38 protein-coding genes and 2 pseudogenes (1 of these 40 cut by a window edge) are annotated in these 41879 nt (G+C 45.4%); 18 read left to right on the top strand and 22 right to left on the bottom strand.

Annotation, left to right across the window (positions count from 1 at the left end):
* The 4 genes from A4R26_RS12255 to A4R26_RS12240 all read left to right on the top strand — a co-directional run.
* Positions 1-381: LytR/AlgR family response regulator transcription factor (locus A4R26_RS12255; protein WP_133054648.1), on the top strand; the 381-nt coding region annotated here is incomplete at its 5' end.
* The gene (locus tag A4R26_RS12250; protein WP_081164062.1) at positions 360-2222 is read left to right on the top strand and encodes a histidine kinase; all 1863 of its coding nucleotides are present in this window, start codon (positions 360-362) and stop codon (positions 2220-2222) included. The genes A4R26_RS12255 and A4R26_RS12250, both read left to right, overlap by 22 nt.
* Before the next feature lie 364 nt (positions 2223-2586).
* Positions 2587-3351: a hydrolase gene (locus tag A4R26_RS12245; RefSeq protein ID WP_207625733.1), complete on the top strand. Its 765-nt coding sequence runs from the start codon at positions 2587-2589 to the stop codon at positions 3349-3351.
* A 143-nt stretch (positions 3352-3494) separates the two neighbouring features.
* Complete coding sequence (locus A4R26_RS12240) at positions 3495-4865, top strand: alginate export family protein (protein WP_081164060.1); 1371 nt, start codon at positions 3495-3497, stop codon at positions 4863-4865.
* A 2-nt stretch (positions 4866-4867) separates the two neighbouring features.
* On the opposite strand, the gene A4R26_RS12235 is transcribed toward A4R26_RS12240, so the two are convergent.
* The 5 genes from A4R26_RS12235 to A4R26_RS12215 form a co-directional block, all read right to left on the bottom strand.
* On the bottom strand, positions 4868-5773 hold the full coding sequence (locus A4R26_RS12235; protein WP_081164059.1) for an alpha/beta fold hydrolase: 906 nt from the start codon (positions 5771-5773) through the stop codon (positions 4868-4870).
* A gap of 38 nt (positions 5774-5811) precedes the next feature.
* Positions 5812-6681 carry a pirin family protein gene (locus tag A4R26_RS12230; protein WP_081164058.1) on the bottom strand — a complete coding sequence of 290 codons (870 nt, stop codon included), beginning with the start codon at positions 6679-6681 and terminating at the stop codon, positions 5812-5814.
* A gap of 40 nt (positions 6682-6721) precedes the next feature.
* The gene (locus A4R26_RS12225; protein WP_081164057.1) at positions 6722-7123 is read right to left on the bottom strand and encodes an ester cyclase; all 402 of its coding nucleotides are present in this window, start codon (positions 7121-7123) and stop codon (positions 6722-6724) included.
* Positions 7124-7252: 129 nt separating this feature from the next.
* Positions 7253-7840: a Crp/Fnr family transcriptional regulator gene (locus A4R26_RS12220; protein ID WP_081164056.1), complete on the bottom strand. Its 588-nt coding sequence runs from the start codon at positions 7838-7840 to the stop codon at positions 7253-7255.
* 137 nt (positions 7841-7977) lie between these two features.
* A complete protein-coding gene (locus tag A4R26_RS12215; protein WP_081164055.1) occupies positions 7978-11982 on the bottom strand; it encodes a hybrid sensor histidine kinase/response regulator transcription factor in 4005 nt (1334 codons plus the stop codon).
* A 224-nt stretch (positions 11983-12206) separates the two neighbouring features.
* Between A4R26_RS12215 and A4R26_RS12210 the strand changes: the two genes are divergently transcribed.
* The 4 genes from A4R26_RS12210 to A4R26_RS12195 are packed head-to-tail and all read left to right on the top strand — an operon-like array spanning position 12207 to position 21840.
* The gene (locus tag A4R26_RS12210) at positions 12207-15215 is read left to right on the top strand and encodes a SusC/RagA family TonB-linked outer membrane protein (RefSeq protein WP_081164054.1); all 3009 of its coding nucleotides are present in this window, start codon (positions 12207-12209) and stop codon (positions 15213-15215) included.
* Positions 15216-15232: 17 nt separating this feature from the next.
* Positions 15233-17029 carry a RagB/SusD family nutrient uptake outer membrane protein gene (locus A4R26_RS12205; protein ID WP_081164053.1) on the top strand — a complete coding sequence of 599 codons (1797 nt, stop codon included), beginning with the start codon at positions 15233-15235 and terminating at the stop codon, positions 17027-17029.
* A 36-nt stretch (positions 17030-17065) separates the two neighbouring features.
* On the top strand, positions 17066-19726 hold the full coding sequence (locus A4R26_RS12200; RefSeq protein WP_165760244.1) for a glycoside hydrolase family 2 protein: 2661 nt from the start codon (positions 17066-17068) through the stop codon (positions 19724-19726).
* Positions 19727-19728: 2 nt separating this feature from the next.
* Positions 19729-21840 (top strand): CBM96 family carbohydrate-binding protein, encoded by a 2112-nt coding sequence (locus tag A4R26_RS12195; RefSeq protein WP_081164051.1) that lies wholly within the window; start codon positions 19729-19731, stop codon positions 21838-21840.
* 91 nt (positions 21841-21931) lie between these two features.
* Here A4R26_RS12195 and A4R26_RS12190 read toward each other — a convergent pair whose 3' ends face one another.
* The 3 genes and pseudogenes from A4R26_RS12190 to A4R26_RS36060 all read right to left on the bottom strand — a co-directional run.
* Complete coding sequence (locus A4R26_RS12190; RefSeq protein ID WP_081164050.1) at positions 21932-22267, bottom strand: hypothetical protein; 336 nt, start codon at positions 22265-22267, stop codon at positions 21932-21934.
* Positions 22264-22434: pseudogene (locus A4R26_RS36065) on the bottom strand (carboxypeptidase-like regulatory domain-containing protein); the annotation flags it as partial. The pseudogene A4R26_RS36065 and the gene A4R26_RS12190, both read right to left, overlap by 4 nt.
* Before the next feature lie 28 nt (positions 22435-22462).
* Positions 22463-22618 (bottom strand): annotated as a pseudogene (locus tag A4R26_RS36060) (DUF4974 domain-containing protein); the annotation flags it as partial.
* Positions 22619-22778: 160 nt separating this feature from the next.
* Here A4R26_RS36060 and A4R26_RS12175 point away from each other — a divergent pair.
* A complete protein-coding gene (locus A4R26_RS12175) occupies positions 22779-23753 on the top strand; it encodes a DUF1259 domain-containing protein (RefSeq protein ID WP_081164048.1) in 975 nt (324 codons plus the stop codon).
* Positions 23754-23993: 240 nt separating this feature from the next.
* Here A4R26_RS12175 and A4R26_RS12170 read toward each other — a convergent pair whose 3' ends face one another.
* The 3 genes from A4R26_RS12170 to A4R26_RS12160 all read right to left on the bottom strand — a co-directional run bounded on the left by A4R26_RS12170 (position 23994) and on the right by A4R26_RS12160 (position 25416).
* Positions 23994-24443: a carboxymuconolactone decarboxylase family protein gene (locus tag A4R26_RS12170; RefSeq protein WP_081164047.1), complete on the bottom strand. Its 450-nt coding sequence runs from the start codon at positions 24441-24443 to the stop codon at positions 23994-23996.
* Positions 24444-24507: 64 nt separating this feature from the next.
* A complete protein-coding gene (locus A4R26_RS12165) occupies positions 24508-25083 on the bottom strand; it encodes a Crp/Fnr family transcriptional regulator (RefSeq protein WP_107685832.1) in 576 nt (191 codons plus the stop codon).
* A 45-nt stretch (positions 25084-25128) separates the two neighbouring features.
* Positions 25129-25416, bottom strand: coding sequence for a hypothetical protein (locus A4R26_RS12160; protein WP_081164046.1), 288 nt, complete (start codon positions 25414-25416; stop codon positions 25129-25131).
* Between the two features lie 280 nt (positions 25417-25696).
* Here A4R26_RS12160 and A4R26_RS12155 point away from each other — a divergent pair, with 280 nt between their 5' ends.
* Together A4R26_RS12155 and groL are read left to right on the top strand one after the other, a co-directional pair.
* Positions 25697-25978 (top strand): co-chaperone GroES, encoded by a 282-nt coding sequence (locus tag A4R26_RS12155; RefSeq protein ID WP_081164045.1) that lies wholly within the window; start codon positions 25697-25699, stop codon positions 25976-25978.
* A 62-nt stretch (positions 25979-26040) separates the two neighbouring features.
* Positions 26041-27669 (top strand): chaperonin GroEL, encoded by a 1629-nt coding sequence (gene groL / locus A4R26_RS12150; protein WP_081164044.1) that lies wholly within the window; start codon positions 26041-26043, stop codon positions 27667-27669.
* A gap of 254 nt (positions 27670-27923) precedes the next feature.
* On the opposite strand, the gene glgX is transcribed toward groL, so the two are convergent.
* The 4 genes from glgX to A4R26_RS12130 are packed head-to-tail and all read right to left on the bottom strand — an operon-like array spanning position 27924 to position 32110.
* Positions 27924-30110 (bottom strand): glycogen debranching protein GlgX, encoded by a 2187-nt coding sequence (gene glgX, locus A4R26_RS12145; protein WP_081164043.1) that lies wholly within the window; start codon positions 30108-30110, stop codon positions 27924-27926.
* Positions 30111-30148: 38 nt separating this feature from the next.
* Positions 30149-30427, bottom strand: coding sequence for a hypothetical protein (locus A4R26_RS12140; protein WP_081164042.1), 279 nt, complete (start codon positions 30425-30427; stop codon positions 30149-30151).
* 13 nt (positions 30428-30440) lie between these two features.
* Positions 30441-31130, bottom strand: coding sequence for a DsbA family oxidoreductase (locus A4R26_RS12135; protein ID WP_242674889.1), 690 nt, complete (start codon positions 31128-31130; stop codon positions 30441-30443).
* On the bottom strand, positions 31127-32110 hold the full coding sequence (locus tag A4R26_RS12130; RefSeq protein WP_081164041.1) for a manganese catalase family protein: 984 nt from the start codon (positions 32108-32110) through the stop codon (positions 31127-31129). Before A4R26_RS12130 ends, A4R26_RS12135 begins: the two co-directional genes overlap by 4 nt.
* Before the next feature lie 336 nt (positions 32111-32446).
* On the opposite strand from A4R26_RS12130, the gene A4R26_RS12125 reads away from it, so the two are divergent.
* From A4R26_RS12125 to A4R26_RS12110, 4 genes are all read left to right on the top strand, one after another.
* Positions 32447-32947 (top strand): hypothetical protein, encoded by a 501-nt coding sequence (locus A4R26_RS12125; RefSeq protein ID WP_081164040.1) that lies wholly within the window; start codon positions 32447-32449, stop codon positions 32945-32947.
* A complete protein-coding gene (locus A4R26_RS12120) occupies positions 32947-33399 on the top strand; it encodes a DUF421 domain-containing protein (RefSeq protein ID WP_081164039.1) in 453 nt (150 codons plus the stop codon). The genes A4R26_RS12125 and A4R26_RS12120 overlap by 1 nt, the downstream gene beginning before the upstream one ends.
* 104 nt (positions 33400-33503) lie before the next feature.
* Positions 33504-34097 (top strand): YciE/YciF ferroxidase family protein, encoded by a 594-nt coding sequence (locus A4R26_RS12115; protein ID WP_081164038.1) that lies wholly within the window; start codon positions 33504-33506, stop codon positions 34095-34097.
* A 138-nt stretch (positions 34098-34235) separates the two neighbouring features.
* Positions 34236-34496, top strand: a complete 261-nt coding sequence (locus A4R26_RS12110; RefSeq protein ID WP_081164037.1) for a hypothetical protein — start codon at positions 34236-34238, stop codon at positions 34494-34496.
* A gap of 88 nt (positions 34497-34584) precedes the next feature.
* Here A4R26_RS12110 and A4R26_RS12105 read toward each other — a convergent pair whose 3' ends face one another.
* On the bottom strand, positions 34585-34785 hold the full coding sequence (locus A4R26_RS12105; protein ID WP_081164036.1) for a hypothetical protein: 201 nt from the start codon (positions 34783-34785) through the stop codon (positions 34585-34587).
* Positions 34786-34843: 58 nt separating this feature from the next.
* Positions 34844-35110 carry a SemiSWEET transporter gene (locus tag A4R26_RS12100; RefSeq protein WP_081164035.1) on the bottom strand — a complete coding sequence of 89 codons (267 nt, stop codon included), beginning with the start codon at positions 35108-35110 and terminating at the stop codon, positions 34844-34846.
* A gap of 292 nt (positions 35111-35402) precedes the next feature.
* On the opposite strand from A4R26_RS12100, the gene A4R26_RS12095 reads away from it, so the two are divergent.
* Positions 35403-35789: a response regulator gene (locus tag A4R26_RS12095; RefSeq protein WP_165760243.1), complete on the top strand. Its 387-nt coding sequence runs from the start codon at positions 35403-35405 to the stop codon at positions 35787-35789.
* Positions 35790-36038: 249 nt separating this feature from the next.
* Here the strand turns inward: A4R26_RS12095 and A4R26_RS12090 are convergent, their stop codons facing one another.
* From A4R26_RS12090 to A4R26_RS12080, 3 genes are all read right to left on the bottom strand, one after another.
* Positions 36039-36773 (bottom strand): YqjF family protein, encoded by a 735-nt coding sequence (locus tag A4R26_RS12090; protein WP_081164033.1) that lies wholly within the window; start codon positions 36771-36773, stop codon positions 36039-36041.
* A 67-nt stretch (positions 36774-36840) separates the two neighbouring features.
* Positions 36841-37371, bottom strand: a complete 531-nt coding sequence (locus tag A4R26_RS12085) for a YciE/YciF ferroxidase family protein (RefSeq protein WP_081164032.1) — start codon at positions 37369-37371, stop codon at positions 36841-36843.
* A gap of 434 nt (positions 37372-37805) precedes the next feature.
* The gene (locus tag A4R26_RS12080; RefSeq protein WP_081164031.1) at positions 37806-38747 is read right to left on the bottom strand and encodes a sigma factor-like helix-turn-helix DNA-binding protein; all 942 of its coding nucleotides are present in this window, start codon (positions 38745-38747) and stop codon (positions 37806-37808) included.
* A gap of 267 nt (positions 38748-39014) precedes the next feature.
* On the opposite strand from A4R26_RS12080, the gene A4R26_RS12075 reads away from it, so the two are divergent.
* Both A4R26_RS12075 and A4R26_RS12070 read left to right on the top strand, forming a co-directional pair.
* The gene (locus tag A4R26_RS12075) at positions 39015-39707 is read left to right on the top strand and encodes a response regulator transcription factor (protein WP_081164030.1); all 693 of its coding nucleotides are present in this window, start codon (positions 39015-39017) and stop codon (positions 39705-39707) included.
* 31 nt (positions 39708-39738) lie between these two features.
* Positions 39739-41094, top strand: a complete 1356-nt coding sequence (locus A4R26_RS12070) for a HAMP domain-containing sensor histidine kinase (RefSeq protein WP_081164029.1) — start codon at positions 39739-39741, stop codon at positions 41092-41094.
* A 206-nt stretch (positions 41095-41300) separates the two neighbouring features.
* Here the strand turns inward: A4R26_RS12070 and A4R26_RS34900 are convergent, their stop codons facing one another.
* Together A4R26_RS34900 and A4R26_RS12065 are read right to left on the bottom strand one after the other, a co-directional pair.
* Positions 41301-41477 carry a hypothetical protein gene (locus A4R26_RS34900; RefSeq protein ID WP_165760242.1) on the bottom strand — a complete coding sequence of 59 codons (177 nt, stop codon included), beginning with the start codon at positions 41475-41477 and terminating at the stop codon, positions 41301-41303.
* A 45-nt stretch (positions 41478-41522) separates the two neighbouring features.
* Positions 41523-41879, bottom strand: partial view of an Lrp/AsnC family transcriptional regulator gene (locus A4R26_RS12065; RefSeq protein ID WP_081164068.1) — the 3' portion only. Its footprint extends 111 nt past the window's final position; 357 of the gene's 468 nt are visible here — the last part of the coding sequence; the start codon falls outside the window, past its right edge — the gene reads right to left on this strand; the stop codon is at positions 41523-41525.

Raw genomic sequence — 41879 nt, 5'->3', positions numbered from 1 at the left:
GCCATCACCCTGCACAGTTTCAGGAAAAACAAGCCGCAGGGTCATATCGCATTGCAGTCACAGCAGTTTGTACAGATCGTAGAACTGAAGGATATCAATTACTTCAAGGCTGTTAACGTGTATACTACTGTTTTCTTAAATGGCGGAATGAAGGTGGTCACCAGCAAGCCCCTTAAGTATTATGAGGAACTATTATCCGGAAAAACTTTTCTGCGCATTCACCAGTCGTACATGGTGAATGAATTGTACATCCATCGTTACCATATGAAGGAGGGTATACTTTATTTAAAGGATGGAACATCGCTCCCTGTGTCGCTCCGGAAAAAGAAATGGTTGCTAAGTATCCTAAAACGAGTGCTATGTATAGGATCTTCGTCCTAGCCATCATGTGTATGGCCTGTAATTTCAGTGGCAAAAAGGAGCAGCAGCCTGCCCCCGGTTCCCTTGTGTCCTTTTTTAAAGATCAGGTAAATCCGTTATTACACAACCTCGAGACCACAGCCGCCAAAAGAAGATTAGACAGCATTCTGCCCGTTATTACAAAAAGGGACAACTACGTTGAAATGTGTTCCTGGCTTCGCTGCATGGCCGTAGCCTTCCAGCTTGAAAACAAACTTGATACCGCCCGGTTGTATGTGAACCGGGCCTTACAACTTGCGATCGAAAAAGATACAACCGGAAGGCAAATACTGGCGGGTAAAATTCAAACGGCTGCTATACTCGGTGATTGCAAATCGCTCGACAGCGCCCTGCGTTATGCCCGGGAAGCTTATTCTTTAGCTAAGAAGATCGATACGCCCGGCCTCCCGTTCATTTGCATGAAACTATATGACATTTATGAAAAGATCGGAGATCTGCCGATGCAAAAAAAGTATTTGTTCGAAGGGTTCAGCCGAAGTACCAGTCCCAAACATAAAACGGTTTTTGCCACCAATATTTCTTCCTGGTATGACCGGATGAACCAGGTAGATTCTGCACTTATTTTTTTTCAGGCGCTGATGCGGGACAGTAGTTTCAGTAATCCTTATTATGACGCGGTGCGGTATGAAAACCTGGGCGCGCTGCTTTCGAAAAAAGGTGCTTTAAAAGAGGGGCTTCAGTACCAGTTGAAGGGCATGCACATCAGCCGTGAGTTGAATGAACTGAACGCCCAATCTTATTATAATATAGCTGCCACCTATCGGAAACTGGGTGAATACAAAAAGGATGAATATATGCTCGATACGGCGCTGCTTTTTGTTTTACAGGAAAAAAACCACGCGCTGCAAAAGCGGATCTGGAAGGCTAAAGCGGAGAATCTAACGCTTCAGAAACTGCCCTGGCAGGCCAATGCGGCCATGGATTCCGCTTTTGCGTATTATCAAAAGGAAGTCGACTACTCCATCGTCGCGCAGGCCAGAGAACTGGAAGCAAAATACAACCTGCTCGAAAAAGACAACCAGATCAAGTCGCTGGCATTAAGCCACCAGGCGAGTGAACAGAAAAGGGAACGGCAAAGGAATACTATCGTTCGTATTATTTCCGGCGTCGCCATCCTGGGCACGTTTTTCGTATGGAGGTGGCGGCGAAAGCAATTTAAAAGAGATATAAGGGAAGAAAGCCTGCGGCAGCAATTACTCAGAGGGCAGATAGAGTCTCATTTTTTATACAGTTCCGTGAACGGTATACAGCGGTTTATTAGAAAGGGAGATACCGAAGGCGCTGCTGAATTTGTTCGGCGATTAACCCGGCTCTTCAGGCTGAGCCTTGAAAATGCGCGGCAACCTTTTGTGTCACTGAAAAATGAACTCGATGCGCTGGCCAATTATTTAATGCTACAGCAATCTTTATTCGACGATCAATTTGATTACCATATTGAAGTGGAAGGTATCGCCGACCAGGAACGCATCCTGATACCACCAATGTTATTGCAGCCTTTTACCGAAAACGCCATTTTGCACGGCTTTAACGGCCAAAAAGAAAAAGGGCAGATCAACATCAGCATCAAAAAGGATCATAAGGCGCTGCATTGTGTTATAGAAGACAATGGCCGGGGTTTCCAGGGCGAAGAAGGTCATGAGCAGAAGCGGCCTCTGTCTGCCATCATTAACCGGGAGCGGCTGGAAATATTAAGCCGGCAAACCAAAACGCCTGCGCAATTAACCATCATCGATAAAAAAGCAACAACCGGTGAAGCCGGGGTACGGGTGGAATTAGTTTTTCCTTATCAAACGGCGCATTGATGGTAAGAGCTGCATCAATGATCAAATTGAAGCATGGTTCAATACAATTGATGCGATCATTTATATACCTCATTCAAACACTTATTCATATGAAGACATTAATTATGATCTGCGCTTTGGCTGCATCATTTATGCCGGGCAAAAAAATGAAGGTTATAAAATTGACCCGCCGGTAAGTTATCACTGGTTTGATACAACAGGAACCTGTCTGAGGTCGTAATTTTTCTTTTCGTTCAGCCAGTGTAACGCTTACAAATTCCGGTTACTTATTTTTCAACCGTTGATTTTTGTCAACAATTTTTTTTGACTTTTCATATCGTTCCTCCGTTCAGCCCGATGATAGCTTTGTTTGAAAATAATTACAATGACAACTACAGCCAGACTAATCACTCCGCAACTCGTCAAAGTGAACGCTTTAAAGATCATTATGGCATTTTCTATTCTCATTATTGCCAACGGATTTGCAAATGCACAGGGCGCCAGTAATAAAACAGGGTTAAATGCATTGATCACACCTGAAAACAGCGTGTTGTTGCTGATCGATCATCAGCCATTTCAATTTGCAGGGTTAGGAAGTCACGATCCGCAAACTATTTTAAATAATACAATAATTATTGCTAAAACTGCCAAACTCTTTAAAGTACCCACCCTTTTGACCACAGTTTTAGAAGAGAGAGGAGGATACCTGGTAAAAGGTGTACAGGATGTTTTTCCCGATCAAAAACCTTTGGATCGTACATGGATCAATGCATGGCAGGATAAAAAAGTGGTAGACTGGGTAAAGAAACAGGGAAGAAAGAAAGTAATTATCGCCGGGTTATGGACTGAGATCTGTGTGGCCATGCCGGCCATTCAGGCATTGAGTGAGGGCTATGAAGTATTTGTTATAGCCGATGCCTGTGGCGGTAATACCAAAGAATCACACGATCGTGCAATGGACCGCATGGTGCAGGCAGGTGTTATACCCATAACAGCAGGCGTTTTAACAGGCGAATTGCAGCGCGACTGGGCAAGAACCGAAACCGTGCCCGGCCTGGCAGCTATACTCGCCGAACATGGAGGGAACGTAGGTATTGCCTATGCGTGGGAAGTGCAACTGCTCAATTCATCTCAACAGAACAAAAAATAGTGCTATAAAGAAGTTCTCTTTCATCAAAACGGGCACACTGGCACATCAGAGAAGCGATTAATCCTGGCGCATGTCAGGATTGATTGTTTTGTACCTGCCGGGTAATATCTGGCAACCAACGTTACCATTCAAAAAATTAAGGTATGAAATGGCGGTTGATGTTACTTCTCCTGAGTATTGGTGCAGGCGGAAATTGTCAACAGTTACCAGAATTTAAGCCTTTACGATACGATGAGAATTATTCCATTTTAAAGAATGACTCGGTAAGTACGTTTTTAAGAAAGCTAAAGTATACTGCCTTATCTGCTAACCGCAACAACTATATCAGCTTTGGCGGCGAGGCCAGGTTACAATATCTCCACTATAAAAACGATCTGTGGAGCGATGCGCCCGAAGCAACGCATGGCGAGGTGCTGAACAGATATTTACTTCATGCAGATGTACATGTTGGCAAACACTTCAGAACATTTGCACAATTGCAAAGTAGCCTTGCCTTCAGCATGGAGGAATCAGGTCCTTTGGATGACAATTCCCTGGAACTGCATCAGGGATTTATTGAAGTAAAAAGTTTTTTAAATGGGAATGGCGAACTGGCTGCAAGGATCGGGCGGCAGGAATTTCAGTATGGATCGCAGCGCCTGGTATCTGCGCGGGAGGGCCCTAATAACCGCCAGTCGTTTGACGGGCTGAAGCTCATTTATAAAAAACATGACCTGCAGGCAAACCTATTTTATAGCCATTATGTAGGCACCCGGAAGGGTTTCTTTAACGACAGGCCATCGGGCAACACGCGCTTTTGGGGTGCTTATATTGTTAAGAACGGTATTCCCGTAATTGGCAACATCGACCTGTACTGCCTCGGTTTGTTAAAACGCAAAACCGCATTCGATGAGGGCGTTGGCCGCGAACTGCGCCATACCGCCGGAACCAGAATATGGACTACTTCAAACGATTGGAAATATGATTTTGAAGCAGCTTACCAGTTCGGAAAGTTTGGTAAATACAAGATTAATGCCTATACAGCTTCCATAAACACTTCTTATACGTTCAGAAAAATTAAATGGCTTCCTGAAATAAGATTTAAAACGGAAGTAATTAGCGGGAATAAAAAGTATGATGATAATTATCTGCAAACATTTAATCCATTATTTCCCCGGGGCGGATATTTTGGGCTGGCCGCGTTAATTGGCCCTGCGAATCTGATAGGTATACACCCGTCGGTTTTATTTACTCCGCTTGCTGGAATACATGTTTCTTTAGACTATGACAAAATGTGGCGATATAGTATCGATGATGGTATCTATGCCCCCGGCAACCTGTTAACTTATACGGGAAGAAATACTGCTGATAAGCATATAGGTGATCAGTATACGATCACCTTTGAATATGCTTTAAACCGTTATTTTGTATTCAGTACGGTTTTTTTATGGTTCCATGCCGGAAACTATATTAAAGAAGTTGCTCCAGGGAAGAATGTATTTTTTATCGGAATTACTTCCGGTGTAAGGTTTTGAGCTTACTTTCTGGCAAACTGCTCCAGTTCTGTGTTGAACTTTTCCATTTCTTCTACAAACAATGCATGACCGCTGTTCTCGAATTTTACAAGGTATGAATTCGGGATGCCTTTGTTAAGTTGTTCGGCAAATACAAAAGGGCATAACTTATCCTGCGTTCCCTGGAATATAGCTACGGGAATATTGATCTTTGAAAGAACCGGACGCAGGTCGAGGTCACGCAATGCTGTTATTGATTTAGTGATGGCGAAAGGTGACGCTTCGAGGTTGATATGCTCAAGCCATTTCTCAACGTTTTTTGAAATTTTGCCTTCTTTGGCCGGGAACGCAGCGCCAAAACCGGCGATCAGATCCTGTCTGCTGGTTTGTGTACTTTTTATAAGTCCGGCAGCATCCGCGTCAGACACGCCATAAGGAAAACCATCGCGTTGTTTCCAGGAGGGCGCCGCAGCAGCAAATAAGGCCAATTTTCTTACATGGGCCGAGTTATACTTTGTTACATAATGTATAACAACAGCGCCGCCCATGGAGAAGCCCCCAAGTACCGCATTTTGTATCTTGAGTGTTTCCAGCACAACTTTAATGTCATCGGAGAACACGTCGAAGTCGTACCGGCCATAGGGTTTATCACTCCTGCCAAATCCCCTGAGCGTAATACCGATAACCCTGAATCCTTTTTCTTCGAGGTATTGGTATTGATACTCATACATAGCATCACTGAGCGGCCAGCCGTGTATGAGTACAATGGGCTGGCCTTCGCCAAGATCGGTAACATGCAGTTTTACATTTTTTTCAACCTGTATAAATTCACTTCTTCCCGCCGAAGCAGGTTCCCGTTTGCTTTGGGCAAACAGCGCCTGATTGAATACAGGGGCGAATAAGATGACCGATAAAATTGTTTTTTTCATTGTTATTATGCTTTATAAGGTTTGTAATTTAAACTTGCTTATTGGTTATAATTGATCTGCCCGTATTTGCCTGAATGAAAATCATGGTAAGCTTCTGCGATCTGTTCGTGTGTGTTCATTACAAAGGGCCCTTCTGCAATGATGGGTTCGGTATACGGGGCGCCGCCAAACACCAGCATATCGGCCGCAGCTTCATTAACATTATAGATCTCGATTGTGCCATTGTCGCGGCCGAAATAAACAGATTCTACCTCACCGGTATACATTTCATTGATCAGCACTTCCGTTTCGGGAACAAATATTCCATACTCATGTTCCTCGTTCGTATTCATGGTAAACTGGCTGCCAGGCTTCAAATGAATATGGTACAGGAACTGTTCTGTATAGGCGGGAATTTTTGAATGCAGTTCTTCGTAGCTGCCGGCTATCACTTTTATATAGCCGGCTTCCTGCGCCAGGGGTTTTTGCGGAACATCCGCTGCCTGTATGGCCATGTAACCGGGTGTTTCGGTTTTGTTCTTACCGGGCAGGTTGATCCAGAACTGAAAGCCCTGGGTGAGATCGATACCGTTGTTGGGGTCGGGCACCAGCGTTTCATCGTGGATGATGCCATTTCCTGCCTTCATCCATTGTATACCGCCTGAGTTAACCTTTGCTACATTGCCTGCACTATCGAAGTGGTGATCTTCTCCATGCAGTATATAGCTTAAGGTGGCGATACCTCTGTGGGGATGGGCGCCTGTACCGGTTTCTTTACCCGTTTGATTACCGCTTTGTGGAGCCAGGTAATCGAGGAAAACAAACGGCCCTACAGCCCCTGCATACCGGTTTGGCAGTATGCGGTACACGATCATATCCCCAATGTCGGCCCTGCGGCCTTTGCTTGAAAAAACAATCTGTTTCTTCACGATATTAGTATTGTGATAAGGAAATGAATGGCGTTTGTTGTTATGCCTGTATCTGGTGTACCAGCGTCATGAAATCGGCCACTTCCCAGTGTTCTGCCAACTGGCCATTCTCTATGCGGTAAAGCTGGAATGCCTTTGCATCGACAGGGTTGCCTTTTGCTTTGAAAGCCCCATAATCGCCCTGATGTATTCCCTGAACACTGTTATAAACGGCTACTTTATCGCCCTCGCCAATGAGGGCCAGAATAGGTAGTTTGAGGTTACCGAAAGCCGCATGCAGTCCGGCAAAATATTTTTTCAGCACCTCGCGGCCGGGGCTTTGTCCGGGCAGGTGGTCGTCGTAGTCGGCCGCTATGATGGTGTCGAATTCATCGAGTTGATTGTTTTCTATTGCGGCAAAGAAGCGCCGCACAAGCGCTTTATTTTCTTCAGTTGTTGTCATCGGAATTTCGTTTAAATGGTTTAATACATCAAAGCTACAATCGGTGCCAGGGGCGGCACGAAGGCAAATGATAAATTTATCCGTTGATAAATATCAACGAAACAGGTACTTGTAATATATTAAATGACTTTAGCTTTGTTTGAGGGATTGCTTGCGAACCCGGCTCAGGGTTTCTTTGGTAATGCCGAGGTAAGAAGCAATGATGTGTTGAGGGAAACGCTGTAAAAAATCAGGGTGGTTGCAGGCGAAGTCAGCATAACGCCTGTCAGCCGGCATACTGATGGCTGCATTTACCCTTTTTTGTATGGCAATAGTATAGTTTTCCACTATAGCCCTTACCATTTCATCAAACGCAGGTATGGCACGCGAAAGCAGTACAAGGTCTGCTTTCGTAATAAGCAGCACCTCTGTGTTTTCCCAGGCATCAATATTATAGATGGAGGGAGTGAGCATGGTCCAGCTTTCCCGGTCACCTACCCACCAGTCTTCCAGCGCCAGCCTGATAATATGTTCGGCGCCTTTGTCATCGACACTGTATTGGCGCATGGCGCCGTTGACGATAAATCCAAAATACTTGCAGATATCACCTTCCTGAAGAAAGTATTGTTTCTTTCTGAACAATTTGAGCCGCATGGTGGCGGTTATCTGTTTCCATTGTTCTTCCGATAAAGGTGTCGTGGATAATCTGGTGATGTAATTGCGAAAGCGTTCACACATAAGCAGAAAGTTTAGTTGGGTGAACAATTTGATATCATTCACTTTGGTTGATAAAAAGTTACAAATAATATTGCAAAATGACTGCAGTAAATTCCATGCGATTTTAATTAATTCATTTGCAATTATTTAATTTTTGTCTATAGTTTCCCATTCATCCGGTATTGTTTGGGGGTACAACCAAAATGCTGCTTGAACATTCTGATAAAATAAGAAGTATCGTTAAACCCAACCATAGCTGCTACCTCACCAATGGATAATGCCGGATTTTCTTTTAGTATAACCAGGCTTTTCTTCATTCTTATGGTAGTAATGAAATCCTTTGGCGTTTGCCCGGTAATGCCTTTTATTTTGGCGAACAGCGAACTTCTGCCGAGGAACATATTATTGGCGAACAGGGAGATGTTAAGATCGGGGTTGCTGATGTTCTCTTCAATAAATGCAATGGCCTTGTTCAGCAATTCCTGGTCCTGCTCACTGTTGGCCAGTTGCGATACGTCGAGGTCGGAAGTTGTCTGGAACCGCCTTTGCAGAATGAGCCTGTTGGTAATAAGATTATTACACCTTGTAATTAAAATCCTGGTATCAAAAGGTTTGGTTATATAATCATCTGCTCCTATCATCAATCCTTCGAGATTGCTTTCTGCCGTTGTACGTGCAGTTAGCAGCACAACCGGTATATGGCAGGTTTCGAGGTTGGTCTTTACCCTTTTGCATAATTCAATACCCGTTATGCCCGGTAACATAATGTCAGAAAGAATGATGTCGGGCTTAACCTCGATGGCCAGCTTAAGGCCTTCTTCGCCATTATCAGTTTTAACTACCTTATAGATCAAAGAAAAAATAGATCCCAGCAGTTCCAACAGCTCTTTATTGTCTTCGATAATTAATATGGTTACTGAACTGGTGGAAAATCCAATGGGTTGTTTTTCCTGCAACTCCTCCAGGAATGCTTCATCGGGCAGGGCAAGCGCCTGTTGATAGTCTGTCGCTTCCGGCTTGTCCTCTATTTTCATGGCTGCAAAACGTGCATCATCGAGCGGTAATGAAACGGAAAATACACTGCCGTTATGCTCGTTGCTTTGTACAGAAATGGTTCCGCCATGGGCATCTACAATACTTTTAACCAGCGCCAGCCCGATGCCGGTTCCCGGATCGATATTCGCATTCAGTGAATTTTCACCCTGGTAAAAACTATTGAACAATTTATCGATCTCCTCTTTTTTAATACCGATGCCGGTATCTGAAACCGAGACCGTAACCCAATCCTCTTTTCTTTCAACCTGTAGCGAAACCGATCCGTTAGGGGGTGTAAATTTCAGGGCGTTCGATAGCAAATTAAAGAATACCTTATATAACTGGCTGGCATCGAACCACATTTTAAGCACCTCGTCACTATGAATAAATGAAACATGTATGTGTTTGTAATTTGCCTGGTCCTTGAAAGAATAAAAGATCTCCTCTATGTATTTTATCAGGTCATTTTCCGACACCTTCAATTGCAGGTAGCCCTGTTCCTGTTTACGAAAATCGAGTAACTCATTGATCAGGATCTTGAGGTTATTGGTATTGCGCACAATATTCGTGAGCCTGTTTCTGATCGATTGTGAAAGATCGGTGCGTTGCAACAGCATATCGAGTTGGGTAACGATGAGGGTTACAGGCGTACGTATTTCATGCGATACATTGGTAAAGAACCGGAGTTTATACTGGTTCATGTCCTCTATGTGTTTCTTCTCTATATGCGCATATTTTAAAGAAGTTCGCAGTTTAACCTGGTAAAAGATCAGCAGTAACAATGCGCCCGCCAGTAAAAAATAGAACAGGTAAGCATACCACATTTTATAAAATGGCGGGTGCACAACGATCTGTATTTCCTTTTCAGGAATGTTTTGCTGTGTTAATTTACTAACACCCTTTATCTTCAATACATAACTGCCGGGGTTCAGGTTGGTATAAGTGATGAGGTTATTGTTGCTGTGCATATTGATCCACTCTTTATCAAAACCTTCCAGTTTGTATTGGATCTCGGGTTCCAGGGCTTTTATAAAGTTGGAAGTGGAGAATTCTACGGTGAGCACAGAATGGTTATTGTCCAGTTCAATTTTATCTGAATACAAAATTGACTGTTTGATAATGCCCGGATCTTCTTCGGGTTTTATCAGTCTGTTATTAACATACAGGGCCGTAAGGGTGATGACATAATCCTTTGGTTTCAACATAAGGTCACGTTCGGTAAGGATCAGCAACCCGTTCATGCTGCAAAGTATTATTTCACCCGCCCTTGATTTATAGATGCTTCGTTCGTTCAGTGATTCGAACGGGAAAAAATTATTGTAATAATTATAAAATGTATTCTTGTCTATGTCGAAAAGAGATAAACCTTTGTTGGTGGCTACCAACAGATAACCCATGGGCGATTCGTTAATGCCAAGCACATAATTATCGATAATATTGGTGTTGGCGGTATTCAGGAATTTTATGGTGTCGTGCCGGGCATCGTACAGGCCAATGCCTTTATTGGCCGATCCGATCCAGAGCCGCTTCTTTTTATCCTCATAAAAAGTGGCAAGTGTAATATTTTCGTTGAAGTTGGCTTTGCTATTGTGATAGTTGAATTTTTTCAGCGACTTATTGCTGAGGTTATACCTGAACACATCCGACGCAGTGGCGAACCACAGGCAACTGTCGGTGCTCAGCATCATATCCCAGATCTGCTTGTCAGTATCTGTGTAACTGGTATTCAGTAAGCGGGTGGCAGCACCGGTCTTTATATTGTATACATATATAGAGTTATGTGTGCCCAGCAGCAGGTTATCGCCCAGCTTCAGGATGCTACGCACATAATTATCTACCATTGCTTTACCGGTGTTCAGGTTTATGCGGGTCACCTTTTTTGTAGTAAAATCGAGCCGGTTCAACCCACCGAGGTGCATCCCTATCCAAAGGCAATTATTGTCTTTGTCAATAAGGGTGGTTTTTATGGTGTTTGATGACAGGGTATTGGGGTTGGCCGCATCATGGGTATAATGGGCGAAGCTGCCATTCTTGCGGTCAAAATAATTAATGCCACCATCATCGGTTCCAACCCAAAGATTGCCCTTTTCATCTTCGGCCACCGTGCTGATAATAGAGCTGTTCAGCCCTTTATTGTCTATCGACGGGCGGTAATAGGAGTTGAAAGAAAATTCAGGATTGATGAGATCAACCCCGCCGAAAAAAGTACCGATCCAGAGCAGCCCGTGCGTATCTTTTATAATACTCCAGATCGAAGAACTTCCGATGCTATACGAATCGAAGCTGGCGTAATTGAAGTTTTTGAATTTCCTGGTTTCGGGGTCAAATCTGGCCAGTCCGCCGTAGGTGCCTATCCAGAAATAACCCATATCATCCTGGCAAATGGTTCTTACATAGTTATTGGGAATTGACTCCTTGTCGTATAAATTATGGGTGTAATTGACCACTGCGCCCCTGGGGTCAATACAGAATAACCCGTTGCTGAGGGTGCCCACCCAAATGCGTTGTTGTTTGTCGACTATGGTAGTTATTACGCTGATATCCTTTATAAGCACTTTGCTTCTGCCATTGCCATCGATCATTAACAGGCCATGCGACAGCGTGCCCACATATAAATTCGAAAAAGGATCTTCCATAATGCTGGTAACGGTGACATCGGGATCGAGTTTGCAGTAATTCCTGATGGTATCCTCGCCGGGGGTAAGATAGTTTACTTCATTTAAGCGCGCCACCCATAACCTTTTCTGGCCGTACCCAATGAACCGCACGCTGTCGCGCAGGATGACCCTGAATTTTTGTTTTTTCAGATCGTAGGATACCAGTCCCGCCATACATTGTATATACAGCTTGCCTTTTTTATCGCCGGTCACCCGCGGAATATTGTTGCCAAAGATGCCGTTCACGTCATCTATTGGGGGGCGAAAAATTTCTATCCGGTAGCCATCGTACCGGTTCAGGCCATCGCGAGTGGCAATCCACATCTGGTTGAACTCATCCTGATAAATTGAATTTACAGTGGAGTGGGAGAGCCCCTGGGCCACTTTCAGGTGGTTAAAAAGCAGGCTTTGAGCGTAAATGGTCAACGGGGAAAAGCAGCCAATATATACAAGCAGTATTTTCAACTTCATGAGCAGGGCAATATATCGTTAATCCTGAACAAAATTCGAGGTTAATTATGGATCGGAATAGGAGAAAAATCCAATAAAATAGGAAAAACGTATACTCAGTCGCCTGTTTATCCGCCTTTTGTGAATTGCACTTTCCAATCCCTTTTCCGTATTCCCGTGATATCCTTAGTAAAATAAAAGTGCTTTTTTACAACACTTTTATTATCAAAACTAACAATTCGCATATGAAAAAAGGCTCATTAAAAGGGCGCTCCGGCCCGTTTGTATTCGTATTCCTGATGTTTCTTTTTTCGGGCCTGATGACCCAGGCCCAGCATACCATCTCGGGTATAGTTCAAAACAGTGCTCAAAAACCTTTAGCCGGGGTATCTATTATAATTGACGGCAAAGGCGGAGCTGTTACGAATGAAGCGGGCAGGTTCGAAATAAAGGCCGGGCCGCAGTCCACACTGCTGTTCTCCTATACCGGCTTCAAATCAAAAGAGTTAAAACTGAAAGGGGAAACCGGGTTGACCATCACCCTCGAAGATGGAACGGAGACCCTCGATAACGTAGTGGTAATTGGTTATGGCACCAGCAAGAAAAAAGATCTTACGGGTTCCATTGCTTCCGTTAAACCCGAAAGCCTGCAAAAATTTCCTACTGCCAATGTTACCGATATGTTACGGGGCCAGGCGCCGGGCGTGCTGGTAACCTCCAATACCACTTCACCCGGCGGGGGCGCCACCATCCGCATCAGGGGCAACCGCTCATTAAGCAGCAACCAGGCGCCGCTTTTCATTGTAGATGGAATGATAGTTCCCCATATCGATGATCTTAGTCCCAGCGACATCGAGTCAATCGACATCCTGAAAGATGCTTCCTCCCAGGCAATTTACGGTTCACGCGCCGCCAATGGCGTAATACTGGTAACCACCAAACGGGGCAAGGCAGGAAAAATGAGTGTGGATGTTAATTCATATGTAACCGTTCAACGCGCTCACCGGAATTTTGATGTGTATTCTCCCGACGAATTTGTTGAATTGAGATACTGGGCCAAGCTGAACGATGGTGTTGGCAACCTCGGTACCAAAGACAATATGAACTATAACGTGGTGATCGATGACCAGATCATGTATGATTCCTATATCAACCGGGATTTTGTTGACTGGGAAGACCTGATGACGAAAAATGCCCTGCAGAACGGCAATGACATCAGCATCAGGGGCGGTACCGATAAAATGAAGTATTCGGTTGGCCTGGCTTATTTTAAACAGAATGGCGTGGTAGATAAATCGGGTTATACGCGACCCAGTGTAAGAATAAACCTCGATTACACGGTTGCCAAATGGCTGAATATGGGAACAAACGTTTCCTACTCGCGGCCCAAAACAGAATTTAACGATGGCGGCAGGTTCAGTACCATCCTCACCGTTCCTTCACTTGCCAAAGCATATGATGATAACGGCAATCTTTTGCGCGAAATAAGTACTTCGGGAACCGTTAACCCGCTTTGGTACAACCGGGAATATAATAACAAACAAACCGACGAGTACCTGGTGCTTTCGGCTTTTGCCAACTTTAAACCATTTACCGGGTTTTCTTATAAGCTTACCGGTAATGTACGCACCAACAACCGCGAGAACGGTTTGTACAGAACCAAAAAATACCCGGGATCAACGGGTGAAGGCTCCCTCAGCAATTTTAAAAGATCAAGCTACCTCATAGAGAACCTGATCACTTATGCTGTTCCTATTCCCGATAAACAGCATAACCTCAGCGTCATGTTGCTGCAAACTTTTGATGAGGACCTGCAGAAAACAACCGGGTTCAGTTTTATCAATTCCCCCTCCGATGCATTTGAATGGAATATGGCGGGCGACGCCACGGTAAACGGGGTAACCCGCAGCATTCAGCGCACCCATGCCGTTTCATTTGCCGGCCGCGTACAGTACAGCCTCATGGATAAATATCTTTTAACGGCTTCGATAAGAAAGGACGGTGCATCAGTTTTCGGCGCCAACAACAAATGGGCAACCATGCCTTCCGTTGCGCTGGCCTGGAAAATAAATAATGAAGCGTTTCTCAAAAGCGCCGACTGGATCAATTTGCTGAAACTGCGCCTGAGTTATGGCAGGGTGGGCAACTGGGCTATTCCCAGTTACCGCACGCTGGGCCTTTCAACAAGTTATGAATACATTTTAGGCGATCCTGCTGCACTGAGTTTGGGCTACCTTCCTTCAAGCCAACTGTTGAACCGGAACCTGAAATGGGAAACTACCGGTTCAGCCAATGCCGGCATTGACCTGGTGGCATTCCATAACAGATTAACTACCTCGCTGGAATATTATAGCACCAATACCGATAACCTGCTGGTACAACGTACCGTACCTTCTATTACCGGTTATACAAGCATGTGGGATAACCTCGGAAAAACAAAAAGCACGGGTTGGGAATTTTCAGTAAGCGGTATTGTAATTGACAAAAACGAGCTGCAGGTAACATTGGGCGGATCTTTCTCAAAACAGAAAAATAAGATCGTTGAGATCGATGGCCGTGCTGATGACAAAGGCAACCCGGTGAACGACCTCAATAATAACTGGTTTATCGGCAAATCGACCAATGTGGCTTTCAACTATGTTTTTGGCGGCATTTGGCAGGAAGGCGAAACGCCTACCCCCGACCAGTACCTGCCCGGCGATGCTATGCCTACACCGGGTAACATCAGGCTGCAGGACTATAACGGGGACGGTAAAATAACAACCGACGACCGCAAAGTATATAACCTCGATCCCAGTTGGTATGCTACCATCAATGCATCACTCATTTATAAAGGCTTTGATCTGAACCTCGAGTTCTACACGGTGCAGGGTGTTACCAAGAATAACCCTTACTATTATGATTTTAATTATGGCGGAAGTTTGAACGGGAAGCTGAATGGAATAAAAGTGAATTACTGGACACCCGATAATAGATCGAACGAAGCGCCAAAACCGCAATACACGGCCTCAACACCTTATTTTGCCTTACTTGGTTTACAGGATGCTTCTTATTTCAGGTTCCGTTCAGCCACGCTGGGTTATACATTGAGTAAAAGCCTCACCAGTAAATGGCATATTGAAAGATTGCGGATATACGCCAACGCCACAAATATTTTCACCAATACCAACTACAAATCATACAGCCCCGAAAAAGAACCATCTTCTTATCCCGAAACACAGGGCGCTACGCTTGGTATCAATATCAGTTTTTAACTGCTTAAAGAATTGTTATGAAAAATATTGCCATATACTTTTTATTGACCGCATTATTGCTGGGTAGTTGTAAAAAATATCTTACAGAAGAAGCGGAAGATCAGTTTACCGCCAGCACACTGTTCGAAACCCCGGAAGGGCTTGAGAAAATGGTGATCGCATTGTATCCCTATGAAAGATCGCTGGTGTCGAAAGGTACAGCTAACGGTATTCTGTCGGCGTTCATCTGGAATGAACGCACTACAGACCTTTGTGTGTTTACCACGGGTGATGATGCTAACCTGTCGAGGTTTACATCGCCCGGCCCCAGCTCCAGCATCAGGGGACTTGTTTACAGTCCTTACTGGACGCATCGTTATTATATTATCGGCCGCGCCAATGAGATCATACATTACGGCGCGCAGTTTGGCAACGCGGCAAAGGAAACAGTAGCAGAAGCTTCATTCTGGCGGGCATATAGTTATTATGGCCTTTGGTCGAGGTTCTCGCGGCTTTTTCTGTCAACCGAACCGGTTACAAGGGAGAACATGAATGACCTGGCCTATACACCTGCCGATAGTGCATCAGTATTCAAACAGATGTATGCCGATGCCGAACGGGCCATCGAAGGCCTTCCGCTTACAAGAAGCGCAAATGAAGAAGGCCGTGTTACCAAAGCAGCCGCCCGTCACCAACTGGCGCTTATAGCAGCCTGGGCAAAAGACTGGGCCACCGTAGCAGCGCAGGTAGAACTGATAGACGCAGAAAAAACAGTGCGGCTTGAAGCAACGCCCGAAGCAGTGTTTAACCGAAGTGATCTGTTTAACACCAGCGAAACACTTTTTGCGCTGCGCTTCTCAAAAGAAAGAGGCGGCGGTAGTGGCCATCGCATAGGCGCCCAGTTTATCAATATCATTTCAGAATTGGATTATACCTCAAAACTGGTAAACGGCGTACTGGTAAAATACAATCCCGAAAACCTGGGCCGTCAGTGGGGGCTGGTATATCCCAACAGCTACCTGATGTCGCGGTACAAAACCGGCGATAAACGTATAACAGCCTATTACAAACGCGATTATACTTATCAGAACCCAAACAGGCTGATCACTGTTCCTGTGGCTCAACAGAGAACAGATGCCGCTACGGGCAAACAGTATTATAGTACTACCAATCATACCGGCGCACCGGTAACAGTGAAGATTGGCGATGTGCTCTATGGAAGAGATGTTGCCGCTGCAACCGGCACTAAAATAGACAGACGCAACCTGCTGCCCAGCAGTATTAAAATGTATGATGCCTGGAGCAAACCGCTGGATGCCGATGGCGCCAACAGCAGTTTTAAAGATATATTGATCTACCGGCTGGCAGAATCGTACCTGCTGGCTGCGGAAGCCTGTTTTAATTTAGGGCAACCCGATAAAGCACTTGCCTTTTATAATAAAACTTATGCAAGAGCAGGCAATGCACCGGAAACAAACCTGATTACTTTCGATATGATCATGGATGAGCAGGCACGCGAACTGGCCTTTGAAGGCAGAAGATGGGATTTTTTGAAACGGAATGGTATCTGGTACACCCAGGTGAGAAAATATTCCGGCGACTTCACCAAATTCCCCGCCGCCGCAGTTGGTTACAATGCAACTACCTATGGTGTTACCGATGGCCGCGATGCAGCCTTTGGCCCCAACCCCGATTACTATGCAGATTTTAACGGCTCAGATAATGATATACTGGTACGGTATAACGTAAAACCATTTCATGTAAACTGGCCCATACCGCAGGACCAGATAGATGCAATGGGCGCGCAGAATTTTCCACAAACACAGGGATATTGATCTAAGTGATAAAGGGACTGTATACTTATGAATCAGATGACACGATTAAGAAAGGTTTTGTTTTTTGTTTGTTGCTTTTTCCCGTTTATTACCCTGCAGGCCACTGTAAAGTATACCATCAATGAAGAATGGAAGTTTTACCCCGGCGATAAGGCTGGTAACCATTTACGGAACTGTGACGATAGTAAGTGGGAATTGTTGAACATCCCGCATACCTGGAATAACAAAGATGCAACCGATGATGCGCCCGGTTATTACCGCGGCATTGGCTGGTACCGGAAATTGTTATACATCGACAGCATGGCAACCGGTAAGGTTACCAGCCTTTATTTCGACGGAGCTAACCAGGTAACGGAACTGTATGTAAATGAAAAACTGGTTGGCTCCCACAAAGGTGGTTATACTCGTTTTTGCTTTGATATAAGCGATTACATAAAACAGGGATCGAACAACCTGATAGCGGTAAAAGTAGATAACAGCCACAATGGAGCCATAGCACCGTTAAGCGGTGATTTTACCTTCTTTGGCGGTATTTACCGTAACGTTTATTTGCAGGTAAAAGAAAGAACCGGTTTATCAACCGGTGATTTCGCCTCCGACGGCGTATATATCAGAACAAAGTCGGTAAATGAGAAAAAGGCAAGCATTGAAATTCAAACGCTTTTAGATAATGGGGAGCATACGAAAAGAAAAGTGCTCATCATTCAAAGCATTATAGCGCCCGATGGTAAGGAAACCAGCATAGGGCAACAGCAATATGTTCTGGCGCCGAACAGTTTCAGGACCAGCTTTACGCGGCAGCTTACTATTGAAAACCCTTTGTTATGGTCGCCGGAAACCCCTGATCTCTACATGCTTAAAACGACTGTGGTAGATACGCATACACGAACAGAACTGACCAGCCAGCTAAATACGTTTGGCCTGCGCTGGTTCAGTTTTGATGCTGAAAAGGGTTTTAGTCTCAATGGCCGGCATATAAAACTGATAGGAACCAACCGGCACCAGTGTTACCTCGATAAAGGCAATGCACTGCCCGATGAATTGCATATAGAAGATATTTGTTTGTTAAAGGAAATGGGTGGCAACATGCTTCGCATTTCGCATTACCCGCAGGACCCGCTTATTCTTGAGATGTGCGATAAGCTGGGCATCATTACTTCGGTTGAAGTGCCCATAGTGAATGAGGTCACCGAAACAGAGGAGTTTTTGCAAAACTGTTTACAGATGACAGCCGAGATGGTAAAACAGAATTTCAACCATCCGTCGGTAGTGATCTGGGCCTATATGAATGAAGTGATGCTGCGCCCGCCATTTGCAGATGACAGCATGCGGCATGCACAGTATTGCCGCGAAGTGAACCGGCAGGCTGCTGCCATAGAGACCGCCTTACGCACACTGGACCCTGAAAGGTATACGATGATTCCCTTTCACGGATCATTGAAACGTTATGAAGAAACCGGGCTGGTAACAGTTCCTATGATCGTTGGCTGGAACCTTTACCAGGGCTGGTATGGTGGCAGATTTGCCGATTTTGATACTTTCCTGGCAGATTACCATGCAAAGTATCCGGCAACCCCTATATTGATCACTGAGTATGGCGCCGATGTGGATGACAGGCTGCATAGCTTTAAACCCGAAAGATTTGATTTTACCGTTGAGTACGGCGATTTGTATCATGAGCATTACCTGCAAACGATAATGAAGAACGATTATATTGCGGGCGCCACTATCTGGAACCTCAATAATTTTTATTCTGAAGCAAGGGGCGATGCCGTTCCGCATGTGAATACCAAGGGCATCACCACCATGGACAGGCAACTGAAAAATACGTACCTGCTTTACAAGGTAGCCCTGTCAAAAGAGCCCATGGCGTTTATAGGCAGCAGATCGTGGAAATACCGGTCCGGCACCGATATGGGAAATGGTACCTGTCTGCAACCCGTAAAGATCTATAGCAACCAGCCAAAAGTAGATGTATATCATAATGGTGCATTCTTTAAACAGGTTGATATCCCCCATCATTGTATTACACTGGACTTCCCTTTTACAAACGGTAATAATAGCATTGAACTGCGGATCGGTAATAAAACCTGTGACTGGTCGCAGCTCAGTTTTTGCCTGCTCCCTGCCAATACCCAACAACAGGAACTGAACGAATTAAATGTGCTGCTGGGTTCAAACAGGTATTTTGAAGACCGGGAAGCCCGGTTGGTCTGGATCCCTGAACAACCGTATACCGCGGGAAGCTGGGGATATATAGGCGGCCAGCCGGTAAGGCCAAAAACGAGATCGGGTTCCTTGCCTGCCAGTGCGGTAAATGTTTTGAATACGAACAACGATCCTGTTTTTCAAACCCAGCGCGAAGGGCTGCAGGCATTCAGGGCCGATGTACGGGAAGGACAGTACGCCGTTTATTTGTACTGGGCCAACCTCGCCGCCAATGCCCCTGACAAACTGATCTATAACTTAGGCAGCAATGCCGTCAGTAACAACAACAGACAGTGCATCATGAACGTCAGCATCAATGCACAGCCGGTTTTGTCGAGGTTCGACATGAACGTACAGCCCAACATGACAACCGCCATTGTGAAAAAGGTGCTGGTAAACGTAATGGATAAAAAAGGTATTACCATTAACCTGGAAGCATTAGAAGGCAAAACCGCCTTAAATGCGATCAGGATCATAAAATTGAATTAGCCATGCAACGATCACTTGCTGTAATAATATTGCTTGCCGGCTTATGTAGTAACGCAATAGCGCAAGCTAAACTGAAGCCGCAGGCCGACGGGTATATTTTTCTGTCGGGCGCAAAAATGAACACCAACTTTGGTACGGGCGATACATTGATAACCCGGTACACAAGAAGAGGGGAGACCACCGCTCAAACCTATATAAGCTTCGATTTGTCAGGTCAGTCCCGCCATTTCAAAACAGCTACGTTCAATATTTACGGGAGCACAGTTTGTACTAAGCACGTAGATGTGTATGCTGCATTTGGTAATTGGAGCGACGCCTCTTTAAAAGGCAGCGAGGGGGGCAAACCATCGCGGGCAAATTTTATAGGCACGTTTACATTAACCGCCACGGATAAATATTATGAAGTGAACATAACGCCCTATATCAATTATGTGCGTTCCATTGGAAAAGAAGACATCACCATTGTGCTGGTAGAGCGGGAACAACAAAAGGATGCCGGTATTTCGCATTTTCATGCAAAGGAGCACCCTTCGGGAAAAACACCGTTCCTGTACCTCGAAGGCGATAACAAAGTTTTTAAACCCGTTAATACCACGTATTACCTCGATGCGGTACATGGCAACGATAAGGCTAACGGAACTACTGCGGCCACTGCCTGGAGAACATTGAAAAAACTGGAGTCAGTATTCCTGCAACAGGGCGATAAGATCCTGTTCAAAAGAGGAGGTGTTTATAAAGGGTCATTGTTCCCAAAGATCATTCCTGCTTCAACCGCTGTAACAAAGATTGGCGCCTATGGCGAAGGCAACAAGCCCATACTCGATGCTGAGGGAAAAGAATCCTTTGTGCTTATGTTCTTTAACACACCCTGTCTTGAAGTAGCAGACCTCACTATAACACAAACCGCTAACGACATTCCCGCCATACGGCGGGGCGCCGGTTATGTGGCCGAAGACCTGGGCGAGGTAAAACATGTTTACTTCAGAAATCTCAATTTTGAGAACATTATAGGGAACAGGGGCAAAGACGATGGCGATCTTTTTGCAAAACGCAATGCGGGACTGGTATTGGAAATTACCGGAAATAACATACCTACTTATATGAATGGTTACCTGGTGGAAGGGTGCCGGTTTTATCGAGTGGGCCGGCATGGCGCCGTAAACCAGAGTACATGGTCAAAACGTACATTGACCTCAAATACCAACTGGGTGCCAAGCAAAAATATTGTGATCAGGAAAAATGTTTTTGAAGAAACGGCTTCCGATGGCCTTATTGTACGGGTGGCCGATGCGCCATTGATAGAGTATAATTTATTCAGAAGATGTTCAAAGGATTTATCGGGCAATGCCAGCTTCACCTTCAATTGCGATAATGCCTTATGGCAGTATAACGAAGCCTGTTATACGGTATACAATACCGGTGATGCCGATGCTGCAGGTTTCGACAGTGATTATAAATCAAAGAACACGATCTTTCAATATAACTACGCCCATCACAACGAATATGGCGATATGCTCATTACCGGTGGGCCTGCCAGCTCAGGCGGTTTTAATGATGGCACTATTGTACGGTATAATGTTTTCTACAACAACGGGCATCACGGGTTACGCCACTCGGGCGTTGTTACCAACAGTTATATCTACAACAACGTGGTTTACAAAGACCAGTATGTTGCCAAACCTACTGAACCGTATGAAGAATATGTGACCAACCGGTTGTTTTATACAAAGAACTGGGGCGGCTGGCCTAAGGATGCTTTTTATGCCAATAATATCTATTACTATTTTCATGATACCGTTCCCGCTTCCGCCGATCTCAATGCAGATCGCAGTCCAGGCTCACGGTTCTTCAATAATATTATTTATGCAAATAAAATAATTGATAGTCCTGAACAGGTAAATGGTCTTCAATCGAACCCCTTATTCAAGATGACTAACAATGAAAAGAACTGGGAAGGGTTGAACAAAATGCGTTTTTTCCAGGTGCAGCCGGCTTCACCTGCCATTGATGCCGGGATAAAAATTGACAGCACGGTTATAAAGGACTATAATGGAACTCCTGTTCCGGAAAATGAAAAGACTGATATCGGCGCCTTTGAGTTTCAAGGGTCATGAGAGGAAATGTTAAAAAAAATGCCCCGGCTCCCGGAGCGGGAGCGGCTGGAAATATTAAGCCGGCAAACCAAAACGCCTGCGCAATTAACCATCATCGATAAAAAAGCAACAACCGGTGAAGCCGGGGTACGGGTGGAATTAGTTTTTCCTTATCAAACGGTGCATTGTTTTTCGACCGGTGAAGCAGGCTGGCATGTGAATAGAATGTTTGGTCGGCGAATTTGCCGGGAAAAACGGTTGTTTCTTTTCTATATGAAGCGCTAAGCAGGTATTGGGTTGTATTGGAACCGCCAGAGACGGATATATGTGCATTGTGAATGTTGGCTGTACCGCCAATAAGCAGTTTCCTGAAATTGGTATACCTGGTAGTATCCCATTTAAAAAGATCGGGCGCATTCGAGCTATTAGGGGTATTCCCATCGTTCATGATCGCCTGGCGCCCCGGCTTCCATAAATAGCCGTAGCATCGGCATCTTGTTGCGGAATGTAACCGATAGAACTAATTTGTAGAGTGGAATTTGTTTGAATGCCGGATAAAGTAAAGAACCCATTTGAATTTGTTGCAGCGCTTTTGTTGGTTCCTGTGATTGTAACAGTTGCGCCTGATGTTTTTGCTGCTCAATTCCAAAACGTTCAATAAATTTTCGAGGGAAATTGTGCGGGGAACGGTTGCCGTAAACCGGTCAAGGACCAGGTCTTCATAAACAATGTTTATATTGTACCATCTTGCTATCTGATGCATAACATTTTTGATATCGAGGTCCCGGAAAACAAACAAATTGTTTCAAAAAGAAGGGTCTGTCAGCGAAGAAGAAATAAAAGCAAAGCTTTTGATAAACAATTTAAAAAAGCAACCATGTAACGCGCAGGCGCCACCGCATCAGAAAATATAGAGACCCGATAAAGCCAACACTTTCAACACTATAAATAGATGAATTATGAAATTTATTGCTGTATTATTGTTTACTCCATTTCTCTTTATTGCCTGTAACCAGGCCGTTAGTTCCGGCGACGAAAAGAGTGCTGAAGATTCAACCGCTGCTGCATCAAAACGCAATGTAATTGCATGTCCGCCCGGCAGTAAACTGGATATCGCAAAAATTGAACAGATCACCGGCATGAAAGGCGTTGAAAAGAACGGGGAATATAAGATCACTGTACCTCAGCATGATCTTAAAATTGTGGTAGACGGCTTTAAAATAATTCCACCTATGGGCCTGGGAAGCTGGGCCGCCTTTACGCCTTGTGGCGACAGCGCCATGGTGATGGGAGATATTATTGTAACGGAAACAGATTTAAAACCGGTGCAACAGGAGGTGATAAAACAGGGGTTTGCCATTACCGCAATACATAACCATTTTGTTCGCAACCGGCCGAATGTAATGTATATGCATATAGACCGTTCCGCAGATATTACCACGCTTTCAAATGGTGTAAAAGCAATATTCAATAAAGTAAAGGAAGTAAGAGGAAAAGATCCCAAAGGGGAGAAGGCAGACAGCGTTGTGAGCGCACTTAATATTCCTTTGCTCGACTCTATTATTGGATATAAAGGCGAGTTAAGCAAAGGCGTATACAAATACACAATTGGGCGTCCGGATGTTCAGTTACTGGAACATGGCATACCCGTAAGCGCCTTCATGGGCTTCAATACCTGGGCTGCCTGGCAGGGTACACCTGAAAAAGCGGCTGTGGCCGGTGATTTTACCATGTTGGAAAATGAAGTTGAACCTGTGATCAAAGCATTGGTTGAGAATGGTATTGAAGTAGTGGCCGTACACAATCATATGGTACATGAAGATCCCCGCATTTTCTTTCTGCATTACTGGGGAGTGGGCAATGCGCAACAACTGGCTAACGGATTAAAAGCAGCCTTGCAACAGACCGGAAAAGGCAAAGCGACCGGTCATTAAAAATATCCCGATTTGATTATTCCTTTATCAGAATATCTAAGCATAAAACCGTGTTTACACGGTTTTTTTATTACAATCATTCTTTACCTTTCCTTCTCAGCATTCCTTTAGCAGCACAAGATCTTCCTGTGCAATAAATTTGAAGAAGGAGAGTAATACTATGTCAGGAAGAGTAAACCGGGGTCATAAAAAGAAACCGCTCCGTCCCCGGAGCGGTTTTGTCTGTCTTCTTCCTGCTTACTACAATGCCACTGTTTTGGTTGAAACGCCAACCCGGTTAAGGAAATTGATATGGCTGATACATATTATGATATCGGCTATTTCCTTAGCATCGAAAAAAGTTTTCAATGTTTCATACGCTGCATCCGAAACACCCGCAACCGAAATATGGGTCATTTCCTCTGCTACTTTCAATGCGCTTTTTTCACTGTCGCTGAACAGCGGGCTTTCCTCCCAGGCTGCCAGCGCAAAGAGCCTGCGCTGCGATTCGCCCAGTTTCAACGCGTCGGCCGTATGGTAATCGATACAAAAAACACATTTGTTTATTTGTGATACCCTGATCTTGATGAGCTCTATTAAATTCCGCGGCACTGATGAAGCTATCAGCCGTTTATCTATTGCTGCTATATGATCCCAATACAGGGGTTCTTCTTTCCATACATCCAGGCGATGTTTAACTACTTTAAGCATTTTGATTGTTTTTATTTTCTGGCCCAAAGGTCACAATCAAAAATGCCCGTTTACTTAAACTGGTTTAAGAAATGTACTTCTTCCTTATTTCGCTTAAATATTCGGGCGTAAAACCCAGGAAAGAGGCCAGCAGGTATTGCGGTACGCGTTGGATGAATTCGGGAAACTGCCGGCTGAAATCACGGTAAAGCTCCTCTTTCGAAAGCTCATACAACTTCCTGATCCTTACCTGCGAGGCGGCATAGGATTTCTGAAATACAAAATGAAAATAGCTGTTGAGCTCCGGCATTTTTTCGAGCAGTGCGTGCTGGCGCCCGGCCGAAATGGATAATACGGAAGTGTTTTCTACCGCACGGATGGAGAATTGTGCAGCTGTATGTTGTTGAAAGGCCATAAAATCCGACGTCCACCAGTTCTCGATCGCAAAGTCGATCGTTTGTTCAACGCCATTTGGCCGCAGGTAATAGATGTATACACATCCTTTTACGATAAAGAATTTTTCATTACAACGCCCGCCCTCCTGCAGCAGGAACTGTTTTTTGCGAAAGGTCCGCGGCTCGAACCACGGTTCGAGTTCACTTATTTTTTCCGGCTCTATGGCACAAAACTTTCTAATATGCGTTGCAAGTTGTTGTATCACCGGCTGGTATTTGTTTACCGGCAAAATTAAGTGAACTTTCACAGCTTACAGTCCGCCTTTCTCAACATCCTTTTTTTGCTTTTTGCCCGGCTTGTCTTTATTTTCCGGCACATCGTCTACCTTATATTGAGCGTGATCTTCGCCGAACAGCACGGCATCATTTATCACATGCCCATCCATCGGCTGATCGGTATCGGCGTTGGGTGAGATAAATTCATCCGGCGCAGTATCTGTTTTATTCTCTAATTGTTTTTCCTCATTTTCAATGTTGGCCGGTTTTGATTCATGACCACCTTTTCCCTGTTCCTCGTTTTGTGGGTTTTTATTTTTCATAATACATGGTGTTGAATAATGATAAATAGCACGATCCATATCTAATATATGTTTTGCAATTCCTGCGCCGCCCCGGGGCAGGACGGCGAAATGAAAATTTGTCAATTCCGCCGCTGCCTGTCATTGCCAGACTGCAAATTTATCCTGCATTTTTTTCAGTTTCCGGCCGGTTTTGGTCAACGGCACACCACTTGATAGCCCTTTTTACATGAACAGGCATCGACTTGTATTTAATTAGCACATTAGCTAATTAGCAAATTAACCATCAAAATCATCTATTATGGCAGAAAACGTAAAAGCCGTTCCATTGCACGACAGGGTGATCATCAAACCCGCGCCATCGGCCGAAAAAACAGCCGGCGGCATCATTATTCCCGATACAGCAAAAGAGAAACCGCAGCTCGGGATCGTAGTGGCTGCAGGGCCGGGTAAAAAAGATGAACCGGTTACCGTAAAACAGGGCGATAAGGTATTGTATGGCAAATACGCCGGAACCGAATTCCAGTATGAAGGCCAGCAACTGCTGATCATGCGGGAGTCGGATATCTTCGCCATCCTGTGATCGTATTACAATTCAATTCTTTTTTATCCTTTATTTACAACCGCTAAAAAATCAAAAGAGCTATGTCGAAACAATTGTTTTTTGATGTAACAGCCAGGAACCAGATGAAGAAAGGCGTTGATATTTTAGCCAACGCTGTAAAAGTGACCCTCGGCCCCAAGGGACGTAACGTAGTCCTTGAAAAGAAATTCGGCGCACCTGCCATCACCAAGGATGGGGTAAGTGTTGCCAAAGAAATTGAACTGGAAGACCCGCTCGAGAACATGGGCGCGCAAATGGTAAAGGAAGTGGCTTCCAAAACAGCCGATATGGCCGGTGATGGTACTACTACCGCTACCGTACTGGCCCAGGCTATCATTCATGAAGGACTGAAAAATGTGGCCGCCGGCGCCAACCCGATGGACCTGAAACGGGGCATCGATAAAGGGGTGGAGGCTATTGTAAGAAGCCTGCGCGATCAATCGCAAACCATTGGCACCGATACCGGCAAAATTCGCCAGGTAGCCACCATCTCTGCCAATAACGACGAAGCCATTGGCGAACTGATAGCAAAGGCTTTCAGCAAAGTAGGTAATGAAGGCGTGATCACCGTGGAAGAAGCCAAAGGAACCGACACCACTGTAGAAGTTGTAGAAGGTATGCAGTTCGACAGGGGATATATTTCTCCGTATTTCGTAACCAATACCGAGAAGATGCAGGCTGTACTCGAGCGTCCTTATATTCTCATCTACGATAAAAAGATCTCCGCAATGAAAGATATCCTCGGGTTGTTGGAGAAAACCGCCAAAACCGGCCGCCCGGTTCTCATCATTACGGAAGACCTCGAAGGCGAAGCGCTGGCTACCCTCGTAGTAAACAAACTGCGTGGTACCCTGAAGGTGGCTGCCGTTAAGGCGCCCGGCTTCGGCGACCGCCGCAAGGAAATGCTGCAGGATATTGCCGTGCTTACCAATGGCACCGTTATCAGCGAAGAACAGGGCTATACCCTCGAAAATGTGGAACTGAGCCATTTGGGTTCTGCTGAAACCATCACTATCGACAAAGACAATACGACAATAGTAGGTGGCGCCGGTGAAAAGGATGCCATCAGAGCGCGCATCAACCAGATCAAATCCCAAATGGCCGTTACCACTTCCGATTACGATAAGGAAAAACTGCAGGAGCGGCTGGCCAAACTAACCGGTGGCGTTGCCGTTCTGTATGTGGGCGCCGCAACCGAGGTGGAAATGAAAGAAAAGAAAGACCGGGTCGACGATGCGCTGCATGCCACCCGCGCAGCCGTTGAAGAAGGCATTGTGCCCGGTGGCGGCGTGGCATATATCAGGGCGAGCCAGGCGCTGGAGCAACTGCAAGGCAAAAACGAAGATGAAACTACCGGTATCGCCATTATAAAACGCGCTGTGGAAGAACCATTGCGCCAGATCGTTCGCAACTGCGGCCTCGAAGGCAGTATTGTAGTGCAAACAATTAAACAGGGCGCCGGCGATTATGGCTTCAATGCCCGGACCGAACAATATGAAAACCTGTTGCCGGCCGGCGTTATCGATCCTACCAAGGTATCGAGGGTAGCCATAGAGCATGCCGCTTCCGTTGCGGGTATGTTACTCACCACCGAATGCGTGGTGGCCGATAAACCAAAAAATGAAACAACCGCTGTTCCTTCACCTGCCATGAGTGGCATGGATTACTAGTTGTGTGTTGTAGTTATTCTGTTGACCCCCGGCGCCGTAACGCCGGGGGTTTTGTTATTTAAGGGCGGCCGCTGATTTGTGTTTAGATAATCCGATATGTGGTGCGATTGCGGAAATTAATACGCAAATAAAAAGATTGTTAAAACAATGGTCGGTTACCATGCTTCGCATGAACAATTTGCTCCTTCCCATTTACTGAAGCTGGTGCATCAAAGGCCCCGCACAATTGTGCCGGGGCCTTCGATATGTAACTGCTATGGCTTGTTTATTTCGGGTAAGGTATCGGGCGGGTTGCTTTCCGGGATAATGTGCTCGCCCTGTAAAAGCACCAGGCTTCTTGCCTGTACCAGATATTTCCCGGCGGGGCCCAGCGCATTACCGGGGTCCTGCACCAACTCATTGTCGGTAGAAGTATCGAGTAGTTTGAACCATTTACTACCGAACTTTTCCGGCGGCAGCGTAAACTCCAGCGCTTCATGGTGCGCATTGAATAACAGGTAAAAATCCTTATCGGTCAGCTTCCTGCCTTTTTCATCGAGACAGCGTAACCCGAGCCCGTTCAGGTACAGGCCTAACGACTTCGCATATCCCTCGTTCCATTGTTCGTCTCTCATTTCATTGCCGTCGGGGGTGAACCAGGCAATATCTTCCACACCGATACCGCGAATGGGCTGTTCCTGGAACCAGCGCCGCCGGCTGAATGCCGGATGCGATTTACGGAACCAGATCAGTTGCCTTACAAAAGCGATCTGCGACTCATCCTTTTCACTCCACTTTATCCAGCTTATTTCATTGTCCTGGCAATAAGCATTGTTGTTTCCGTATTGAGAATTACCCAGCTCATCGCCGCTGAATATCATAGGCACTCCCTGTGATAATAACAGGGTAGTGAGCAGATTGCGTTTTTGCCGTTTCCGTATTCCAACGATGCCCAGGTCTTTGGCAGGTCCTTCCACCCCATAATTACAGGAGTGGTTTTCCTTATCGCCGTCTTCATTATTTTCACCGTTGGCCTCGTTATGCCGTTCATTAAAGCTCACGAGATCTTCCATGGTAAAGCCGTCGTGCGCCGTAATGAAGTTCACACTGGCGCCCGGGTTGCGGTAGTCGTTCTTATACAAATCGGCGCTGCCGGTAATGCGTTTCGCAAACTCGGCCAGCCTGCTTTCGGCGCCGCGCCAGTAATCTCTTATGCAATCGCGGTAAAGGCCGTTCCATTCGGCCCAGCCAACAGGAAATTTACCTACCTGGTAACCGCCTTCGCCAAGGTCCCAGGGCTCTGCTATCAGTTTCACCTGCGATATTACCGGGTCCTGGTGTATGATATCGAAGAAGGCGCCCAACTTGTTCACTTCGTGCAGCTCGCGGGCAAGGGTAGCTGCCAGGTCGAACCGGAAGCCATCTACATGCATTTGCTGGATCCAGTAACGCAGGCTGTCCATGATCAGCTGCAGCACATACGGTAAACGCGTATTCAACGTATTGCCGGTACCGGTATAGTCCATATAATACCGTTTATTCTCTGTCAACCGGTAATAAGATGCGTTGTCGATGCCTCGGAAGCATAGCGTGGGGCCGAAATGATTGCCTTCCGCTGTATGGTTATACACGACATCGAGTATCACTTCTATCCCTGCCTTGTGCAAAGCCTTTACCATTTCCCTGAACTCCTGCACCTGCTGGCCGAGGATGCCGCTTGCTGAATACCGCGAATCGGGTGCAAAGAAACCGATGGTATTATATCCCCAGTAGTTGGTCAGCCCTTTTTCCTTTAAATGCCGGTCTTCGATGAAATGATGAACCGGCATCAGCTCTATGGCGGTTATGCCAAGGTTTTTCAGGTAATCGATTATTACAGGGTGCCCGATGGCTTTATACGTGCCCCTGATCTCCTCGGGGAGATCGGGATGGAGGTATGTAAGGCTTTTCACATGCGCTTCGTAGATGATGGTCTCATGATATGATATGTTAAGGGGTTTATCATCTTCCCAATCGAAATTATCACCTACAACAACTGATTTAGGCATATACGGAGCGCTGTCTGTTGTATTGAAACTGAGGTCTTCCTGTTCATGGCCGATCTCGTACCCGAACAGGGCGTCGTGCCACTGCAGGGTGCCTGCAATGGCTTTGGCATAGGGATCGAGCAATAACTTATAGGCATTGAACCGGTGCCCTTCTTCGGGTTTGTAGGGTCCCGATACACGGTAACCATACAGTTGTCCGGGTTGAATACCGGGCACGTACATATGCCAGATGTGATGGGTGCGTTCCTTGAAACGTAATTTTATCGTTTCTATATCATCTTCAACGGAATTGAACAAACAAAGGTCAATACCTTCCGCATTCTCTGCATAAAGCGCAAAGTTAACCCCGTTCCCATCCCAGGCAGCGCCTAACGGATAGGGCGTACCGAGATAATTTTCCAGTGTATTAACCATAATGTCATCTCCATCGCATTTAAATCACAGGAATGCGGTCATACTTTTTTTTCAGTTAAATGATACGGTTTATTATAGTGTTCACAGAGGGCCCTGCCAACTGCCTGCCGCAGTTCGCTGCATTCCTTATCAGGAATGGGGTCCAACAAGAATTCACCATCTTCTTCAATAAAAACATGATGGCCGTAAAGTTTTTGTTCCAGCGGGCCGTTCATAATGGTTATATGATATTCCGTCGTATTCCGTTCTTTAATTCGTACAAGGGCGTAATATGTTTTTTGCCTGTACTCGAATTCAATAGATATTATCTGTATCATAGGCTTCATTTTCTTACGCGTCATTGATAATATGTAACAATACCTCCGCAGGCCGGTATCCGGTCACCACCACACCGCGCGCTTCCGGGCGTTGTATTACAAGGGTGGGAAAGCGGTTGATGTTACGGTATTTTGTTTCCTGCAGGTCTTTTCTGAATAGTTCCAGGGCGGCGTCATTTTCCATGTCCTGTACAAACCGGGCAAGGGAAAATTGTTTTGAAACGCCCGCTACGCATTCGGCTACCTGGTGCAGCACTTCATGCCGCGAAATATTCAACCCGTGTTCCATAACAGCCTTGCGTACGAAATGCAGGTAATGCCGGCCGGCAACAGCCGATTGTATTTCGGCGCATTTAACAGCTATGCATGCGGGGTAGGAGGAAGCCGGCGGGTCGGTTACCCAAATGCGATGCGCGAGGTCGAGCTGCAGCATTTCCCCGGCCTGCATCCATAGGGGGCCCATTTGTGCAGGGCGTACTATGCTGTTCTGATGGTCTGCATACTGGTTCCAGCCAGGAAGCAGTCCGCCCATACAATACCGCCATGTAATATTGCCCGGCCATTCTTTTTCAAGATGCGCCAGTTGTTTGTCCAACGCCCAACTCCAGCAGCAAAGCGGATCGGTATAATAAACAATGCTTATCGTACTTCCGCCTTGCTTTTCCAGAGTGGCGCTTTCCTGATCGCTGTTTTTCATGGTCATATAATTCCTTTTTCTCCCTTTTCAGGACCGCCCATGCCTGGTGAGGGTACATCCCATTGTTGTTGCTCACCCACAGGCGCAGCTATATTGATCTCGGTCCGGCGCAGCTTGCTCAGCTCTTTGTCGGCCTGTTCAACCGTTTCCATGGTGCGATGGGTGCCATGTGGGGTCTGGCCCTGTAATCCATTTGTTTCCATTACAAATCGTATCGGGTCTTCAATATACTGGTAGGCTTCACCCATTTTACTTGTTTCACCCGTGTTCCATGGGCCGGTGAAATCATTGCCGGTGCTCATGTTGAAATACTGGTTGCTGTAACGGGGATCGCTTTGCAGTACACCCGGCGGGAAATTGGGCTTAATGTCATCGAGCGCAGCTTCGAACATTTGGAAATGCGCAACCTCTCTTGTCATCAGGAACCGCAGCGTTTCCTTTACAAAAGGGTCGTCGGTGAACTGTAATAAATATTCGTACACCATTTTTGCGCGTGATTCCGCGGCTATGTCTGACCGAAGGTCTGCCGTCAGGTCGCCGGTACAATCGCCATTGATATAAGCCGCCGTCCAGGGAACCCCCTGTGTATTGGTATAAGCCGGTGTACCCGCGCTGGCTACCAGGAACTGCGGCGCTGTCATGGCTTCGTGAATGATCTGCTCTTTGGCGGCTTTGCCGTTCATCAGCTTCATGATCTCTGAATTTTCAGCCGCGTTCTTCAGATCGCCGTTAATACCCGTAAGCAGCATTTGAATGGTAGCGCCTACGATTTCGAGATGACTGAACTCCTCGGTAGCGATATCCATCAGCAGATCGTACTTATCGGGATATGGCTTTTTGGCGCCGAATGCCTGTCCGAAATAACGAAGAGCGGCAGCCAGTTCTCCGTTTGCTCCACCGAACTGTTCAAGTAATAAAGTGGCAAATGCAGGATCAGGTTTTGATACCCGTGCATTGAATTGTAATTCCTTTACATGGTAAAACATATAAATATGGTTTTAGTGTTTCCAATAAATTAATTAATACGAAAGCGTTGTGCAGTCCTGGCAGCAGTGCCGCTACCGTTTCAAAACTGAAGCTGTCGCTTCAGTTATGCGCTTTTGATATGTATGACTGCTAAGACGTAAGAGTAAGTAATGAACTTTTTATACTGAAATAATCATGCCTTTGAAAAAATCAGGAAAACAGGGGAGATTGTACATTGATCGCAACAACCTTTTAATAAGGACAGTTTGTTTTTCCTCAGCCTGTACCTGATATGGCCGTTGGCCGAACCTGCACTGGCAAGCAAATTGAAGTATTAGTTGAAACATTATATATCGATGCCTGCAAGTAAACAAACAATTGAGAACGTACGGCATAACCTGCAACTGGATGAAAACCTGCATCAGCATAAAAAAGGCTGGATCATTCAGAAGACCGGCTGGGCTGTTCTGTATGCCGGCCTCATACTGGCCGCTCTTGGACTGTTCGGTACAGGGGTGATGAGTTATAGAACCCAGGCCCGGAATGGGAACAGCATAAAATATGAACGTTTTTTACGGTATGAAAGCGAAGCGGAAATGACGTTCGATATAGCAGAAGTTGAAGACACCATTACACTGCAAATTCCACAATACTACATGGAGTATATTCATTTGCAGTCGATAACTCCGCTGCCATTGGGAAATCAAACCATCGATGGTCAAACTACCTATTTTTTCAAAGGCCGGGGAACGGCAAGTATTCATTGCGGCCTTATGGCTAAAAAGGCTGGAAGTGTAACATCAACAATTGTAGTCAACAAAACCCCATTCACCATTACTCACCAAATTTATCCATAATGAACCCCGTTATAAGAGGTATAATTATATATCTGTTCTTAATGCTTGTTTTCAGGCTAAGCGGCAAACGCACCCTGGCGCAAACCACTCCTTTTGAATTTATTCTCCTTCTTATAATAAGTGAGGTTACGCAACAGGCGCTGGTTGGGGAAGATTATTCCATCACCACTTCGCTCATTCTTATTACTACGTTGATAGGCACTGACCTCCTTTTTTCCATGATCAAGCAACATTGGCGGGGTTTTGAAAAAGTTACGGAGGGCTCTCCGCTGATCATAGTGGCCAATGGCAGAATGCTGCAGCACCGCGCCAACAAAACACGCGTTAGTGAAGAAGATGTGCTTGAAGCAGCCCGCAACCTGCATGGCCTCGAGCGGCTTGAACAGATCAAATATGCCGTGCTGGAACTGGATGGCAGCATTTCCATTATTCCACAGGAAGCGGCCGAATGACGCTATTCCACAATAGTGTAGAAGAACCGGTTTACCCGCTGGCATATGCTTTGTAATTCCCTGTATAGATAACATTTATTAAATCATTTCAAATACTATTACTTATGCCACAAGCAAAAGCAGCTACCCGCCGTACAGGATCGAAATCAAAAAAACAAACCTTTGCCGGTACCGGCGCAGGCAATACCCAACTGGAAAAGTTCTTCGTTGATTCGCTCAAGGATATTTACTGGGCCGAAAAGCACCTGGTAAAGGCGCTGGCCAGGCTGCAAAAAGCAGCTACCACAGATGAGTTGAAGACTTCTTTTGAAGAACATATTGCACAAACGGAAGAGCACGTAGCAAGAGTAGAACAGGTTTTCGAACTAATGGGAAAAAAGCCGCAGGCCAAAAAATGCGAGGCCATGGAAGGACTAACCAAAGAAGCCGAAACCGTAATTGAAGAAACTGAAAAAGGCAGTATGACGCGTGATGCGGGACTCATAGTTTCTGCACAAAAAGTAGAACACTACGAAATTGCCACTTATGGAAGCCTGGTGCAACTGGCGGTTACCATGGGACAGGAAGAGGTAGCGGATATCCTGCGCGAAACGTTGGATGAGGAAAAACAAACCGATGAAAATCTCACCGTGATCGCAGAGAACAGCATCAACTGGGAAGCAGAGCAGGAAGAGGAAGAAGAGGAGGAAGAAGAATAACCAGGCAACAGGCAGAACTATAATTGAAGCAGTAAGGTGTTTTTCACTTTGCTGCTTTTTTTTAACAGCCGGCCTGCCCGGATGCGATGGCACGGATTTTACATCCATTCATTGATAAATAACCTAAAATAAATTTATATGGAATCAACGTTCAGTACGCAGCAGCAAAAGAGAGAAGGCAAAGTTGCAAGGAACATTGAAGAGCAAACTTCTAAAGTTCCATCCGATGTGTTCCTGTGGGCGTCCATAGGCGCTATGACAGCTTCGCTGGCGTTACAGATCGCCCGCCAAAAACACATGAGTTTATTTATTGGCCAGTGGGCTGCTCCCTTCCTGTTATTTGGTATTTACAACAAACTGGTAAAACAACGTGGGCATGACAAAACAGACAGGAGTTAGTATTTTATCAGTTACTGTATTACCGTGGCCGCATACGCTTGTACAACAGTTTATTCATGTTATACAAGTGTACGCGGCCATGGTTTTTCTATTGGTCAGTATCTTCCATTGGTTCATCTTTCGGGTCGCCTGAGTCGCGATCTACTTTTTTCCCCTTCAGGTCCGGTTCTGTCAATTTTCCTTCAACGGGTTTATCCCCGCCGGGCGCTTTGTCAACACCCTGTTTGTTTTTATCGGGCAACGGCGTAGTTTGCTGATCCTTACCGGCTGTTTTATTTTTATTTTCCATAATGATGCTTTTCCGGAAGTGATACAATTATCATTCCTTCGATAGCCGTTTACCGGCATCATTTTGCGTTCTTATATTTAATGGAAAAGAAAAGGATAAAAGAATTGATAAGAAGGGAAAAGCCGTTAGTGAGAATGATAGGGTAATCGGTCTTTTCAATGCCATACCACATCCAGCACCCGACGCCGAGGAGCAAAACGATAAACATGCCCAGCGAAACACCCTGTACTTTTTTCTCGCGAATGATTTTAATCAACTGCGGCAACAACGACGCCGAGGTAAGTATACCTGCGACAATGCCTATGTATTGTGTGTATTCTTTCAAGTTTTTATAACGGGTTGATAAAACGGTGTGCCATCAGGCGCATTAAAATTTTGACTTAATTTTTTTATTTGTGATAATGTGCCTAATTTTATTGAACTCACGGGTGTAACATTTGGCTCCGTTTGTTTATACACTTCTCCGCCGCATTCGTTTCCCATCTTATATAATTGTTTAATAAAGTAATTGTTTTGGCTGATGCTTAAATACTGTCTGCCAGGCAGGGGGTATTTATTTCAGGCGCCGGAAGGTGTATTGGGCCAGGGGGAAACTATTAAGTAAATAAATGAGACGTATGAAAAAGCATATTTTTGTTATAGATGATGATGAGGATGAGATACAATTGATATCAGCTGCATTGAACAAACTGAAAGCCGATTGTAAATGTACATGGGCAAAAAGCGGGGAGCAGGCGTTGGAGCAGCTGCAATATCTGAAGCCCGATGTTATTTTTGTCGACTATAATATGGGTGGCATGAATGGCATTGAATGTTTACAGGCCATCAGGAAGCTGCCAGGCTGTTCCCATGTGCCGGTTATTTTACATTCTTCGCTAATGACCGACCAGATCTGTTCAAAAGCTTTGCGGCTGGGCGCCAACCAGTGTTTGCAAAAAACCAACTCGTTTGATAAATTAATGATGATCCTGCGGCCATTTACCCTTACCACATTACCGGCATAATATTTCGCGGCTTTCAGAAAGCCTTTCAATTTTTTCTTTCTTGCCCGAAATGCCTGCAACCCCTGGCTTCCATGATCTGCCTCATTTCGGCCAGTAACGGGAACTGGTGTTCGAAGATCTCGCCTTATGTTTGCGGTGCCTCTATGATAAATGGAACGGCATCGAGCCGGAAAACATCTGCGCCCCTTGCGCAGGGTTGACATTTTCATGCATGACGGTGAGCAAAAAGTGTTCCCCGGGCGCGTGCTCTTACGTTACGCGCTCCCTTCGCCAGATCAACGCTGTTTGAATGGGCGAATAATGCATAAGGTGAACCGACTGGTCGGTCAGGTGCAGGTCGCCGAAGTTGTATCGCAATAAATGATAATTGGTATGCACCTGGTACAACGGCCATATGGGGTGATGAATATGATACCTGTACAGGTGTGCGTCATCTTCCTGGTAACAGCAATACCGTTCGGTCAGCCAGCGGTCGAGCGCCGGCACGTCGTGAAAGAAGGGGCCCGGGTTGAAATCGATATCCAGCAGGCTGTTCTCTTTATCGGCGCTCATAAAATAATGGAAGGCGGGTGTTTTGCGGATATCGGCATACTGATACCGCAGTTTGGTCATCATCCTGTTTGCCAGCACAGCCCGGTGGCTGCCGGCTTTTATCTGAAGAAAACAGATACCGGGGATATTGTCGCGTACCACATACGTGCGCAGGTTGAGTTCGTTAAATACCGGAAGCATTGGCATTACCGACATAACGCGCATGCGCAGATCGGTAATAGTGAACGCCACCACCGATACCCATGCAATGCCTGAGAGGGTATCGAGGGTTAACCCGGCCGGTAACAGGGGTTTTACCGTTGTCGGTTTAACCGGGCAATGCAGGAATAACGTGTCTTTCCATTGCTGGTAAATAAGCCATGGTTTATCGGGCAAAGGGAATGGCCGGTGTTTCCTGAACTGCAACAATTTTTCGGTGGGTATAACGATCATAACCTGTAAAAAATAAAAACTGCAGGTCGTAACGGCATGCAGTTTTGAATGGTTGATGTATGCCGGTCTAGGCGTTCATCTTTTCCTGGGTGGCCTCGGCATTGATACCGTTTTCGGCAATTTTGGTTAATGCCAGATCGGTATCTTTTTCTTCCTTTAAAGTTGGAACAAGCAGATCGGCGATCTCTTTTTGTCCCATAGTTTTGGCCAGCGTTATTAAACTTCCGTAACTGGCAATTTCATAATGCTCCACTTTCTGCGCTGCAATGATCAACGCCACATCGCGTTGGTTAGTGCCCGGTTCTGTTTCGTCTATCACCTGCCAGCCTTCATCGAAAAGCCCCTGCAGTCCCATACATGGTTCGGCCTGCGGCTCGATGCCCATTTTTGCAAAAACCTGCTCAAGCCGTTCTTTGTGTTTGGTCGTTTCTTCAACATGCTGAATAAATGCTTCCTGCAGCTCAACGTTGGTGGCAGCCTTGCTCATTGAGTTGAGTACATTTACCAGGTGGGTTTCTGACCAGTAAAGCTCCTGCAAACAGGTTAAGAAGAAATTCTGCAAAATTGAAGTCTGATTTGTCTGCGATCTGGTTTCCATATAGCTGTGTTTTATTATGAATGATAAGCAAACATTGGAAGAGAAAACAATAGTCAGACATTAATTCGTCTGTAGAGAATATAATAGGATTTCATTAAAAATCATTCCACAGCCGGCGTAATGATAAAGCCCCGTTACATGGAGGTTTCAATTGTGATAAAAAAAGGGATGTAATAAATCGTTGCCATTATTGCTCAAATAGAGAAGTTGTAAGTTCTAAGTTTTTAGTTCAAAGTTTTGGGCTCGCGCCGTATCGAGGCCCGCAAATGTTTATTAGTCCCGCACAAAAGAACAACAAACAACAAACCACAAACAACAAACCGAAATTGGCGAGGCCCGCAATTATTTTTCAGTCCCCAATAAAAGAACCACAAGCAACAAATCGAAATTGCGGGACCGGCGAATGTTCATGGGTTCCGAATAAAAGGAACTTACTACTTATAACTTTTTCTGATTTCCCGTTGGGCGCGTAAGTGATTGATAGTACATTTCATTTGCCTTGCCCTTTTTGCCCATGTAACTGATAGAGCCACTACATGAATGGCTAAAAACAGCAGGGCGGCTCCCATCACCCATCGCATGGTCATATTATCGGTAAAGACGAACCTTCCGAGCACCAGCAAACAGGCAAGGGCAATAACGCGGCTGGTGATCGATGCTCTTGCATACGTTCTTATTTTCGCAAGCTGATCTTCCAGCGATCTTCTAAGGTCGGTATTTGCTGCCGGAATTTTGCCAAAGGGATGCGATGGCAGGATATTATTCAGGATTCCAAAAACGGGGCTGCCAGGTTCGTTTATTATTGACCTTAATTCGGTTTCACTTTTAACGTCTGTTTTTATGTTACGCCAGATCGATTTCAAAATGTATTGTTCCCCGGGTATGGTGATCTGTTGTTGTACCTTCTTTTTGATCCGGTTCAGTTTTACCCCCAAAATGGTTTCGGAAATGCCGGTTATTGCTGCGATCCGGGGGTAAGGCAGCTCTTCCAGGTACAAGAGGAGGATGGCCTTGTCGTCATCGGCCAGTTCCCTGATGGCGCGCATCATTTGATCACCGATACCGGCATGCGGCAGCTTTTCAGTTTTATGACCTAACCGTTTGGATGCATTGATGATATTGCTGGAAATGGCAGTGCTTAACATTACCTGGTATATGCAGTCGCTGAGCTGTAGTTTGTCATTACCGGCAGCGGCCGATTGCCATAACCGGAACACGATCTCCCTGAAAAGGGTTTCCTGGTCGTCTTTCGAGTTTTTATAAAGCCTGCAAACCTTTCCGATTATTGGTTGATGCAGATCAATCAATATAATAAACTGAGTTTCTCCGGCTTTTTCATGTTGATCTATCCAGCTTATCAATTGCGCGTCATTCATAGTGGTAAAATTGAATGGTATATCAGATATTTGCTATTGGTTCCGCGTTGGGCGCTCTTCAATGGTAACCATATGTTTTTATAGAATAGTTTAAGGGGTGTGCAGAAGTAATGCGTTAAGTAACAAGGATGCGGTTCAGACATATTGAAAATAATAAGAACAACCTTAAAATGGGCTTAAAGCCAGTATGTTATTTGAAAAAATCAGTAGTTGTTTGTAGTTGCTTTTTCTTTCTTAATTTGGGAATCATAATTCATTGCCATATTGATGGAAAAAAAGAAGTGCATTATTGTTATTGAAGACGAAGTTGCTGTTCAGCAGAACATGGTGGAGAACCTCACCCGTAACGAATTTGACGTGTTTGCGTACTCCAAAGCAGAACTTGCCATAGAATCGGATATTCTTCATGTTGCCGATGCAGTTATCATGGATATAAGGCTGCCCGGAATAAACGGGTTGCAGGCAACATCCATAATAAAGAAGAACAATGCTGAATTACCTGTGCTGATGGTTACGGCTTACAGCGATGTACATTACCGCCTGCAGGGTTTTGAAACAGGGGCCGATGATTACATCATAAAGCCGTTTTTTATGGAGGAATTGATCGCAAGGCTGAAAACCATCCTGAAGCGATATGAGCTGGCGCCCGGCGGCAAGCGGTTTTACCAGGTAGGCGATCTGAATATCGATATAAAAGGGAAATCTGTTTTCCGCGGAAAGGAGGTCATCAAACTCAGCCAGACCGAATTCAACCTGCTTGCCCTGCTGGCCGAAAGTAATGGGTTGCCGGTATCGAAAGAAGAAATACTGAAGAAGGTGTGGAAAGGTAAATACAGCGTTGGCGATAACACAATTGAAGTGTACATAAATTTACTGAGGAACAAGATCGACAAATCATTTCCCAATAAACTGATCCATACAAAACCGGGATTTGGTTATTTTCTTTCCCCCGGGCAGTAATTACGTTATACCGAATACATCATAGTAATATATGAAAAGCTTACGGGTACGATTCGCCATAGGGTTTTCCATTCTGTTCACCGTTTTTTTTGCCATAGCGCTGCTGATCGTTTATTTTTCATCTGCCGACTTTCGCAGGGAAGAGTTTTATAACAGGCTGAAGGACCGTTCGCTTACCACGTTTAAACTGCTGATAGAAGTAGAACAGATCGATCTTGACCTGTTGAAGGTTATAGACAGGAACACGCTAAACACCTTATACAACGAAAAGATCATGATCTTTGAAGGTGAACGGGCGATCTATACCAGTATCGACGATAAAGAGATCGATTATGACCGGTCGCTGCTGGCGCGGGTAAAGGAGGAAAAGGAAATTTTTACAACGAAAGGCAGCGATGAGCTGATAGCCATTTATATCAGGCAGGATAATAAAGACTATACCATTCTGGCCGAAGCCTTCGATAAATACGGCCGCAGAAAAATGACCTTCCTGAAATGGGTGATGATCATCGTATATTTTTCGGGTTTGATCGTTGGCTGGGCGGCCACCTATTTTTTTGTAAAACGCGTTATCAACCCGCTTGAATCTTTAAAAAACAATTTGCAGAATATCAATTCAGCCAATCTCGACATAAGGCTGAAGCAGGAAGGGCAGGGGGAAGAGGTGAACAGCCTCGCTGCCCGGTTCAACCAGATGCTGGAGCGGCTGCAGCAATCGTTCAGTATTCAGAAGGATTTTGTGCATTACGCCTCGCACGAGCTCAGAACGCCGCTTACTGCTATGATCGGCATTACCGAAAATGCCCTGGCCAGGGAATTGAACGTACAGCAATACAGGCAGGCGCTGGAGCAGTTATACCTGCAGCAACAGAACCTGACCGGCATCACCAATTCGTTATTGTTGTTGTCAGATTATAAGATGGTAACCGAACGGGAGTATCCGCGGGTGCGGCTCGATGAACTGTTGTTCAGATCGGTAGAGATCATTCAGGCCCTGTTCCCGAATTCGCTGATAGAAGTAAATTTCGAAGGCGAGGCTGCTGAAGAAGAGGCGTTGATGATCCATGCCAATGTGCCGTTGCTAACCATGGCCTTTAATAACCTGCTGAAAAATGCATTGCAGTATGCTGACGATGGAAAGGCCATTGTGATCGTTCGGCTGCTGGAGAATTCAAAGAAACTGATCTTTAAAAACCTCGGCAAACCATTGTCGACCGAAGAGGAAAGCCTGATGTTCACACCTTTCTACCGCGCCTCGAACGCCACCAGCATAAAGGGAAATGGTTTGGGCCTGCCACTGGTAAAACAGATCACGGAACTGCATAGGGGAAACGTTAGTTTTTTCAGGGAAGGAGGGTATAATGTTTTTTACCTGGTATTTAGCTGAAAGGCAAGGCATAAAGGCAACTAGGCAACGAGGCAACGAGCAAATACAGAATACAGCTGAAAGCCGGCAATTAGTTACGAGTGTCGAATAAAAGAACCATAAACCAAAAACAATAAACCATAAACCGAAATCGTCGAGGCCAGCAATTAGTTATGAGCCTCGAATAAAAGAACAAGCCCGGGGGAATAGTAAAATGTACCATTATTTCAGTGGTTAATGACATTGAATGGCGGGGAGTAACTTTCTATCTTGGACCTGCGTACGAAATGGGTTTTTCGTATCGTACATACGTTGGTTGTTTTTGTTTGCGCCATCGATGCAAGTACCCCTGTATCGATGGCAGCATTCTTTTTCCATTGCAGAACGAGCGGCATATTGTTCATTGGCACGAGTTTTCGGGTATTCATCATCGACCATTCACCATTCACCTATATCGGATAAGCAGTGATGCTTTTTGTTTCCGATAACACAAAGAAACTTTGAACGGTGGTGATGTTCGGTAACGTAGCAAGTTTGTTACGGTAGAAATCGTGGTAAGCATCCATGTCGCTGGTGGCGATGCGCAGGATAAAATCGAAAGTGCCCGTCATCTGAAAACATTCCATCACTTCAGGAAAACGCGACACCTCTTCTTCGAATGTTTTTAAGGTTTTCGCGGTATGATCATTTAATAATACCTGCGAAAAGGCGATAAGTCCCCTGTTTATTTTTTTGCGGTCGAGCAGGGCCACGATCTTCTTTATGTATCCCTGTTCTTTCAGCTTCCTGATGCGCTCATGAATCGT

The organism is Niastella populi (assembly GCF_002078015.1).
In the GTDB taxonomy this organism is placed as follows: Bacteria; Bacteroidota; Bacteroidia; order Chitinophagales; family Chitinophagaceae; genus Niastella; species Niastella populi.
Note: the sequence above shows the minus strand (reverse complement) of the source record. Positions and strands in the feature narration are given on the sequence as shown.

Excerpts from the sequence above, each read along its gene's own strand:
- A4R26_RS12250 (WP_081164062.1), top strand. The coding sequence starts at position 360 with ATGTATAGGATCTTCGTCCTAGCCATCATGTGTATGGCCTGTAATTTC.
- A4R26_RS12245 (WP_207625733.1), top strand. The coding sequence starts at position 2,587 with ATGACAACTACAGCCAGACTAATCACTCCGCAACTCGTCAAAGTGAAC.
- A4R26_RS12240 (WP_081164060.1), top strand. The coding sequence starts at position 3,495 with ATGAAATGGCGGTTGATGTTACTTCTCCTGAGTATTGGTGCAGGCGGA.
- A4R26_RS12235 (WP_081164059.1), bottom strand. The coding sequence starts at position 5,773 with ATGAAAAAAACAATTTTATCGGTCATCTTATTCGCCCCTGTATTCAAT.
- A4R26_RS12225 (WP_081164057.1), bottom strand. The coding sequence starts at position 7,123 with ATGACAACAACTGAAGAAAATAAAGCGCTTGTGCGGCGCTTCTTTGCC.
- A4R26_RS12220 (WP_081164056.1), bottom strand. The coding sequence starts at position 7,840 with ATGTGTGAACGCTTTCGCAATTACATCACCAGATTATCCACGACACCT.
- A4R26_RS12215 (WP_081164055.1), bottom strand. The coding sequence starts at position 11,982 with ATGAAGTTGAAAATACTGCTTGTATATATTGGCTGCTTTTCCCCGTTG.
- A4R26_RS12210 (WP_081164054.1), top strand. The coding sequence starts at position 12,207 with ATGAAAAAAGGCTCATTAAAAGGGCGCTCCGGCCCGTTTGTATTCGTA.
- A4R26_RS12205 (WP_081164053.1), top strand. The coding sequence starts at position 15,233 with ATGAAAAATATTGCCATATACTTTTTATTGACCGCATTATTGCTGGGT.
- A4R26_RS12200 (WP_165760244.1), top strand. The coding sequence starts at position 17,066 with ATGACACGATTAAGAAAGGTTTTGTTTTTTGTTTGTTGCTTTTTCCCG.
- A4R26_RS12195 (WP_081164051.1), top strand. The coding sequence starts at position 19,729 with ATGCAACGATCACTTGCTGTAATAATATTGCTTGCCGGCTTATGTAGT.
- A4R26_RS12190 (WP_081164050.1), bottom strand. The coding sequence starts at position 22,267 with ATGAACGATGGGAATACCCCTAATAGCTCGAATGCGCCCGATCTTTTT.
- A4R26_RS12175 (WP_081164048.1), top strand. The coding sequence starts at position 22,779 with ATGAAATTTATTGCTGTATTATTGTTTACTCCATTTCTCTTTATTGCC.
- A4R26_RS12170 (WP_081164047.1), bottom strand. The coding sequence starts at position 24,443 with ATGCTTAAAGTAGTTAAACATCGCCTGGATGTATGGAAAGAAGAACCC.
- A4R26_RS12160 (WP_081164046.1), bottom strand. The coding sequence starts at position 25,416 with ATGAAAAATAAAAACCCACAAAACGAGGAACAGGGAAAAGGTGGTCAT.
- A4R26_RS12155 (WP_081164045.1), top strand. The coding sequence starts at position 25,697 with ATGGCAGAAAACGTAAAAGCCGTTCCATTGCACGACAGGGTGATCATC.
- groL (WP_081164044.1), top strand. The coding sequence starts at position 26,041 with ATGTCGAAACAATTGTTTTTTGATGTAACAGCCAGGAACCAGATGAAG.
- glgX (WP_081164043.1), bottom strand. The coding sequence starts at position 30,110 with ATGGTTAATACACTGGAAAATTATCTCGGTACGCCCTATCCGTTAGGC.
- A4R26_RS12140 (WP_081164042.1), bottom strand. The coding sequence starts at position 30,427 with ATGATACAGATAATATCTATTGAATTCGAGTACAGGCAAAAAACATAT.
- A4R26_RS12135 (WP_242674889.1), bottom strand. The coding sequence starts at position 31,130 with ATGACCATGAAAAACAGCGATCAGGAAAGCGCCACTCTGGAAAAGCAA.
- A4R26_RS12130 (WP_081164041.1), bottom strand. The coding sequence starts at position 32,110 with ATGTTTTACCATGTAAAGGAATTACAATTCAATGCACGGGTATCAAAA.
- A4R26_RS12125 (WP_081164040.1), top strand. The coding sequence starts at position 32,447 with ATGCCTGCAAGTAAACAAACAATTGAGAACGTACGGCATAACCTGCAA.
- A4R26_RS12120 (WP_081164039.1), top strand. The coding sequence starts at position 32,947 with ATGAACCCCGTTATAAGAGGTATAATTATATATCTGTTCTTAATGCTT.
- A4R26_RS12115 (WP_081164038.1), top strand. The coding sequence starts at position 33,504 with ATGCCACAAGCAAAAGCAGCTACCCGCCGTACAGGATCGAAATCAAAA.
- A4R26_RS12110 (WP_081164037.1), top strand. The coding sequence starts at position 34,236 with ATGGAATCAACGTTCAGTACGCAGCAGCAAAAGAGAGAAGGCAAAGTT.
- A4R26_RS12105 (WP_081164036.1), bottom strand. The coding sequence starts at position 34,785 with ATGGAAAATAAAAATAAAACAGCCGGTAAGGATCAGCAAACTACGCCG.
- A4R26_RS12095 (WP_165760243.1), top strand. The coding sequence starts at position 35,403 with ATGAAAAAGCATATTTTTGTTATAGATGATGATGAGGATGAGATACAA.
- A4R26_RS12090 (WP_081164033.1), bottom strand. The coding sequence starts at position 36,773 with ATGATCGTTATACCCACCGAAAAATTGTTGCAGTTCAGGAAACACCGG.
- A4R26_RS12085 (WP_081164032.1), bottom strand. The coding sequence starts at position 37,371 with ATGGAAACCAGATCGCAGACAAATCAGACTTCAATTTTGCAGAATTTC.
- A4R26_RS12080 (WP_081164031.1), bottom strand. The coding sequence starts at position 38,747 with ATGAATGACGCGCAATTGATAAGCTGGATAGATCAACATGAAAAAGCC.
- A4R26_RS12075 (WP_081164030.1), top strand. The coding sequence starts at position 39,015 with ATGGAAAAAAAGAAGTGCATTATTGTTATTGAAGACGAAGTTGCTGTT.
- A4R26_RS12070 (WP_081164029.1), top strand. The coding sequence starts at position 39,739 with ATGAAAAGCTTACGGGTACGATTCGCCATAGGGTTTTCCATTCTGTTC.
- A4R26_RS34900 (WP_165760242.1), bottom strand. The coding sequence starts at position 41,477 with ATGAACAATATGCCGCTCGTTCTGCAATGGAAAAAGAATGCTGCCATC.